51 protein-coding genes and 1 tRNA gene (2 of these 52 running past the window's edge) are annotated in these 55,873 nt (G+C 68.1%); 28 read left to right on the forward strand and 24 right to left on the reverse strand.

All coding sequences use genetic code 11. From position 1 onward, the window contains the following. The 5 genes from ACXN5S_RS15530 to ACXN5S_RS15550 form a co-directional block, all read right to left on the reverse strand. Positions 1-1,177, reverse strand: partial view of an ABC transporter transmembrane domain-containing protein gene (locus tag ACXN5S_RS15530; protein ID WP_458606375.1) — the 5' portion only. Its footprint begins 614 nt before the window's first position; only the first 1,177 of its 1,791 coding nucleotides appear in the window; it begins with the start codon at positions 1,175-1,177; the stop codon falls past the left edge of the window. 137 nt (positions 1,178-1,314) lie between these two features. Beyond that, a tRNA-Gly gene (locus tag ACXN5S_RS15535) sits at positions 1,315-1,388 on the reverse strand. A 61-nt stretch (positions 1,389-1,449) separates the two neighbouring features. Next, positions 1,450-2,925 carry a pentapeptide repeat-containing protein gene (locus ACXN5S_RS15540; protein ID WP_458606376.1) on the reverse strand — a complete coding sequence of 492 codons (1,476 nt, stop codon included), beginning with the start codon at positions 2,923-2,925 and terminating at the stop codon, positions 1,450-1,452. 2 nt (positions 2,926-2,927) lie between these two features. Then, positions 2,928-3,530 (reverse strand): c-type cytochrome, encoded by a 603-nt coding sequence (locus ACXN5S_RS15545; protein WP_458606377.1) that lies wholly within the window; start codon positions 3,528-3,530, stop codon positions 2,928-2,930. 87 nt (positions 3,531-3,617) lie between these two features. After that, complete coding sequence (locus ACXN5S_RS15550) at positions 3,618-5,336, reverse strand: outer membrane protein assembly factor BamB family protein (protein ID WP_458606378.1); 1,719 nt, start codon at positions 5,334-5,336, stop codon at positions 3,618-3,620. 356 nt (positions 5,337-5,692) lie between these two features. Here ACXN5S_RS15550 and ACXN5S_RS15555 point away from each other — a divergent pair, with 356 nt between their 5' ends. Genes ACXN5S_RS15555 through ACXN5S_RS15565 form a run of 3 tightly spaced genes read left to right on the forward strand, consistent with a single transcriptional unit; the run spans position 5,693 to position 9,359 of the window. Beyond that, the gene (locus ACXN5S_RS15555) at positions 5,693-6,205 is read left to right on the forward strand and encodes a 2Fe-2S iron-sulfur cluster-binding protein (protein ID WP_458606379.1); all 513 of its coding nucleotides are present in this window, start codon (positions 5,693-5,695) and stop codon (positions 6,203-6,205) included. Further along, positions 6,202-7,176: an FAD binding domain-containing protein gene (locus tag ACXN5S_RS15560; protein WP_458606380.1), complete on the forward strand. Its 975-nt coding sequence runs from the start codon at positions 6,202-6,204 to the stop codon at positions 7,174-7,176. Before ACXN5S_RS15555 ends, ACXN5S_RS15560 begins: the two co-directional genes overlap by 4 nt. Continuing rightward, on the forward strand, positions 7,173-9,359 hold the full coding sequence (locus ACXN5S_RS15565) for a xanthine dehydrogenase family protein molybdopterin-binding subunit (RefSeq protein ID WP_458606381.1): 2,187 nt from the start codon (positions 7,173-7,175) through the stop codon (positions 9,357-9,359). Before ACXN5S_RS15560 ends, ACXN5S_RS15565 begins: the two co-directional genes overlap by 4 nt. Here the strand turns inward: ACXN5S_RS15565 and ACXN5S_RS15570 are convergent. The 4 genes from ACXN5S_RS15570 to ACXN5S_RS15585 are packed head-to-tail and all read right to left on the reverse strand — an operon-like array spanning position 9,356 to position 13,408. Continuing rightward, the gene (locus tag ACXN5S_RS15570; RefSeq protein WP_458606382.1) at positions 9,356-10,099 is read right to left on the reverse strand and encodes a sulfite exporter TauE/SafE family protein; all 744 of its coding nucleotides are present in this window, start codon (positions 10,097-10,099) and stop codon (positions 9,356-9,358) included. The two genes, ACXN5S_RS15565 and ACXN5S_RS15570, sit on opposite strands and share 4 nt — an antisense overlap. 3 nt (positions 10,100-10,102) lie before the next feature. Next, positions 10,103-11,602, reverse strand: coding sequence for an aldehyde dehydrogenase family protein (locus ACXN5S_RS15575; protein ID WP_458606547.1), 1,500 nt, complete (start codon positions 11,600-11,602; stop codon positions 10,103-10,105). Positions 11,603-11,604: 2 nt separating this feature from the next. Further along, positions 11,605-12,999, reverse strand: coding sequence for an NAD(P)/FAD-dependent oxidoreductase (locus ACXN5S_RS15580; RefSeq protein ID WP_458606383.1), 1,395 nt, complete (start codon positions 12,997-12,999; stop codon positions 11,605-11,607). A gap of 10 nt (positions 13,000-13,009) precedes the next feature. Next, positions 13,010-13,408 carry a nuclear transport factor 2 family protein gene (locus ACXN5S_RS15585; protein WP_458606384.1) on the reverse strand — a complete coding sequence of 133 codons (399 nt, stop codon included), beginning with the start codon at positions 13,406-13,408 and terminating at the stop codon, positions 13,010-13,012. Between the two features lie 288 nt (positions 13,409-13,696). On the opposite strand from ACXN5S_RS15585, the gene pdxR reads away from it, so the two are divergent. The 8 genes from pdxR to ACXN5S_RS15625 all read left to right on the forward strand — a co-directional run bounded on the left by pdxR (position 13,697) and on the right by ACXN5S_RS15625 (position 23,589). Next, the gene (pdxR, locus tag ACXN5S_RS15590) at positions 13,697-15,181 is read left to right on the forward strand and encodes a MocR-like pyridoxine biosynthesis transcription factor PdxR (RefSeq protein WP_458606385.1); all 1,485 of its coding nucleotides are present in this window, start codon (positions 13,697-13,699) and stop codon (positions 15,179-15,181) included. A gap of 211 nt (positions 15,182-15,392) precedes the next feature. Next, positions 15,393-16,961, forward strand: coding sequence for an ABC transporter substrate-binding protein (locus tag ACXN5S_RS15595; RefSeq protein WP_458606386.1), 1,569 nt, complete (start codon positions 15,393-15,395; stop codon positions 16,959-16,961). Positions 16,962-17,048: 87 nt separating this feature from the next. Then, positions 17,049-18,077 carry an ABC transporter permease gene (locus ACXN5S_RS15600; protein ID WP_458606387.1) on the forward strand — a complete coding sequence of 343 codons (1,029 nt, stop codon included), beginning with the start codon at positions 17,049-17,051 and terminating at the stop codon, positions 18,075-18,077. Beyond that, a complete protein-coding gene (locus ACXN5S_RS15605; RefSeq protein WP_458606388.1) occupies positions 18,074-19,042 on the forward strand; it encodes an ABC transporter permease in 969 nt (322 codons plus the stop codon). The genes ACXN5S_RS15600 and ACXN5S_RS15605 overlap by 4 nt, the downstream gene beginning before the upstream one ends. Further along, positions 19,042-20,040, forward strand: coding sequence for an ABC transporter ATP-binding protein (locus ACXN5S_RS15610; RefSeq protein WP_458606389.1), 999 nt, complete (start codon positions 19,042-19,044; stop codon positions 20,038-20,040). Before ACXN5S_RS15605 ends, ACXN5S_RS15610 begins: the two co-directional genes overlap by 1 nt. Continuing rightward, entirely contained in the window at positions 20,037-21,023 is a 987-nt protein-coding gene (locus ACXN5S_RS15615; RefSeq protein WP_458606390.1) for an ABC transporter ATP-binding protein, read from the forward strand. The genes ACXN5S_RS15610 and ACXN5S_RS15615 overlap by 4 nt, the downstream gene beginning before the upstream one ends. Positions 21,024-21,046: 23 nt before the next feature. Beyond that, positions 21,047-22,687 (forward strand): amidohydrolase, encoded by a 1,641-nt coding sequence (locus ACXN5S_RS15620; protein ID WP_458606391.1) that lies wholly within the window; start codon positions 21,047-21,049, stop codon positions 22,685-22,687. After that, positions 22,687-23,589, forward strand: a complete 903-nt coding sequence (locus ACXN5S_RS15625; protein WP_458606392.1) for a CobW family GTP-binding protein — start codon at positions 22,687-22,689, stop codon at positions 23,587-23,589. Before ACXN5S_RS15620 ends, ACXN5S_RS15625 begins: the two co-directional genes overlap by 1 nt. On the opposite strand, the gene ACXN5S_RS15630 is transcribed toward ACXN5S_RS15625, so the two are convergent. From ACXN5S_RS15630 to betI, 6 genes are all read right to left on the reverse strand, one after another. Next, positions 23,586-24,203, reverse strand: a complete 618-nt coding sequence (locus ACXN5S_RS15630; protein WP_458606393.1) for a flavodoxin family protein — start codon at positions 24,201-24,203, stop codon at positions 23,586-23,588. The genes ACXN5S_RS15625 and ACXN5S_RS15630 overlap by 4 nt on opposite strands. 70 nt (positions 24,204-24,273) lie before the next feature. Beyond that, complete coding sequence (locus ACXN5S_RS15635; RefSeq protein ID WP_458606394.1) at positions 24,274-24,627, reverse strand: hypothetical protein; 354 nt, start codon at positions 24,625-24,627, stop codon at positions 24,274-24,276. Positions 24,628-24,729: 102 nt separating this feature from the next. Further along, entirely contained in the window at positions 24,730-26,388 is a 1,659-nt protein-coding gene (gene betA, locus ACXN5S_RS15640) for a choline dehydrogenase (RefSeq protein ID WP_458606548.1), read from the reverse strand. A gap of 8 nt (positions 26,389-26,396) precedes the next feature. After that, entirely contained in the window at positions 26,397-27,854 is a 1,458-nt protein-coding gene (gene betB / locus ACXN5S_RS15645) for a betaine-aldehyde dehydrogenase (RefSeq protein WP_458606395.1), read from the reverse strand. 5 nt (positions 27,855-27,859) lie between these two features. After that, positions 27,860-29,368, reverse strand: a complete 1,509-nt coding sequence (betC, locus tag ACXN5S_RS15650; protein WP_458606396.1) for a choline-sulfatase — start codon at positions 29,366-29,368, stop codon at positions 27,860-27,862. Continuing rightward, on the reverse strand, positions 29,365-29,985 hold the full coding sequence (gene betI / locus ACXN5S_RS15655; protein WP_458606397.1) for a choline-binding transcriptional repressor BetI: 621 nt from the start codon (positions 29,983-29,985) through the stop codon (positions 29,365-29,367). The genes betC and betI overlap by 4 nt, the downstream gene beginning before the upstream one ends. Before the next feature lie 52 nt (positions 29,986-30,037). Here betI and choX point away from each other — a divergent pair, with 52 nt between their 5' ends. From choX to sthA, 5 genes are all read left to right on the forward strand, one after another. After that, the gene (gene choX / locus ACXN5S_RS15660; RefSeq protein WP_458606398.1) at positions 30,038-30,958 is read left to right on the forward strand and encodes a choline ABC transporter substrate-binding protein; all 921 of its coding nucleotides are present in this window, start codon (positions 30,038-30,040) and stop codon (positions 30,956-30,958) included. A 139-nt stretch (positions 30,959-31,097) separates the two neighbouring features. Further along, the gene (choW, locus tag ACXN5S_RS15665) at positions 31,098-31,934 is read left to right on the forward strand and encodes a choline ABC transporter permease subunit (RefSeq protein ID WP_458606399.1); all 837 of its coding nucleotides are present in this window, start codon (positions 31,098-31,100) and stop codon (positions 31,932-31,934) included. After that, positions 31,931-32,974, forward strand: a complete 1,044-nt coding sequence (gene choV, locus ACXN5S_RS15670; RefSeq protein ID WP_458606400.1) for a choline ABC transporter ATP-binding protein — start codon at positions 31,931-31,933, stop codon at positions 32,972-32,974. Before choW ends, choV begins: the two co-directional genes overlap by 4 nt. 159 nt (positions 32,975-33,133) lie before the next feature. Continuing rightward, on the forward strand, positions 33,134-34,054 hold the full coding sequence (locus ACXN5S_RS15675) for a pirin family protein (protein WP_458606401.1): 921 nt from the start codon (positions 33,134-33,136) through the stop codon (positions 34,052-34,054). A 118-nt stretch (positions 34,055-34,172) separates the two neighbouring features. Continuing rightward, positions 34,173-35,582, forward strand: a complete 1,410-nt coding sequence (sthA, locus tag ACXN5S_RS15680) for a Si-specific NAD(P)(+) transhydrogenase (protein ID WP_458606402.1) — start codon at positions 34,173-34,175, stop codon at positions 35,580-35,582. A 17-nt stretch (positions 35,583-35,599) separates the two neighbouring features. Here the strand turns inward: sthA and pobA are convergent, their stop codons facing one another. Next, a complete protein-coding gene (gene pobA, locus ACXN5S_RS15685) occupies positions 35,600-36,769 on the reverse strand; it encodes a 4-hydroxybenzoate 3-monooxygenase (protein ID WP_458606403.1) in 1,170 nt (389 codons plus the stop codon). Positions 36,770-36,860: 91 nt separating this feature from the next. On the opposite strand from pobA, the gene ACXN5S_RS15690 reads away from it, so the two are divergent. Then, positions 36,861-37,718 carry a helix-turn-helix domain-containing protein gene (locus ACXN5S_RS15690; RefSeq protein WP_458606404.1) on the forward strand — a complete coding sequence of 286 codons (858 nt, stop codon included), beginning with the start codon at positions 36,861-36,863 and terminating at the stop codon, positions 37,716-37,718. Positions 37,719-37,873: 155 nt separating this feature from the next. On the opposite strand, the gene ACXN5S_RS15695 is transcribed toward ACXN5S_RS15690, so the two are convergent. The 4 genes from ACXN5S_RS15695 to ACXN5S_RS15710 all read right to left on the reverse strand — a co-directional run bounded on the left by ACXN5S_RS15695 (position 37,874) and on the right by ACXN5S_RS15710 (position 41,893). Next, on the reverse strand, positions 37,874-38,539 hold the full coding sequence (locus ACXN5S_RS15695; RefSeq protein WP_458606405.1) for an SOS response-associated peptidase: 666 nt from the start codon (positions 38,537-38,539) through the stop codon (positions 37,874-37,876). Continuing rightward, positions 38,539-39,741 carry a class I SAM-dependent methyltransferase gene (locus ACXN5S_RS15700; protein WP_458606406.1) on the reverse strand — a complete coding sequence of 401 codons (1,203 nt, stop codon included), beginning with the start codon at positions 39,739-39,741 and terminating at the stop codon, positions 38,539-38,541. Before ACXN5S_RS15700 ends, ACXN5S_RS15695 begins: the two co-directional genes overlap by 1 nt. Further along, positions 39,729-40,037, reverse strand: coding sequence for a DnaJ family domain-containing protein (locus ACXN5S_RS15705; RefSeq protein ID WP_458606407.1), 309 nt, complete (start codon positions 40,035-40,037; stop codon positions 39,729-39,731). The genes ACXN5S_RS15700 and ACXN5S_RS15705 overlap by 13 nt, the downstream gene beginning before the upstream one ends. A 290-nt stretch (positions 40,038-40,327) precedes the next feature. Then, entirely contained in the window at positions 40,328-41,893 is a 1,566-nt protein-coding gene (locus ACXN5S_RS15710) for a bifunctional metallophosphatase/5'-nucleotidase (protein ID WP_458606408.1), read from the reverse strand. A 146-nt stretch (positions 41,894-42,039) separates the two neighbouring features. Here ACXN5S_RS15710 and ACXN5S_RS15715 point away from each other — a divergent pair, with 146 nt between their 5' ends. Continuing rightward, complete coding sequence (locus ACXN5S_RS15715) at positions 42,040-42,372, forward strand: DUF952 domain-containing protein (RefSeq protein ID WP_458606409.1); 333 nt, start codon at positions 42,040-42,042, stop codon at positions 42,370-42,372. A gap of 2 nt (positions 42,373-42,374) precedes the next feature. Beyond that, positions 42,375-43,481, forward strand: a complete 1,107-nt coding sequence (locus ACXN5S_RS15720; protein WP_458606410.1) for a quinone-dependent dihydroorotate dehydrogenase — start codon at positions 42,375-42,377, stop codon at positions 43,479-43,481. Here ACXN5S_RS15720 and ACXN5S_RS15725 read toward each other — a convergent pair. From ACXN5S_RS15725 to ACXN5S_RS15735, 3 genes are read right to left on the reverse strand one after another with little or no spacing between them, the layout of a single operon-like run. Beyond that, the gene (locus ACXN5S_RS15725) at positions 43,478-44,839 is read right to left on the reverse strand and encodes an MATE family efflux transporter (RefSeq protein ID WP_458606411.1); all 1,362 of its coding nucleotides are present in this window, start codon (positions 44,837-44,839) and stop codon (positions 43,478-43,480) included. The genes ACXN5S_RS15720 and ACXN5S_RS15725 overlap by 4 nt on opposite strands. Before the next feature lie 2 nt (positions 44,840-44,841). Beyond that, positions 44,842-45,330: a PaaI family thioesterase gene (locus ACXN5S_RS15730; RefSeq protein WP_458606412.1), complete on the reverse strand. Its 489-nt coding sequence runs from the start codon at positions 45,328-45,330 to the stop codon at positions 44,842-44,844. Beyond that, positions 45,330-45,821, reverse strand: a complete 492-nt coding sequence (locus ACXN5S_RS15735) for a PaaI family thioesterase (protein ID WP_458606413.1) — start codon at positions 45,819-45,821, stop codon at positions 45,330-45,332. Before ACXN5S_RS15735 ends, ACXN5S_RS15730 begins: the two co-directional genes overlap by 1 nt. A gap of 119 nt (positions 45,822-45,940) precedes the next feature. On the opposite strand from ACXN5S_RS15735, the gene ACXN5S_RS15740 reads away from it, so the two are divergent. From ACXN5S_RS15740 to ACXN5S_RS15780, 9 genes are all read left to right on the forward strand, one after another. Continuing rightward, positions 45,941-46,321, forward strand: coding sequence for a MerR family transcriptional regulator (locus ACXN5S_RS15740; RefSeq protein ID WP_458606414.1), 381 nt, complete (start codon positions 45,941-45,943; stop codon positions 46,319-46,321). A 290-nt stretch (positions 46,322-46,611) separates the two neighbouring features. Further along, a complete protein-coding gene (locus ACXN5S_RS15745) occupies positions 46,612-47,007 on the forward strand; it encodes a MerR family transcriptional regulator (RefSeq protein ID WP_458606415.1) in 396 nt (131 codons plus the stop codon). Between the two features lie 30 nt (positions 47,008-47,037). Beyond that, complete coding sequence (locus ACXN5S_RS15750; protein WP_458606416.1) at positions 47,038-48,816, forward strand: acyl-CoA dehydrogenase C-terminal domain-containing protein; 1,779 nt, start codon at positions 47,038-47,040, stop codon at positions 48,814-48,816. A gap of 60 nt (positions 48,817-48,876) precedes the next feature. Then, positions 48,877-49,089, forward strand: coding sequence for a hypothetical protein (locus ACXN5S_RS15755; protein ID WP_458606417.1), 213 nt, complete (start codon positions 48,877-48,879; stop codon positions 49,087-49,089). Between the two features lie 294 nt (positions 49,090-49,383). Further along, the gene (locus tag ACXN5S_RS15760) at positions 49,384-50,025 is read left to right on the forward strand and encodes a glutathione S-transferase family protein (RefSeq protein WP_458606418.1); all 642 of its coding nucleotides are present in this window, start codon (positions 49,384-49,386) and stop codon (positions 50,023-50,025) included. A gap of 10 nt (positions 50,026-50,035) precedes the next feature. Beyond that, on the forward strand, positions 50,036-51,247 hold the full coding sequence (locus ACXN5S_RS15765; protein ID WP_458606419.1) for an acetyl-CoA C-acetyltransferase: 1,212 nt from the start codon (positions 50,036-50,038) through the stop codon (positions 51,245-51,247). Next, positions 51,247-51,720 carry a cupin domain-containing protein gene (locus ACXN5S_RS15770; protein ID WP_458606420.1) on the forward strand — a complete coding sequence of 158 codons (474 nt, stop codon included), beginning with the start codon at positions 51,247-51,249 and terminating at the stop codon, positions 51,718-51,720. The genes ACXN5S_RS15765 and ACXN5S_RS15770 overlap by 1 nt, the downstream gene beginning before the upstream one ends. 4 nt (positions 51,721-51,724) lie before the next feature. Further along, positions 51,725-53,932 carry a 3-hydroxyacyl-CoA dehydrogenase NAD-binding domain-containing protein gene (locus tag ACXN5S_RS15775; protein ID WP_458606421.1) on the forward strand — a complete coding sequence of 736 codons (2,208 nt, stop codon included), beginning with the start codon at positions 51,725-51,727 and terminating at the stop codon, positions 53,930-53,932. Between the two features lie 342 nt (positions 53,933-54,274). Beyond that, positions 54,275-55,291 (forward strand): hypothetical protein, encoded by a 1,017-nt coding sequence (locus ACXN5S_RS15780; RefSeq protein ID WP_458606422.1) that lies wholly within the window; start codon positions 54,275-54,277, stop codon positions 55,289-55,291. 60 nt (positions 55,292-55,351) lie between these two features. Here ACXN5S_RS15780 and ACXN5S_RS15785 read toward each other — a convergent pair whose 3' ends face one another. Beyond that, positions 55,352-55,873 carry the end of an SPOR domain-containing protein gene (locus tag ACXN5S_RS15785; RefSeq protein WP_458606423.1) on the reverse strand. The gene runs 936 nt beyond the window's last position, so only the last 522 of its 1,458 coding nucleotides appear in the window; its start codon lies off the right edge, out of view; its stop codon occupies positions 55,352-55,354.

A 55,873-nucleotide genomic window follows, 5' to 3' on the forward strand; every position in this document is an offset into this window, starting at 1 on the left:
ATTTGCCGGCGCCGGAGGGGCCGACAAGCGCCACCGTCTCACCCGGCTCGACCGTGAAGCTCACGCCGCCGAGGGCGGATTCGTTGAGACGGGAGGGATAGCTGAAGCTCACATTCTCGAAGCTGATGCGCCCATGCGCCACATCGGGCGGCGGCAGGGGGCGGGCGGGGTCGGCCACGGCATCGTCGGCATGCAGCAGCTCGACCAGTCGCTCGGTGGCGCCGGCGGCACGCTGCAGCTCGCCCCAGATCTCGGTCAGCGCGCCCACGGCGCCGGCGACCATGACCGTGTAGATCATGAACTGCACTAGCTCGCCGATGGTGATCTCGCCCGAGCGCACATCGGCGGCGCCCATCCAGAGGAAGCCCACGACGCCGGCGAAGGCGATGAAGATGACGATGGCCGTCATCACCGCCCGCCAGAGGATACGGGTCTTGGCGGTGGTGTAGCTCTTCTCGGTGACGGTCGAGAATTTCTGCCGGCTGATGGCCTCATGCGTGAAGGCCTGCACGGTCTGCGACGACAGCAGCTGTTCGGAGGCGTCGCCCGACGAGGCGGCGATCCAATCCTGATTTTCCTTCGAGAGTTTGCGCACCCGCCGCCCCAGCACGATGATGGGGATGAAGATCAGCGGGATGGGCCAGAGCACCAGCAGCGTCATCTTCAGCGAGGTCACCAGCATCAGGGCGATGCCGCCGAAGAGGATCAGCACGTTGCGCAGAGCGACCGAGACGGATTGCCCGATGACGGTGAGGATCAGCGTGGTGTCGGTAGTGATGCGGCTGAGCACCTCGCCGGTCATCACCCGCTCGAAGAAGGCGGGCGACATGCCGATCATCTTGTCGAAGACGGCCTTGCGGATATCGGCCACCACGCGCTCACCCAGCCGGGTGACGAGGTAGTAGCGCAGCGCCGTGCCGACGGCGAGCAGCGCGGCCAGCCCGATGGCGGCAACGAAATAGCCCTGCGTCAGGGCGCCAGCATCGAAATTGTCGACGACCGTACGCGCGGCGACGGGCAGGATCAGCGAGATGCCGGCGGTGAAGATCAGCGCCAGCCCGGCCAGCGCGATCATGCCCTTGTAGGGCGCAAGGAACGGCACCAGAGCGCCCAGAGCGCGCACGCGCTTCGAGGCTGGTCTCTCGGTTTCCAATTGTCTCGGGGGTGCTTCGGCCATGTCGTCCCTCGCCTGCTCAGCCCCTCCCCAGGGCTGGATGCTATCTAGTGACGTCGCCGCCGGGGAACAACCTGCAGTGCCTGCCCAAAGGCGGGGCCGGATGAGCCGACCGGGCCGGGCAATCAGGCAGGATGTCCTGGAGCGGGTAGCGGGAATCGAACCCGCACCAAGAGCTTGGAAGGCTCGTGTGATACCATTTCACCATACCCGCTCGCTGGCCGAAGCCCTATTTCAGCGGACATCGCCGGTCAAGGCGGATCGCTTGGGGCGCGCTAGTCGCTCACCCGGCCGTCGGCCATTTCAGTGCCCGAGAGCAATGCGCCCTCCAGCACACCGGCCGGCACATAGGCCCGCAGCATCATCGCGCCGCTCAGATCGGCGCCGGCGAAGCTGACATCGACAAGGCGGGCATTGCGCAGGTTCGCGTCGGTGAGCGTCGCGCCGTCAAGCACGGCGCCGTCAAGCCGGCTTTCGAAGAGCGAGGCGGTGGTCAGGTTCGCCCCGGTCATGCCGGCGCGGCGAAGGTCTGCCCCGCCGAGATTGATGAAGGAGAGGTCCGCCCTCGTCAGATCGGCGCTCACCAGATCGGCCTCGGTGGCGACTCCCCATGTCCAGGTGACATCGGCCATGATGGCGGAGCGGAAATGCGCCTGCTGGGCGCGGCTGGTGTCGAGCGCGGCGCCCGTCAGGTCGGCGCCCGAAAGGTCGGCCTCGTAGAGCAGCGCGCGGCTCAGATCGGCGCCGCGCAGGCTGGCGCGGAAGAGGTTGGCGAGGTTGAGGTTGGCCTCCGAGAGGTTGGCGCCGTCGAGCTTCGCCTCCGTCAGGATCGCGCGGTGCAGCGTGGCACCGCTGAGGTTGGCGCCGGTCAGATCGGCGCCGGAGAGGTCGCGCCCCAGAAGGCGGATACCGGAGAGATCGCAATCGGGGCAGTCATTCGTCAGCCCGGCGGCAAAGGCCTCCGGCCCCTCGGCGGGCAGGTCGGCAGCGGGCGCCTCTGCCGGTGCGGGGCAGGAAGCGTTGCGCTCCGGCGAGATCATCTCCAGCACGGTGCGGCTTTCGTACTGGCCCGAGGTGAACTGGCCTGTATGCGCATCCACCGTCACCTGCCCGGCCTTGCGGAAGAAGCTGGAGCGAAGGGTCACCGCTGCCCCCTCCTCGCTCGTGCCGGTGCAGATCTGCTTGACGAAACGGTTGCCCACCGCCGTCTCGCCATCGGTCAGCGGCTGGTCCTCGCAGGTCAGCCGCTCCTCGCCCAGCTGCGAGCGAAGGTAGCCCGCCAGCGTATAGGCGCGGCGGCGCTGCCTGTCGGAGGCACGGTCGTCGGTGACGGCGCGCAGGCCGCGCACCACGCCGCAATCGTCGATGAGGGCCGAGACGACGACGGGGCTCTCGCCGATCTTCGTGCCCGAGAAGCGGTCGACCATGGCCGGCACGTCCAGCGCAAGCGCCCGGTAGCCCATCTCGTCACCGTATTGGAACGTCACCTCGTGCAGGCCCGTCTCGTCTTCGGGCGGGCAGAGCGCGTAATCCCCGAAGCCTGTAAGCGGCAGCGAGGCGGGGCCGCCGTTCGTGCCGCAGGCGAATTGCTGAAAGTCCTGCGGCTGGTCGCCGACCGGCGCGCCGATCTGCAGATCGAACAGCACCGAGCGGCTGCCGCCCAGATCCTGCGCATGGCCCGGGCCGGCAAGAGAAAGGCCAAGCGCCCCGGCCAGCGCCGCGAGGCGGAGCATCTGCCGGGGCGCAGGCATGGTTACTCAGTCCCCGCTGCGGCATCGGCCTCCAGCGCGGCGGCTTCTTCATCCGTCTCGGGCTGGTTGGCACAGAAGGGGCGCGCGCCGTAATAGGCCTGGCAATCGGCAACGGTCGGCGTGTTGGGCCGGCCCACGATGTCGTTCTGCAGATAGGTCACCAGGTTGATGATCTGGGGCGGAGACAGCGGATTGCCTGACAGAACAGGGGTGCCCATGTCGACCAGATCGGCCTTGGAGAGGCCGTAGCAGCGCCCGTCGGAATAGGCCTGCGGGTCGAAATGCGGCATGCCGGTGCCGGGGCGGCCGCAGGAGATGGTGTCGTACATGGCGATGGCGTCGAGCGGCGTGGCGCGCAGGCTCGGGCCCTCGGGGTTCTCGCCGATGCGGTCGCCATTGGCGCCCCAGCCGTGACAGCCGGCGCAGCCGCCGTCCTTGAAGGCCTGGAAGCCGGCTTCGATATTCGCCGGGTCGCCTTCGGCGGCGGCGGTTTCTGCCATCAGCGCCGGGTCGTCATCCTGCGCGAGGGCGGGAGCGGCCGACAGCGACAGGCCAAGCAGGGCGGCCACGAGAGCAGGCCGGGTGAGTGAGATCGAACGTGACAAGATGTGCCTGTCCTTCGTCGTTGGGGAGGTAAAAAGGGTTGGGGCACGGCGCCAGACGCGCGCCGTGCCCCCCGGATGTCGCCCGCTTTAGAGCGAGAAGAAGTACATCATCGACGTCTTCTGGAAGTTCGACATCAGCGCCGCCTGCGGATCGGCCGACATGCCGGCGTAATCGTGGAAGTCGATGCCGACGCCGCCGGGGCCGACCGGCAGGGCCAGGAACTGCTTGTCGCCGACGGTGAAGGTGATCGGCGGAGCGTCGATCATGGTGCCGACGTTGAAGCTCCAAAGTTCTTCCAGCGTCTCGGCGTCGAGCGCGTAGAAGTCGCCCGCCGCGTTGGTGCCGAAGACCAGCCCGCCGGCCGTGGCGAGCGTGCCGCCCTTACCGACCGCATCCATCTCATGCTTGGCGACGACCTGACCGGTGGTCACATCGATGGCCGAGACCGAGCCCTGCAGCGAGAAGTCGTCGGGCCGCAGGCCTTCCGAGACGTAGCAGCCTTCGTCCGCCTGCGTGTAGAGCATCTGCAGATCGGGGTTGTAGGCCGTCGGGAACATGTTGTTGCCGCCCTCGAAGTAGGGGCAGAACTCCATCTCTGCCCCGCCGAAGGGGCTTTCGGTCACACGGGTGTCTTCCTGATAGACCTGCACGGCGAGCGACTCGTCGTATTCCATCGGCAGGCCGGTCTTGCTGTCGATGCCATCGGTCCAGGTGACTTCATCTACATATTGCGAGCCGCTGACATAGCCGCCGTTGGTCGCGTCGATGTTGTAGAAGAAGCCGTTGCGGCCCACGTGGCCGAGCAGCTCGCGCGGCTCTCCATCGACCTCGACATTGTAGAGCGTCTGGGTGTTGGCCTCGTCATAGTCGAAGCTGTCGTTGGGCGTGTACTGGAAGTACCAGTTCAGCTCGCCCGTCTCGGCATCGAGCGCGACGGTGCTGTCGGAATAGAGGTTGTCGCCCGGGCGCGCCTGCGGCTCCCAGTCGGGATAGGGGTTGCCGATGCCCCAGACGAGCTCGTTGCGGTCAACGTTGAACGAGCCGGTGAGCCAGGTCGCCGCGCCGCCCGTCTGCCAGGCGTCGTTCTCCCAGGTCTCGCCGCCGGGCTCATCCGGCGAGGGGACCGTGTAGAACGTCCAGAGCACCGAACCATCCTCGGGGCTGCGCGCTTCGAGCCGGCCGCGGATCGGGCCGTCGCCGCCGGCGGGGCCGACGATGATTGCGCCGTCGAGCGCCAGCGGCGCCATCGAGTAATATTCGCCGGGGTTCTGCTGTGTCTCGACCCGCCAGACCACCTCGCCCGAGGCGCGGTCGGTCTTGATGAAGCCGCCATCGGGCGACATCGAATAGACGTAGTCGCCGTAGAGCGCCACGCCGCGGTTGTTGAGGATGCCGGTGGCGAATTCCGGCGGCGTTTCCGGGTCCATGATCCAGTTGATCAGGGCGCGGTCGCCGCTGGAGATGTCGATGCTGTAGACCCGGCCCCAGCCGTCGGTCATGTACATCGTGCCGTTGTCGACAAGCGGCGTGCCCTGCAGCGAGCTGGAGAAGGCGCCTGCGCCGGTGGCCGGCGGCATCAGCGGCAGCGTGAAGGCCATCTTCAGGTCGCCGACGTTGTCGGTGTTGATCTCGTCGAGCGGCGAGAAGCGGTGGCTGGCATAATCGTAGTTATGCGTCAGCCAGTTGCCCGGCTCGGGGTTCGACAGGCGATCGTAGGTGACGGTATCAGCTTGCGCCGCCGTTCCGAGCGCCGCCATCGACAGGGCGATGGCCGCGGAATTCGCGAGCACGTTGGTAATTTTCATGTTTTCCTCCCATCGCGGGCGCGGCCCGCGCATTTCGGCGCCAGCGGGGCTCTCGCGGGAGCGCTGGCTGTCCCTATGTTCTATGCCCGGCTGACGAGCGCGCAACGCGAACACGGCCCCAAGGCACTGATGTCAAACATTGGCTTTGGTTATTTAACGGAGGCTGCGGGTCGCTCAGCCATCCGGCGCGCCAGGCGCCAGCGGCGGCCAACCCGCCGAGAGGCGATGCCCATCTCGGCCAGCGATAACCGCCGCCCCGACCCGTTCCGAGCGATCACCACAGCCCCGCCTCACCCGCGCTTGGAACCGCGGGCGCATCCACACCGTTCGCTCCCCAACGCAACGGGGACCCGGACATGCAGATAGACCTGACGATCAACCAGCAATCCTACAGCCTGGAGCTGGACAGCCGCGTCACCCTGCTGGACGCCCTGCGCCAGCACCTTGGCCTGACTGGCAGCAAGAAGGGCTGCGACCATGGCCAGTGCGGCGCCTGCACGGTGCTGGTCAACGGCCGGCGCATCAACGCCTGCCTCAGTCTCGCCGTCATGCATGACGGCGACGAGATCACCACCGTCGAGGGCCTGCAGACCAGCGGCGCCGAGCTGTCGCCCCTGCAGGCGGCCTTCATCGAGCATGACGGCTTCCAGTGCGGTTACTGCACGCCGGGCCAGCTCTGCTCGGCCACCGGCATGCTGCAGGAGATCGCCGAGGGCTGGCCCAGCCATGTCAGCGACAACCTGAGCGGCCCATATGAGCTCACGCAAGACGAGCTCTCCGAGCGGATGAGCGGAAACCTCTGCCGCTGCTCCTGCTATCCCGGCATCAATGCCGCGATCCGCCAGGCGGCGGCGGAGGAGCGCACATGAAGCCCTTCGATTATGTCCGCGCCGAGAACGCCCTCAGCGCTTCGCAGGCAGCCCATGGCGAAGGCCGCGCCTTCATTGCCGGCGGCACCAACCTGATCGACCTGATGAAGCTTGAGGTGATGGCACCCGGCACGCTGGTCGACATCAACCGCCTCGGCCTCGACGGGATCGAGGAGCACGAGGGCGGTCTGCGCATCGGCGCCACCGTCACCAACAGCGACCTCGCCGCCGACCCGCGGGTACGCAAGGACTATCCCGTCCTCTCCCGCGCCCTGCTCGCCGGCGCCAGCGGCCAGCTGCGCAACAAGGCCACCACGGGCGGCAACCTGCTGCAGCGCACCCGCTGCCCGTATTTCTACGACACCGACACACCCTGCAACAAACGCGAGCCCGGCACCGGCTGCTCTGCCCTCGGCGGCGAGACACGCAACCACGCCGTGCTCGGCACGAGCCTCTCCTGCATCGCGCTGCACCCGAGCGACATGGCAGTCGCCATGCGGGCGCTGGATGCGCAGATCGAGGTGCAGCGCCCCGGCGGCGAGACGCAGAGCCACGACATGGCGAGCTTCTACCGCTTGCCCGGCGACACGCCGCAGATCGAGACGATCCTGCAGCCGGGCGACCTGATCACCGCCGTCAGCCTGCGCGCGCCCAAGGGCGACCGGCAGGTCTACCGCAAGGTGCGCGACCGGGCCTCCTACGCCTTCGCCCTCGTCTCGATGGCCGCCGTGCTGAAGATGGAGGGCGGGAAGATCTCCGAAGCCGCCCTCGCCTTCGGCGGGCTGGGCACGATGCCCTGGCGCGACTCCGAGGTCGACGCCCTGCTCACCGGCGAGGCGCCCTCGCCGGACCTGTTCGACAAGGCCGCCGACCTGCTGCTGGCCGAAGCCGCGCCGCAGGACGGCACCGCGTTCAAATTGCCCCTCGCGCGCCGCGTGATCCGGGCCGTGCTTGAGGAGGCCACGTCATGAGCCTGGATCTGAAGATCGACGATAAGGAAGAGCACGACCGCACCGAGCCACTGGCGCAGGGCATCCTCGGCACCGCGATGGACCGCCCCGAAGGCGCTCTCAAGGTCACCGGTCGCGCGACCTATGCGGCTGAAGAGGTCCCCGCCGGCACCGCATTCGGCATGCTCGTGCGCGCCCCCGGCTTCGGCGAGATCGAGGTGGAGAACGAGGAGGAGGTGCTCGAGCTGCCCGGCATCCTCGCCGTCATTCGCGACAAGCGCATGGTGCGCAATTCCGCCCAAGGCATGGCCAATCAGGCCCCGGTCCAGGGCGTGACTGAGGCCGAGTACATCGGCCAGCCGGTCGCGCTGGTCGTGGCCGAAAGCTTCGAGCAGGCCCGCCACGGCGCCAACCGGCTGAAGCTGCGCACCAAGGGCGCCGCGCACCCGGTGAACCCCGAAGCTGTCGACCCGGAAGTGCCCGAGAAGAAGCAGCAGGCCCAGGGCGATCTCGATGCCGCCATGGAAGAGGCGGCGCACAAGGTCGATGTGACCTACACCACCGCCTCGATGTCGAGCGCGGCGATGGAGCCGCATGCCGCCCTCGCCTGGTGGGACGGCAAGGACGTGACCGTCCGCGCCTCGCTGCAGATGTTGAAGTACAACCGCAACGAGCTGGCGGATTCGCTGGGCATCAATGCCAAGCATGTGCGCCTGCTGGCGCCCTATGTCGGTGGCGGCTTCGGCTCGAAGCTCGGCATCTCGCCCGAGGCAGTGGCCGCAGCGATCGCCGCCAAGCAGCTGGATCGCCCGGTGCAGGTCGTCCTGCACCGCCGCCAGGTGTTCGAGACGATCACCCGCCGCTCGGAGACAAGCCAGCGCATCCGCCTCGCCGCCGATGCGCAGGGCAAGCTCTCGGGCCTCGGCCATGAGGTGCTGGTGTCCCAATTGCCCGATGAGGCCTTCTCCGAGCCAGTGACGCAGGCAACCTCGTTCAGCTACGACGGTGCCGCGCGCGTCATCGGCCACAAGATCGCCCGCATCCACCGCCCCGCCGCCGGCTCTGTCCGCGCACCGGGCGAGGCCGTTGGCGTGACCGCCTTGGAGGGCGCGATGGACGAGCTGGCCGTCGCCACCGGGATCGACCCGGTGGATCTGCGCCTGCGCAATATCCCTGACACGGTGCCGGGCAGCGATACGCCCTTCTCCTCGCACAAGCTGGCCGAGGCGCTGAACGACGGCGCCGCCCGCTTCGGCTGGGCGAACCGGGCCGCCATGCCCCGCGCCCGGCGCGAGGGCGAATGGTGGATCGGCACCGGCATGGCCGCCGCCTTCCGCGTCAACATGGTGACAGAGGCCGAGGCGCGCATCCGCCTTGCCGCCGATGGCGCCGTGGTCGAGACGGACATGACCGATATCGGCACCGGCACCTATGCGATCCTCACCCAGATCGCCGGCGAGATGCTGGGCCTCTCCGCCAGCCATGTGGAAGTTCGGCTGGGCGACACCAGCTTCCCGCCCGGCTCCGGCTCCGGCGGGTCGTTCGGCGCTGCCTCCACCGGCACCGCCGTCTGGCTGGCAGCGCAGGAGATCCGTGAGCAGCTCGCCAAGGCCATGGGCTGCGATGCGGCGGACCTGACGCTGAAGGACGGCCAGGCGACCTGCGGCAACGTCTCCACGAGCATCGCCGAGCTGCTCGACAGCGACACGCTGGAGGGCCACGGGAAGGTGCAGCCGGGCGATGCCGCCAGCAAGGCCAAGCAGGCGACCTACGGCGCCCATTTCGCCGAAGTCGCGGTGAGCGATGTTACCGGCGAAGTGCGGGTGCGCCGGATGCTCGGCAGCTTCGCCGCGGGGCGCATCCTCAACCTCAAGACGGCCACCTCACAATGCCATGGCGGCATGACCTGGGGCATCGGCATGGCGCTGACGGAAGAGCTGCAGCACGACCGCCGCGACGGCCACATGGTGAACCGCGACCTCGCGGAATACCATGTGGCGGTGAATGCCGACGTGCCGCCGCTGGAGGTGCATTTCGTCGAAGAGCGCGACCCGTGGGCCGGGCCGATGCAGGCCAAGGGCATCGGCGAGCTCGGCATCTGCGGCGCGGCGGCGGCGATTCTGAACGCCATCCACCACGCCAGCGGCGCCCGCATCCGCGACCTGCCGGCGACGCCGGACAAGGTGCTCGCCGCCCTCCCCTAGGCGAGCAGCGAAACCAGGCCCCGCCCTGCCGAGAGCAGGGCGGTGGCCAGAAGCGTGGCCAGCGCGATGCGGCGGTAGTGCAGATCCTGCATCCGCTTGAAGAGCTGCCCGCCGCCCCAGGTGCCGAGCAGCATCACCGGCAGGGCGAGGATCGCGTAGAAGAACGCCTCACGCTCCAGCAGTCCCGCCACCCAGAAGCCGGGCAGCGCGATGGCGGAGGTGAAGAAGAAGAAGATCATCAGCGAGGCGCGCATTCGTGCCGGCGCCATACCCGCCCGCATGAAATAGGCGATCACCGGCGGCCCCGGCATCGCCGCCAGCCCGCCGAAGAACCCCGCCGCCGCGCCCGTCGGCAGCGACATCCGCCAGCTGGCAGGCACGGCGCGCGCGGGTGTCCACATCAGGGCCGGCAGAGCGGCGCAGACGATCAGGCCGAGCATCAGGCGCATCACATCGGCATCGAGCCAGCGCAGCAGCAGGATGCCGAGCGGCGTGCCGATGAGCGCGCCGAGGCCCATCCAGCCGATCTGCGGGCGGTCGATCTCTGCCCTTAAGGTGACGATATCGCGCAGGCCGATGAGCACCTGCAGCAGCACGCAGATCACCACTGCTTCTTCCGGCGGCAGCACCAGGCTCAGCATCGGCACGGCGGCGAGCGCGAAGCCGAAGCCGGTCATGCCGCGCAGCACCGCGGCGATGCCGACCAGCAGGCAGACCAGCAGGATGGACAGCAGGCTCACGCCCTAGTCCATCGACATGATGATCGTCTTCTTGCGGGTGAAATGTTCCAGCATCGATTCAAGCGAGGCCTCCTTACCCAGGCCCGAGCGCCCGAAGCCGCCATAGCTGAGGTTGGGCTGGATGGTGAAGCCCGCGTTGACCTGTACGAAGCCCGCGTCGAGCGCCTTGGAACCCTTGAGCGCCCGCGACAGGTCGCGCGTCCAGATAGAGGCGGCGAGGCCGTAGGTGCTGTCATTGGCGGCGGCGATGACCTCGTCCCACTCGTCCCAGGGCTGGATCACGGTGACGGGGCCGAAGATCTCTTCGCGCACCACGGGGCTGCCCGGGTCGATATGCAGCACCAGCGTCGGCTGCAGGAAGAGGTCTGGCGCCACGCCCTGGCTCGGCAGCGTGCCGCAGCGGATCACCTCGGCCTCCGGTGCCGCTTCGGCCTGCGCGAGATAGCCATCTACCCGCGCCTTCTGAGCCGGCGAGACGATGGTGCCCACATCGGTCGCCTCATCGAGCGGGTCGCCGATGACGAGGCTGTCGAGTCGGGCGCGGAGGCCATCGACGAAGGCGTCGTAGATGGAGCGATGCACGTAGAGCCGGCTCGCGGCGGTGCAGCTTTGCCCCTGCCGGGTGAAGCGCATGCCGGTGACTGCGCCCTCGATGGCGCGGTCCAGATCGACGTCGTCGCAGACGATCATCGGGCTCTTGCCGCCGAGTTCCAGCGACACCGGGATCAGCCGGCGCGCGGCGGCGGCGTAGATCGTCTCGCCCACACCCTCGGAGCCGGTGAAGGTGATCTTGGCGACGTCCGGGTGGTCGCAGAGCGGCTGCCCGCAGTCCGGCCCGGTGCCGACGATGATGTTCAGCACGCCGGGCGGCAGGATGCGGTTCAGGATCACCCCGGCGGCGAGCGTGGCGAAGGGCGCGACCTCGGCGGCCTTCACGACCACGGTGTTGCCGGCCACCAGAGCGGGGGCGATCTTCAGCATCATCAGCACGAGCGGCACGTTCCACGGCAGGATGGCGGCCACTACGCCGACCGGCTCGCGCGTCGTGGCGGCGAAGACGCCCGGCTGGAAGGGCAGCGTCTCGCCCTTCAGCTCCGAGCCCAGGCCGCCGAACATCGTCAGAAGGTCGCCCGCCACGGCGATCTCGCCACGGCATTCGGTGCGGATGGCCTTGCCCGTCTCGCGCGCCAGCAGCCGGGCGAGCGGCTCGGCCTCGGCCAGAAAGGCGCGGGCCGCCTCGGCAACGAGTTTGCCGCGAGTGCGGGCCGGGGTCTCGGCCCAGCCCTTGCCGGCGGCCCTGGCGGCGGCCACGGCGGCCTCCACCTCGGCACTGCCGCTGGCGGCGGTCTGGCCGAGGGCACGCATCTGGGCTGGCTCCGTCACCTCCAGGGTGGCCGGGGCGCGCACAAGGGCGCCGCCGATCAGGTTCATACCTTCCACGAGAGCCAGCCAGCCCTCGGCATCCGCCGGTGTCGTCTCGCCCTGCATCGCTCGCTCCTGCATCGTCACAGCCGTTCATCCTTCAGGTAATACCACCGGTACAAGGCGCGCTGGCCGATCCGGCGGAAGGGGGTAAGGGGGCCGTGGTGCTTCAGCTCGCCCCGGAAGATCGGCAGGTCGGGCGGCTGCTCGCCCGCCACGAGCTGCGCCATGCGCCGCCCGGCCTGAGCGGAGTACATCACGCCGTTGCCGCCATAGCCCATCGCGTAGAAGACATCCTCGTCCGCCCGCGGGCGGGTGATACGGGGCATCATGTCGTGGCTGACATCCACCCAGCCCCACCACGAGTAATCGAGCTCGATCCCCTCCAGCGCCGGAAACTTGCGGGTCAGCCCGGCGCGCAGGCCGCTGAGATAGCGCTCCTGCGGCGCGTCGCGCCCGGTGATGGCGCCGCGGCTGCCGATCTGCACGCGGCCGTCGGGGAGGAGGCGGTAGTAGTGGCGGAGCGTTCGGGTGTCGGTCAGCGGGGCGAGGGTTTTGAAGCCGCAGGCCGCCCTCTCCGCCTCGGTCAGCACGCGCGTGACGATGGAGTTCGACAGGATCGGCAGGAGCCGCCCGCGCGTGACGCGCGCCATGCCGCCCGCGGTGTAGGCGGCGGTGGCGATGGCGATGCGGCGGGCCTTCACCGTGCCGCCGGGCGTGGCGAGGCGATACCAGCCGCCCTCGCGCACCCAGCCCGAGACGGGCGAGCCGGTGTGGATCTTCACGCCCAGCCCCCGCGCCGCCCGGTGATAACCGAAGGCGAGCTTGGCCGCGTGGATCGACGTGCCGTCCGGCTCCCAGAGTGCCCCTTGGGCTTCGGCGTCGTGCGCGGCGCGCTCGTGGGTCTCCTCACGGGTGAGGTATTCCGCGCCGTAGCCGAACTGCTCGCGGTAGCAGGCCGCCTCGGCCTGCAGGGCCGGCAGCGCCTGGGTCTTGTGGGCGATGTAGTAATGGCCGCCGCGCTGAGGGTCGCAGGCGATGTCGTTCTCTTCGATGACCCGCTCGAAATAGGCGAAGGCCTCCTGCATCTCGCGGTGGAGCCCCTGCGCCACCTCCAGCCCGTATTCCTTGATCCAGCCGGAGCGCTTGAGCCGCCCCGCCGAGATCTGCGCCTGCCCGCCGTTGCGGGTGGAGCAGCCCCAGGAGGCGCGGTTGGCCTCGATCACCCGCACATCCATGCCGTAGTCACGGGCCAGTGCGATGGCGCAGTTGAGGCCGGTGTAGCCCGAGCCGATGACGGCGACATCGCAGGTCACCTCACCGGTGACGGGGCCGTCATCCTCGGGCGCCGGTCCGGCGGTGCCGATCCAGTAGGTCGGCGCATAGGCGCGGTTCGTGCCCGGCCCCTTGTCCATGATCGGATCGTAGGAGGGGTCGTAGGCGCCGGGCGCCGGCGGGGTGGCGGAGAGGTCGTTCATCGGCCCGCCCTCACGCCGCGAAGGCCGGGCGCGCCTTGCGGAAGGCCTGCTTGATGACGATCTCGCCGCCGCGCAGCGTGAAGAGATCCGCCCCCTCCGCCTCAGTCCGCATGCCTTGCGCATCGGTGCCGCTGAAGAGCCATTCGCTGACCGCGCGGTCGCCATGGATGAAATGGCGGTGCTGGCTCCACTGCGCGTCGGGCATGGCGCGCCAGACGCCCTCGAAGGCGGCGGCGATGGCCTCACGCCCTTCGATCTTCGCGCCGAACACCTCCGGCCCGCCGACGGGGTAGAAGACGCAGTCCTCGGCGAAGCGGGCCATCACCCCCTCGATGTCGTGGCGGTTGAAGGCGTCGAAGGTCGCGGCGAGATCGGCCTCGGTGAGGGGTGGGAGCGTGGTGAGGGTCATGCGGGGGCCTCGCGTGGGGAAGGAGAGCGTCTGCCCCGAGTCGCTACACGCGCCGCCGGATTGGGCACATGGCCAGCCGCGGGCTTCGGATTGGGCCAGAGGCGGGCGCTGGCCAAATCGGCTGCCGCCCAATGCGCGAGCAGGCCGCCCCCTTTTCGGGCGATTCCGCGCCGGTCCGCCTCAGCGAGTGCTGCGCTGCGGCAGTGTCACCCGCGCCGGACGGGCGGCGGGCCCCGGGGGGCGTAGGCTGTGCTCACCCCGCCATCTTCCAAAGAAGGACATGCAGCCGTGGCAGGCGCCCTCACCTTGCTCGACCGGTCGGCCGCAGAGCCGATCCAGGTTCAACTGCGCCGCTCGCTTATCACCGCGATCAAGAGCGGCCGCCTGACGCCGGGCCAGCGCATGCCGCCCTCGCGCCAGCTGGCTCAGCAGGTGGGCGTCGCGCGCAATACGGTGACGCTGGTCTATGACGAGCTCGTCGCGCGCGGCTACCTGACCGCCGAGCCGCGCAAGGGCGTCTTCGTGGCCGAGGTGCAGGGCGAAGGCACGGCCGCGCCCGCCGCGCCCCCTTCTGGCGAGCGCCCGGACTGGAACGACAAGCTCCGCCAGCGCCCCGCGCAGCTGCGGCATATCGTGAAGCCCAGCAACTGGCAGGATTTCGAATTCCCGTTCATCTACGGGCAGGTCGATCCCAAGCTCTTTCCCTACAACATCTGGCGCGCCTGCTCGCGCGATGCGCTCGGCCGCGGCGCCATCGACTGGTGGAGCGCCGACCGCGCGGTCGAGGACGACCCGATGCTGGTGGAGGAGATCCGCAGCCATATCCTGCCCGAGAAGGGCATCCTCGCCGAGCCCGACGAGATCCTCATCACGCTCGGCATCCAGCACGGCATCTACCTGCTCAGCCAGCTCCTCGTGCGCCCCGGCGCGCGGGTGGGGGTGGAGAGCCCCGGCTATCCCGACGCGCGCCACATCTTCGATGCCTCGGGCGCCGAGCTGGTGGAGATGGATGTCGATGCCGAAGGTGCCCGCATGGATCATGCGGGCAAGCTCGACGTGATGATGGTCACCCCCACCCACCAATGCCCGACCATGGTGACGATGAGCGCCGAGCGCCGGGCCGAGGTGCTGGCCCGCGCCCGGGCCGACGATGCCATCGTCATCGAAGACGATTACGAGGGCGAGACGACCTTCACCGAAGGCGTCACCAGCCTCAAATCGGCGGATCGTGACGGGCGCGTCGCCTATCTCGGCACGCTCTCCAAGGTGCTGGCGCCAGGTGTGCGGTTGGGCTTCATGGTGGCCGACCGCACGCTGGTGGCCGAGGCGCGCTGGCTGCGGCGGCTGATGAACCGCTCCGCCCCGCTCAACAATCAGCGCACCGCCGCGATCTTCCTGGCGGAGGGGCATTACCTCGGCCTGATCCGCTCGCTTCGCACCGCCCATGCCGCGCGCTGGCAGCGGCTGGCCAAGGGGGTCGACCGCTATCTGCCCGGCTTCCGGCGGAGCGCCGGTGAAGGCGGCTCTTCCGTCTGGCTGGAATGCCCGCCCGGCATAGACGCTGTGGCCCTCGCGGCCCGCGCGGCCGAGATGGGCGTGCTGGTGGAATCAGGTGACCCCTTCGTACGCGAGGCCGATCTGGGCCGCTTCATCCGCCTCGGCGTCGCCTATATCGACGAGAGCCTTATCGAGGCCGGGCTGAAGCGCCTCGCCGAGGCGGCGGCGAGCCTGCAGCCCGCCGCCCCGCGACTGGCCGGCGCCCATGGGGCCTGACCGGCGCTCCTGGCCCGCCCTGGCCCACCTGCCTGATTTGCGGGCGCATTTAGCGCCGCTCTGCCCGCTTTTGCCGCGCCAGATCCAGCCCCGGACGGGTCCGCGCGGGCTGGACCACAGCAATACGGATCGCTGGACCAAGAAATAAGCGACCGGGTGACCAACAATCCGGCAAGTCCCACCCAATTCCCTCATTTGGATGCGAGCTGACATGAAACACTTCCTCCTCCGCCCGATCCTGGCCGCCACGGTCTCTCTCGCCGCGATGAGCGCGGCCGCCGCGCCCGAAGACGGCGGCACGCTCATCGTCGGCACGACGCAGGTGCCGCGCCACTTCAACGGCGCCATCCAGTCGGGCATCGCCACGGCCATGGCCTCTACCCAGATCTTCGCCAGCCCCCTGCGCTACGATGCCGAGTGGAACCCCCTGCCCTATCTCGCCGAAAGCTGGGAGGTGGCCGAGGACGGCCTAACGGTGACGCTGCACCTCGTGGAGGGCGCGACCTTCCACGATGGCGAGCCGATCACATCGGAGGATGTCGCCTTCTCGATCGAGACGATCAAGGCGAACCACCCGTTCCAGACGATGCTCGCCCCGGTGGAGAGCGTCGACACGCCAGAAGACCTGACGGCGGTGATCCACCTCGCCCAGCCGCACCCGGCGCTGCTGCTTGCCATGTCGCCGGCGCTGATGCCGATCATCCCCGAGCACGTCTACGGCGAGGGCGACATTCAGGCGAACCCGGCCAACCTGGAGCCGGTCGGCTCCGGCCCCTTCGTCTTCGAGGAATACCGGCAGGGCGAGTTCTACCGGCTGGCGAAGAACGAGAACTTCTTCATCGAGGGCCGCCCGTACCTGGACGAGGTGATCGTGCAGATCATCGGCGATCCGGCGAACCTCGTCCTCTCCGCCGAGCGCGGCGATATCGACTACATGCCCTTCGCCGGCAGCCCGCGTGACATTGCCCGCCTGCAGAACACCGACGGGCTGATCGTGACCGACGAGGGCAACGATGGCTTCGGCGCGCTCAACTGGCTCGCCTTCAACACCGCCAAGGCGCCGTTCGACGATGCCCGCGTCCGCCAGGCCATCGGCTTTGCCATCGACAAGAACTTCATCAACGACCGGCTGATGGCCGGCCTCGTCTCCAACTCCACCGGCCCGATCGTGAACTCCTCGCCGCTGGCGACCGATGAGGTCGAGACCTACGACGTCGATCTCGACAAGGCCAACGCGTTGCTCGACGAGGCGGGCCTCATGCCCGATGGCGACGGCACCCGCTTCACCATGACGGTGGATTTCGCCCCCGGCGCCGTGGAGATGGGCCGCAACCTCGCCGAATACCTGCGCTCGCAGCTGCGCCAGATCGGCATTGAGGTCGAGGTGCGCGCCTCGCCCGACTTCCCGACCTGGGCGCAGCGGATCTCGAACTACGATTTCGAGCTGACGACCGACAGCGTCTACAACTGGGGCGACCCGGTGATCGGGGTGAACCGCACCTATCTCACCTCCAACATCCGCCCCGGCGTCATCTGGTCGAACACCCAGCAATATTCCAACCCGCGGGTTGACGAACTGCTGGAGCAGGCGGCGATGGAGAACGACCCCGCGACGCGCGCCGAGCTCTACAAGGAGTTCCAGCAGATCGTCGTGGCGGATGCGCCCATCCTCTACCTCAACGTCGCGCCCTTCTACACCGTCTACAAGGAAGGCCTTGCCGGCGTTCCCCTCACGATCTGGGGCGCCGCGTCGCCCTGGGACGAGATGTACTGGGAGTAGGCCCCACTCACGCCTCCTCCCCGGCCGCCCGCGCAACTCTCCCGGCGCGGGCGGCCCCAATCCCCGCCTGACGCCGGAGTGCGACCGATGTCCCGCTACACCCCCGCCCTGTCGAGACTGGCACAGGCCCTTGGTCTGCTCCTCGCCGTCATCGTGCTCAACTTCCTGCTCATCCAGCTGGCCCCCGGCGACCCGGTGGACGTGATCGTGGGCGAGATGGGCGGCGCCTCGGAAGAGGTGATCGCGCAGATGCGGGCCGATTACGGGCTCGACAAACCGGTGCTGACGCAGCTCGCCATCTACGTGGGCAAGGTGGCGACGGGAGATTTCGGCTACAGCTATTACTTCAACCAGCCAGTGCTCTCGCTGATCCTGCAGCGGATGCCCGCGACGATCATGCTGGTCTTCTCGGCCCTCGCCCTCGCAGTGCTGATCGGCACGCTCCTCGGCATCTTCTCCGCCCGGCGGCCGCGCGGTGTGCTCTCCTACTTCGTCACGATCTTCTCGCTGGCGGGCTATTCGGCGCCGGTCTTCTGGACCGGGCTGATGCTGCTGATCCTCTTCGCCAATGTCTGGCCGCTCTTCCCAGTCTCGGGGATGACGAACATTCGCGGCACCTCCGGCCCCGTCGCCGCCGTGCTCGACGTGCTGCACCACCTCGTGCTGCCCGCCGTGACGCTGGCGACGATCTACATCGCCTCCTATTCCCGCCTCTCCCGCGCCTCGATGCTCGACGTCCTCGGCGCCGATTACATCCGCACCGCGCGGGCCAAGGGCCTGCCCGAGCGGCGGGTCGTCTACGGCCACGCGCTGCGCAACGCGCTGATCCCGGTCGTCACCATGGTCGGCCTGCAATTCGGCCAGCTCTTTGCCGGCGCCGTGCTGGTGGAGACGGTCTTCAACTGGCCCGGCCTCGGCCGGCTCGCCTACGAGAACATCCTGCGGCGCGATTACCCCACGCTACTCGCCATCCTCTTCTTCTCCGCGGTTCTGGTCATGGTGGCCAACGAGCTCACCGACCTCGCCTACCGCAAGATCGACCCGCGCATCGGCGGCGCCCGCCGCCGCGCCCGCAAACCGGCTCCGGAGCCTGCCGCCAAAGGAGACCCCGCATGAGCGCCGCAGAAGCCAGCCGCCCCATCGTGGCCGACAGCACCGAGATCGCCCCCGCGCCGGATGAGACCCGCCCCGAGCCCGCCAAACAAGCCGCGCCGCTGCAGGCGCCGGATGCGGCAAGGCCCGCCAGCCCGGCGAAAGAATTCGCCGCCGTCTTCCTGCGCAACGCCGCTGCCGTCTTCGGCCTCGTGCTGTTGCTCGTCGTCGTCGTCGTCACGGTCGCCGGCCCCGCGCTCTACAATGTCGATCCCTACACGATGGTCGATCTGCCCTTCGTCGCCCCCTTCGGCCCCTATGCCCCGCTCGGCACCGATTACCTCGGCCGCGACATCCTCGCCGGCATCATCGAGGGTGGCCGCGCGACGCTGACCGTCGGCGTCACCGCCGCCGTGCTCTCCGTCGTCATCGGCATCCTGGTGGGCGCGCTGGCCGGCTATTTCGGCGGGGTGATCGACCGGGCGCTGATGAAGGTGACGGAGTTTTTCCAGATCCTGCCCGCCCTGATGCTCGCCATGGTGCTGGTCACGATCTTCACCGCGTCGCTCACCACGATCACTATCGCCATCGGCATCGTCGCCTGGCCTCAGGTGGCGCGTCTCGCCCGCGCAGAGGTGATGCGGATCAAGAAGATCGACTATGTGGCCGCCGCCACCACCGCCGGCGCGCGCGATGCCTACCTGATCTTCCGGGTGATCCTGCCGGGCGCCATGCCACCGCTGGTTGTCGCAGCCGGCCTCGCCGTGGGCACGGCAATCCTCTTCGAGGCGGGGCTGAGCTTCCTCGGCCTCGGCGACCCCAACACGATGTCCTGGGGCCTGATCATCGGGCAGAACCGCAACTACCTGCTCGACGCCTGGTGGACGGTGACCTTCCCCGGCCTCGCCATCTTCATCACCGTTCTGGCCATCTCGCTCGTCGGTGACGGCATCAACGATGCGCTCAACCCCAAGCTGAGGAGGCGCTGATGGCTCCCGTTCTGGAAATCCGCGATCTGAAGGTCGGCGTCGACACTGGGCGCGAGGTGCTGAACGTGCTCGATGGCATCTCGCTGACGCTGGAGGCGGGCCGCACCATCGGCATTGTCGGCGAAAGCGGCTGCGGCAAGTCGATGACGGCGCTGGCGACCATGGGCCTGCTGCCCGACCGCTTCGCCGTGACCGGCGGGCAGATCCTCTTCGAAGGGCAGGACCTCGCGGCGATGCCCGACCGGCAGCGTCGCCGCCTGCGGGGCAATGCGCTCTCGATGATCTTTCAGGAGCCGATGACGGCGCTGAACCCGGTGCTCACGGTCAGCCGCCAGATTTCCGAGGTGCTCGAGCTGCATCAGGGCCTCTCCGGCCCCGAGGCGCGCGAGCGCGCCCTGCAGATGCTGCGCGCCGTGCAGATCCCGGCCCCCGAACGGCGGATGAGCAACTACCCGCACGAGCTGTCGGGCGGCATGCGCCAGCGCGTGATGATCGCCATCGCGCTCGCCTGCCGGCCGAAACTCATCATCGCCGACGAGCCGACGACAGCGCTCGACGTCACCGTGCAGGCGCAGATCTTCCGCCTGCTCAAGGAGCTGCAGGGCGAGACTCAGACCGCCATCATGCTCATCACCCACGACCTTGGCGCCGTGGCCGAGATGGCCGATCACGTCGCTGTCTTCTACGCCGGCAAGTGTATCGAGACGGGGCCGGTCGAGCAGATCCTGCACGCCCCCTCGCATCCCTATACCCGCGGCCTGATGGCCTGCACGCCCACGCTGCGGCTCGGGCCGGCGGCCATGCAGGGCGACTTGCCGGCGCTCGGCGAGATCCCCGGCATCGTGCCGCCCATCGGGCGATTTCCCAAGGCCTGCCGCTTCGCCCCGCGCTGCCCGCTCGCCGACAACCGCTGCGAGACGTCGCCGCCCCCGGTGGAGGCGCTGACGCCCGCGCATAGCGCGCTCTGCTGGAAAGCCGGAGAGGAGGCCTTCGCATGACCGAGACGATGCTGAGCGTGCGGGACCTCAAGGTCCATTTCCCGCTGGCCAATGGCGATGTCGTCCATGCCGTCGACGGGGTGACGTTCGATGTGCCCCGCGGCGCCTGCTTTGGCATCGTGGGCGAGAGCGGCTCGGGCAAATCCACCGTCGCCAAGGCGCTGATGCGGTTGGAAGACCCGACGGAGGGCTCGATCCGCCTCGGAGACAACGAAATCTCGGAGCTCTCGGGCGACAAGCTGCGCGCCCTGCGCCACCGCTTCCAGATGATCTTCCAGGACCCCTATTCCTCCCTCAACCCGCGCCTGCGCGCCGGGCAGGCCGTGCGCGAGCCGCTCGACCTCATGGGCCTCGGCCCCAAGGGCGGGCGCGACCATTGGGTGCGCCAGTGCTTCGCCGACGTAGGCCTGCATCCCGATACGGCGCGGCTCTTCCCGCACCAGTTTTCCGGCGGGCAGCGGCAGCGGCTTTCCATCGCGCGGGCGCTGGCGACGCAGCCGAGCCTCATCGTCTGTGACGAACCGGTCTCGGCGCTGGACGTCGCGATCCAGGCGCAGATTCTGAACCTGCTGCGCCGTATCCAGCGCGAGAAATTCCTCACCTATGTCTTCATCTCCCACGACCTGGCCGTGGTGCAGAACATCTGCACCGAGGTGGCCGTCATGTACCTGGGCGAGTTCGTCGAGCGCGCCCCCACCGGCCGGCTCTATGCGCAGGCCAAGCATCCCTACACCTGGTCGCTGATGGCCGCGGCGCTGACGCCCGACACCAAGGCGGGTGAGGAGAAGCGCTTCACCATCACCGGCGAACCGCCCAGCCCCATCGACCCGCCGAAAGGCTGCCGCTTCGCCGGGCGCTGCCCCTTCGCCACCGACACCTGCGTCGCGAAGAAGCCGCCGGTGAAGGATTTCGGCGGCGGCCACACCGTCGCCTGCCACTACGCGGGCGAGCTTGCCCCGCCGCTGGCCGAGCTGGCCGCCTGACCTCCCCCTGAAGGACCCCTTCGATGACCACCACCATCTATTCCGCCGCCAAGATCATCACCATGAACCCCTCGCGCCCCGAGGCCTCCCATGTGGCCGTCCGCGACGGCCACATCCTCGGCGCCGGCACGCTGGAGGAGCTGGCGGGATGGGGCGAGTACAAGCTGGACGAGACCTTCAAGGACAAGGTGCTGATGCCGGGCCTCATCGAGGGCCACGCCCACACGATGGAGGGCGCGCTCTGGAACTTTACCTATGTCGGCTGGTTCGACCGGATGGACCCGGACGGAAAGACATGGGACGGCCTCAAGAGCATCGACGACGTCGTCGCTCGCCTCAGCGAGGTCGAGGCGGCGATGGACGACCCCGATGCCCCGCTCCTCGGCTGGGGGCTCGACCCTATCTACATGGACAACGTGCGCATGACGCGCGCCGATCTCGACCGCGTCTCCTCCACCCGCCCCGTCGGCATCCAGCACGCCTCCGGCCATATCCTCAACGTCAACACCAAGGCGCTCGAGCTGGCCGGGATGCTCAAGACCGGTCACAACCACCCGGGCATCCCGCTGGGGAGCGACGGCCTGCCCACCGGCGAGCTGAAGAGCCCCGAGATCATGCTGCCCGTCGGCAAGTTCGTGGGCATGGACCGCGCCTTCCTCGCCGCCGACGAGCAGGGGCTGATCAACTACGGGCGGCTCTGCGTGCGCGCGGGTGTCACCACCTCGTCCGACCTCGGCGCCCAGCTCAACGACGAGATCACGGCCATGTTCAAGCGCGTCACCGGCGCGCCCGACTACCCCGCCTGCATCGCCGCCTTCCGCATCGCGATGGGCATGGCGCCGAAGGACCTGATCGAGCAGGTGATCGCGCTGAAGGAGCAGAGCACCGACAGGCTGGAGCTCGGCCGCATCAAGGTCGTCTCCGACGGCTCGATCCAGGGCTTCTCGGCCCGCCTGCGCTGGCCCGGCTATTACAACGGCGCCCCCAACGGCATGTGGTACATCGCCCCGGAGCAGCTGAAGGAGATCTACACGCTCGCCCTCAAGGCCGGCATCCAGGTCCACACCCACACCAACGGCGACGAGGCGACGCAGCTGTGCATCGACACGCTGGAGGCCGCGCTCCGCGACGCGCCCGACCGCGATCACCGCTTCACGCTCCAGCACTGCCAGCTCGCCAGCCAGGAGCAGTTCCGCAAGATGGCGCGGCTGGGCATGGGGGTGAACCTCTTCGCCAACCACCATTTCTACTGGGGCGACGAGCACTACCGCCTCACCGTCGGCCCCGAGCGGGCGGAGCGGATGAATGCCTGCCGCTCGGCGCTGGACGAGGGCGTCATCATGGCCATCCACTCCGACGCCCCGGTCACGCCGCTCGGGCCCCTCTTCACCGCGTGGGCCGCCGTGACGCGGCTGACGGCCAGCGGCCGGGTGCAGGGCGAGGCGCAGAAGCTCACCGTGGCCGAGGCGCTCTACGCCATCACCATGGGCGCGGCGGTGACGATGAAGATGGACCATCTCATCGGCTCCATCGAGGCCGGCAAGCGCGCCGATTTCGCGGTTCTGGAGGAGGACCCGACGGCCGTGGACCCGATGGCGCTGAAGGACGTGCCGGTCTGGGGCACCGTGCAGGGGGGGCGCATCTTCGCCGCCGCCGATATCTGATGGACCTGCCCGTCACCATCATCGGCGGCTATCTGGGCGCCGGGAAGACCACGCTGGTCAACCATCTCCTCCGCCACAACGAGGGGCAGCGCCTCGCCGTGCTCGTCAACGAGTTCGGTGAGCTGCCCATCGACGGCGACCTGATCGAGGCCGAGGAGGACGGGCTGATCTCGATCTCCGGCGGCTGCGTCTGCTGCGCCTATGGCAGCGACCTGCTCGGCGCGCTGGAGGACGTGCTGGCGATGGAGCCTCGCCCCGATCACCTGCTGATCGAGGCTTCGGGCGTGGCCCTGCCCGGCGCCATCGCCGCGACCGTCGGGCTGATGCAGGGCATGCGCTCGGACGGCATCCTTGTGCTGGCGGATGCCGAGCAGATCCGCCGCAACGCCGCGCGGCCCTACCTGGCCGACACCATCGACCGCCAGCTCGCGCAGGCGGATCTGGTGCTGCTCACGAAACCGGATCTGGTGGATGAGGCCGCGCTGGCCGAAGTGACCGACTGGCTAAAGACCAAGGCGCCGCGCACCCGCATCCTGCCCGTCATCCGCGGCGAGGCGCCCATTGCGGCAGTGCTCGGCGCGGTGCCCCTGCCTGCTCGCGGTCACAAGGCGGAAAGCGCGCATGGCGGCTACGAGTCCATCGTGCTGCGCCCCGATGGCCCGGTAGATGCCGGTGACCTTGCTGCGGCGCTGGCGGCGGATGAGGGGGTCACGCGGGCCAAAGGTTTCGTGCCGACGCCAGATGGTATGGTGCTGATCCATGTCGTCGGCAGCCGCCATGAGCTGGAACCGGTGGAAGGCAGTCGCGCGACCGGCCTCGTCTGCATCGGGCCACGCGGGGAGTTCGACGCGACGCGGGTGGAAGCGCTGCTCGGCGTCGCCACCCTCGCCCCGGCCGGCTAGGCGCCCGGGAAGGGCGCAGCCTTCGTCATCTTCGCCAGATGCATTGCGTTGGAGGCGGCGAGCTTGAGCGCATCGGCCACCTTCTCCGGCTGCGGGTCGAGATCGGCGTAATCGACGGAGCCCATCGCCTCGCCCACCCAGTATACTCCCGCATTAGCTGGCACCGTGAAGCCGACATCGCTCAGCGCCTGGAAGCAGGCGGCATGGGTGGCGTGCGCGCCGTCCTCGTTGCCCACAACGGCTACTAGGGCGATCTTGCCGAGGGTCGGCATGCGGCCCTTGTCATCGGCCTCGCCCATGAAGGCGTCGAGCCGCTCCAGCACGCGTTTGCAGATGCTGCTCGGCTGGCCCATCCAGATCGGCGTTGCCAGCACGAAGATGTCGGCGGCCATGATCTTTTCGCGGAGTGCGGGCCAGGCATCGCCGTCGCCTTCATCGGCGCTGACACCCGGCTTGATGTCGTGATCGGCGGCATGGGCCTTGCCGCAGGTCACCCCCAGCGCCTCCAGTTCGGCAAACAGCCGGTCGGTCATCAGATCGGAGGAGCTGGGCTTGCCCTCCCCCGATTGGCGCAGCGAACAGGTGAGGGCGAAGGCGATGAGATCGTCGGCCATGGGTGTCTCCGATGTTTCTGGTCAGCAGGCTAAGGCGCGGCAGCCCCAGCCGCCGCGCTGCCTTCGCCCGTCAGATCAAGACGATGAGCGCCACGATGACGACGAGCGCGAACGCCAGGCCGCCGAAGATCAGCCCGGTGTTCGCGCCGCCCGAATTGGCCTCGCGATGCGGGCCCGGCGTGGGGTCAGCGGCGGCGTGACCAAGGTCGCTGCGAGCGGCCATGCCGGTGGGATCGGGGGCGTAGGCGGGGCGGCTCTCATCGCGGGCCACCTCGGCATCCACCTCGTCCGCGGCCTCGCGGTCGAGACCGGCTGGCGCCATGGCGGGGCCGGCGGGGGTGGAAATGGGGCCGTGCGGCGAGGGGGACGCGCCGCCGGGGCCGCCGGTGGGCAGGGTGTCGTCGCGGGATTTGTCATCGGCCATCGGGATGTCCTCCATCAAAGGCACCGCCAGCCTGTGGCCGGGCGGCGCCGGTTGAGGAGGAAAGCCCCGGGGCGGCGGCATTGTTCCGCCGTCCGGGGGCGCTCAGCGCTGGGAGGTCTCCCAATCCGGGTTGATCCACGGCTCCATGTTCGAGGGGGCAAGCGGCGCGCGGCCGAGGATGTGATCGGCCGCCTTCTCGCCCACCATGATCGACGGCGCGTTGAGATTGCCGTTGGTGATGCGCGGGAAAACCGAGCTGTCGGCGAGGCGCAGCCCCTCCACCCCGATCACCCTTGCCTCGGGGTCGACCACCGCCATCGGGTCGCTCGCCGCGCCCATCTTGGCGGTGCCGCAGGGGTGATAGGCGCTCTCCACGTGCTCGCGGATGAAATCGTCGAGCGCCTCGTCGCTCTGCGCCGCCTCGCCGGGCTGGATCTCGTGCTTGTAGAAGGGCTTGAACGCCTCCTGCCCGAGGATCTCACGCGTCAGGCGGATGCACTTGCGGAAGTCTTCCCAATCCTGCGGGGTGCTCATGTAGTTGAAAAGCACGCGCGGGTCGTCCTTCGGATCGCCCGAGCGCAGGGTGACCTCGCCGCGCGAGGGGCTGCGCATCGGGCCGACATGGGCCTGGAAGCCGTGGCCCTCGGGGCTGGCCTGCCCGTCGTAGCGCACGGCGATGGGCAGGAAGTGGTACTGGATGTCGGGGTATTCCACGCCGGCGGCGGAGCGGATGAAGCCCGCGCTCTCGAACTGGTTGCTGGCCCCCGGCCCGGTGCGGGTGAAGAGCCAGCGGGCGCCGACATAGGCCTTGCCGAGGAGGTTCCAGTACTTGGCGAGGCTCACTGGCTGGCTGGCGGCGACCTGGATGTAGAGCTCCAGATGGTCCTGCAGGTTCTGCCCGACGCCGGGGCGGTCGGCGACCACGTCGATGCCGTGCTCGGCCAGATGCGCCCCCGGCCCAATGCCGGAGAGCATGAGCAGCTTCGGCGAGTTGATCGAGCTGGCGGCGAGGATGACCTCGCGCTCTGCATGGATCACCTCGATCTTGCCGCCCCGCTCGACCTCGACGCCCACGGCGCGGCCATCCTTCAGCACCACGCGGCGCGCCAAAGCGCGGACAAGCTCGCAATTGGCGCGCTTGAGCGCCGGGCGCAGGTAGGCGCGGGCGGCGGAGAAGCGCTGGCCCTTCCAGACGGTCATGTCGTAGGGGCCGAAGCCCTCCTGCTGGCGGCCGTTGTAATCGGGCGTCACCGGGTAGCCGGCCTGCTGCCCGGCCTCGACGAAGGCGCGGGTCAGCGGGTTCTCGCGGGTGCCGCGGGTGACGTGCAGCGGCCCGCCCTGCCCGCGCCATTCGGTGTCACCGCCATGGCCGCCGGCGTGCCAGTCTTCCATGCGCTTGAAGTACGGCAGAACGTCGGCATAGCCCCAGCCGCTCGCCCCCTCCTCGGCCCAATGGTCGAAGTCGCGGGCGTGGCCGCGCACGTAGATCATGCCGTTGATCGAGGAGGAGCCGCCGATGACCTTGCCGCGCGGCAGGGCCAGCTTGCGCCCGCCGAGGTGCGGCTCGGGCTCGGACTGGTAGCCCCAGTCGTAGCGCTTCATGTTCATCGGGTAGCTGAGCGCGCCCGGCATCTGGATGAGCGGCCCCCAGTCGGAGCCGCCATGCTCGATGACCAGCACGCGCTTGCCGGCCTCGGCGAGCCGATAGGCCATGGCGCAACCGGCGCTGCCCGCACCGACGATGACGTAATCGGCCCGCATCTCGCCCATCAGAACGGCGCCTCGACGTCGCCCATCCGCACGTAGACGGAGCGGACCTGGCTGTAGTGGTTGATGGCTTCCTTGGAGTTCTCGCGGCCCACGCCCGAGGCTTTCACCCCGCCGAACGGCGCCTCGACCGGCGCGTCGTTGTAGGAGTTGATGAAGCAGGAGCCCGCTTCGAGCTGGCGGATCACCCGGTGGGCGCGGGAGATGTCGCGCGTGAAGACGCCGGCGGAGAGGCCATAGGGCGTGGCGTTGGCGCGGGCGATCGCCTCTTCCTCGGTGTCGAAGGCGAGGACGGACATGACCGGCCCGAAGATCTCTTCGCGCGCGATGGTCATGTCGTCGGTCACGTCGGCGAAGACGGTGGGTTCGAGGAAGAAGCCCGCCCCCGCCATCTGGCCACCGCCGGTGACGAGGCGGGCGCCCTCGTCCTTCCCCTTGCGGATGAACTCCTGCACGATGCGCATCTGCTTTTCGCTGACCATGGGGCCGTAGTTCACCGCCTCGTCCATCGGGTCACCGGCGACGACACCGCCCAGCCGCTCTTTCAGCCGGGCAAGGAAGGGCTCCACCAGGTCGCGCTGCACGAAGACCCGGGTGCCGTTGCTGCAGATCTGGCCCGAGGAATAGAAGTTGCCGAGGATGGCGCCGCCCACGGCATTGTCGAGCTCGGCATCGTCGAAGACGATCAGCGGCGACTTGCCGCCCAGCTCCATCGTGACATGCTTCATCTCGCCCGCCGCGGCGGCATAGACGCGCTTGCCGGTGGGGGCCGAGCCGGTGAGGGAGACCTTGGCGACGCGGGGGTCGGTCACGAGACTGGCGCCGACCTCGCCGTAGCCCTGCACGACGTTGAAGAGGCCCGGCGGCGCCCCCGCCTCCACCATGATCTCGGCGATCTTGAGCGCGCAGAGCGGCGTCATCTCCGAGGGTTTGAAGACCATCGCGTTGCCGCAGGCGAGCGCGGGGGCCGTCTTCCAGCAGGCGATCTGGGTGGGGTAGTTCCACGCCCCGATGCCGACGCAGACACCGAGCGGCTCGCGGATCGTGTAGACCCAGTCATCGCCGAGCTGGATATGCTCGCCGGAAAGGCTCGCGGCCAGCCCGCCGAAATATTCCAGCGCGTCGGCGCCGGAGGTGGCGTCGGCGACCAGCGTCTCCTGCAGGGGCTTGCCGGTGTCGCGCGTCTCCAGCTCGCTGAGCTCGCGGTTGCGCTCACGGATGATCTGGGCGGCGCGGGTCAGCACCCGGCCCCGCTCGCGGGGGGACCAAGTGGCCCAGTCCTTCTGCGCGGCCTTGGCGGCGGCGAGCGCCTGCTCGATCACCGCAGGCGTCGCGGCATGCAGTGTGGCGATGCGCTCTCCGGTGGCGGGGTAGATCACGGGGATCTCGGCACCTTCCGTATCCTCGACATAGGCGCCGCCGATGTAGTGGCTGCCCTGGGGCTGGGGATCGTAGCTCATATGGTTCACTCGCCGCGCGGGAAGCGCTGGCCCTCTTCGACGTCGTTCAGATCCATGTGGTTGCGCATGTAGCGCTCGGAGGCATCGCGCAGGGGCTGGTAATCCCACGGGTAGTAGCTGCCGTTGCGCAGCGCCTCGTAGACGATCCAGCGCCGCGCCTGGCTCTTGCGTACGTCATCGTCGAACTCGGCCAGATCCCAGCGCGCATCGGCCCGCGCCCGCAGCCGCTCCAGCGCCTCGGCATGGGCGGGGTCACCGGCGAGGTTGGTCAGCTCGTGGGGGTCGGCCTCAAGGTCGAACAGCAACTCGGGATCGAGGTCGCAGCGGATGTACTTGTACTTTCCGTCGCGGATACCGACGAGCGGCGCGTAGCTGGCCTCGGCCGCATATTCCATCGCCACGGGGCTGCGCTCGGCCTCGCCCTTGGCGACCTCGATGAGCGATTCGCCCTCCGTCCACGGCGCGACCTCGTCCATGCTACAGCCCGCGAGGGTGCAGAGCGTGGGGCAGACGTCGATGGTGGAGACGGGCTGCTCGATCAGCCCCGGCGGGATGCCCTGCCCCGAGATCATCAGCGGCACGCGGGACGAGCCCTCGAAGAAGCTCATCTTGAACCACAGGCCACGCTCGCCAAGCATGTCACCATGGTCGGAGACGAGCAGGATGGTGGCCTCCTGCCGGGTGCGTTTCAGCACATCGAGGATGCCGCCGATCTTGTCGTCGAGATACGAGATATTGGCGAAATAGCCGCGCCGTGCCCGGCGGATGTTCTCTTCGGTGATGTCGAAATTGCGCCAGTCGTTGGCGTCGAAGATGCGCTTGGAATGGGCGTCATGCGCCTCATAGGGCATGGCCGGCACCGGCGGCAGCAGGTGCTCGCAATCTTCGTAGAGATCCCAGTATTTCTTGCGGGCCACGTAGGGGTCGTGCGGGTGGGTGAAGCTCACCGTCAGGCACCACGGGCGCTCGTCGCGGCCGCGCGAGAGGTCGAAGAGCTTCTGCTCGGCCTGGAAGGCGACGTCGTCGTCGTATTCCATCTGGTTGGTGATCTCGGCGACGCCGGCGCCGGTGACGGAGCCCATGTTGTGGTACCACCAGTCGATCCGCTCGCCGGGCTTGCGGTAGTCGGGCGTCCAGCCGAAATCGGCGGGGTAGATGTCGGTCGTCAGCCGCTGCTCGAACCCGTGCAACTGGTCGGGGCCGACGAAATGCATCTTGCCCGACAGTGCCGTCTGGTAGCCCGCACGGCGCAGGTGATGCGCGTAGGTCGGCAGGCTCGAGGTGAATTCCGCGGCGTTGTCATAGACGCCCGTCACGCTGGGAAGCTGCCCCGACATGAAGCTGGCCCGCGCCGGCGCGCAGAGGGGCGAGGCGGTGTAGCAGGTCTGAAAGCGTGCCGATTCGGCGGCCAGTGCCTTCAGATTGGGCGCATGCAGCCAGTCGACCGGGCCATCCGGGAAGAGCGTTCCGTTCAGCTGGTCGACCATCAGGATAAGGATATTGGGGCGGGTCATTGATGAGCCTTCAGTTCGTTGTCCAGCGTCGCGAGGACGGTTTCGATGGCGCTCTCGCCGGCGGTTTCCACCGGGGTCAGAACAAGGCGCAGGTACAACCCGTCGATCAGCGCGCCGAGCCGGGCGGCCACCCTTTCGGCCTCGTCGCCCACCAGCGGGCGCAGCTCGTGAACGAAGTTCGATTGCAGGCGCCGATGGTAGATTCGAAGCAGGCGGTGCGCCTCGTTCGAGGATTGCGCGAGCACGTAAAAATTGAGCCATGCGGCGATGACGCCGCGATGAAAGTTGCCCGGCGCGAAGTTGGCATGGATGATCCGCTCAAGCCGCTCTCGCGGGTTTGAGGCATCGGACAATGCGGTGACGACATCGTCGTGATAAGAGCGCAGGACATGGCGCATCGAGGCAAGGAACAGCCGTTCCTTGTCGCCGAAATAGTGGAAGGCCAGCGCCGGAGAGACCCCGGCTTTCTTCGCGATCCGGCCGACGGTGATGTCGAGCGATCCGGCCTCGCCGATCACGTTGATCGTGGCCCTGATCAGCTCTTCCCTGCGTCGCATTTCGACGCCCATGTGCCGCTCCTCAGAAAAAACTGTTGCCATCTGGCCATAAAGCTTCATTGTTTGACTGGTCAATCAGATTTCAAAAAACGCAACGACTAGGGAGCATCGAATGAAACTCTACGCGACCACCGCTACCGCCTCCGCCCTCGCCCTGTGCGCCTCTGCCGCGCTGGCCGATTGTGACACGGTCACCTTCTCCGACGTCGGCTGGACCGACATCACCACCACCACCGCGACCGCCGAGCACGTGCTCGAGGGCCTCGGCTACGACGTGGACATCAAGATCCTCTCCGTGCCGGTGACCTTCGCCGCTCTGGAAAGCGACGACATCGATGTCTTCCTCGGCAACTGGCTGCCGGCCCAGGAAGGCGCCATCGGCCCCTACCTGGATTCGGGCGAGATCGAGACCGTCGGCACCAACCTCGAAGGTACCGTCTACACGCTCGCCGTGCCGGCCTATACCTACGAGAAGGGGCTGCAGAGCTACGCCGACATCAACACCTTCCGTGACGAGCTCGACGGCAAGATTTACGGCATCGAGCCCGGCAACGAAGGCAACGGCTACCTCGTGTCGCTGACCGAAGAGAACAAGTACGACCTCGAAGGCTTCGAGGTCGTCGAAAGCTCCGAACAGGGCATGCTGGCGCAGGTGCGCCGCGCCGTTGACGACCAGGAAGACATCGTGTTCCTCGGCTGGGCGCCCCACCCGATGAACGCCAACTTCGACCTGGAGTACCTGCCCGGCGGCGAAGACTTCTTCGGCGGCGAAGGCGTGGTGAACACCGTCACCCGTACCGGCTATGTCGAAGAATGCCCCAATGTCGGCAAGCTGCTTCAGAACATGAAGTTCTCGCTCGACATGGAAAACGGCATCATGGGCCAGATCCTCGATGATGGCGCCGATCCGTCCGACGCCACCGAAGCCTGGCTGCAGGAAAACCCCGATCAGTGGGAAAGCTGGCTCGACGGCGTGACCACGATCGACGGCGAAGAGGGTCTTCCGGCTGTCAAAGCATCGCTCGGCATGTAAGATCGCGGCAGGATCGGCCGGCCAACGATCTGGCCGGTCCTGCTGACCAGAGGGCGCCCCCGGAGGGCGCCCTTTTTAATAACGGGGCACCTCGCAAACGGGGGCCACCCATCCAAAAGGACAGGGGACAGAGACCGCCATGGACTGGCTAGAGAGCTACAAGATACCCGTCGGTGACGTCGCGAGCGCCATCTTCGACTGGATCCGCGACAACCTGGGCTTCCTGCTCGACATCTTCGCCGACATCATGTCGGCCATGATCGACGGCATCGAATGGGTGCTGCAGACACCCTACCCGCTCATCGTCATCGCCGGCTTCGTCGCCATCACCTACGCCCTGCAGCGCAGCTGGAAGGTGAGCCTCTTCGTGGCGCTCGGCTTTCTGTTCATCGTCAACCAGGGCTACTGGGAAGAGACGACGCAAAGCCTGACGCTGGTGCTCTCGGCCTGCATCGTCTGCATGCTGATCGGCGTGCCCATCGGCATCGCAGCGGCACACAGGCCAAAGCTCTATGTCGTGCTCCGCCCGATCCTCGACCTCATGCAGACGCTGCCGACCTTCGTGTATCTGATCCCGGCCATCGTGTTCTTCGGCATCGGCACCGTGCCTGGCCTCATCGCCACGGTGATCTTCGTGCTGCCCGCGCCGATCCGCCTGACCTACCTTGGCGTCCATTCCACCCCGCAGGCGCTGCTGGAAGCCGCCCGCGCCTTTGGCGCCACGCCGCGACAGGCGCTGATCAAGGTGGAGCTGCCCTATGCGCTGCCGCAGATCATGGCCGGCCTCAACCAGACCATCATGCTCTCGCTCTCCATGGTCGTCGTCTCGGCGCTCGTCGGCGCCGCGGGCCTTGGCGTACCGGTGCTGCGGGCCCTAAACCAGGTGAACACCTCGCTCGGCTTCGAAAGCGGGTTCGTCATCGTCGTCGTGGCCATCATGCTCGACCGCATCCTGAATATGGGGAGCAAGAAATGAGCACCGCTGTCAGAATCGAGAATGTCTCCATCGTCTTCGGCTCGGACCCGAAAAAGGCCCTGCCGATGATGGACGAGGGCAAGCAGCGCGGCGAGATCCAGGAGGCCACCAAGCAGGTTCTTGGCGTGCACAATTGCGATCTTACCGTCGAAGAGGGCGAGATCGTCGTGCTCATGGGCCTGTCCGGCTCGGGCAAGTCGACGCTGCTGCGCGCCGTCAACGGGCTGAACCCCGTGGTGCGCGGCGCCGTGCATGTGAACGACGGTGAGAAGATGGTCGACGTCACCCATGCCGGCGCGACCGAGCTGCGGCGCATCCGCATGCATCACGTCGCCATGGTCTTCCAGCAATTCGGTCTGCTGCCCTGGCGCACAGTGCGTGAGAATGTCGGGCTGGGCCTTGAGCTGGGCGGCATGAAGAAGAAGGAGATGAACGAGCGTATCGACGAGCAGCTCGCCCTCGTGAACCTCTCCGAATGGTCCGAGCGCAAGGTCGGCGATCTCTCCGGCGGTATGCAGCAGCGCGTCGGCCTCGCCCGCGCCTTCGCCACCGAGGCGCCGATCCTGCTGATGGACGAGCCCTTCTCGGCGCTCGACCCGCTGATCCGCACCAAGCTGCAGGACGAGCTCCTGGAGCTGCAGCAGCGGCTGAAGCGCACGATCATCTTCGTCAGCCACGACCTGGATGAGGCCTTCAAGATCGGCAACCAGATCTCGATCATGGAAGGCGGGCGCATCATCCAGACCGGCGAGCCGCGCGACATCTTCTCGAAGCCCGAGAACGAATATGTCGCCGAGTTCGTGCAGCACATGAACCCGCTCGGTGTGTTCCGCGCGCGTGACCTGATGACGCCGCTGACCACCACGCCGACGATCAAGATCGCCGCTGATCACCTCGTGCGCGACGGCATCGCCCAGCTCATCGAAAGCGAGGGCACCGTGGGCGTGGAGGAAGACGGCCAGCTCATCGGCCAGCTCACCCGCGACGACGTGCTGCGCGGGCTGCTGCCGCCGAGTGAGCGCTCCGTCGGGGCTGTCTGAGCGGGCGGAAAGCGTGGAGGGGGGCTGTCTGCCCCCCGCCTGCGGCTCCCCCCGAGGATATTTTGACGTCGAAGATGACAGGGGCGCTGGCGGAGAGCTGGCGCCCCTGTTGCATGGGCGGACCAAGGCCTATGTTTTGGAGGAGAAGGAGAGCCGCCCATGAGCTGGAACCCGAATGTGGCAGGCGATACGCCGCCGGAGGCAATCGAGACCCTGATCATCCCGCGCAGCCGGGACATCGGTGAGTTCGAGGTGCGGCGCGCCCTGCCCTCGCAGCAGCGGCAGATGGTCGGGCCGTTCATCTTCTTCGATCAGGCGGGGCCGGCGGAGTTTCTGACCGGCAAGGGCGTGGATATCCGGCCCCATCCGCATATCGGGCTCGGCACGGTCACCTACCTTTACCGCGGCGATTTCCATCACCGCGACAGCCTTGGCAGCGACCAGATGATCCGCCCCGGCGAGCTCAACTGGATGGTCGCGGGCCGGGGCGTGACGCATTCCGAGCGCACGAGCGAAGAGGGACGGCAGGGGCCGAACAGCCTGTTCGGCATCCAGACCTGGATCGCCCTGCCGGAGGACAAGGAGGAGGTGGCGCCGAGCTTCGAGCACCATGGCAAATCCGAGCTGCCGCTCCTGGAGGCCGAGGGCATCACCGCCCGTCTGCTGCTGGGGCGCGCCCATGGCGAAGAGGCGCCGGCGCGGCTGTTCTCCGAGGCCTTTTACCTCGACGTCACGCTCGCCCCCGGCGCCCGCTACCCCCTGCCCGACGATCACGAGGACCGCGGCCTCTACATCACCAGCGGCGAGATCGAGGTGGCGGGCGATCGCTTTGAGGCTGGTCGCATGATGGTGTTCCGCCCCGGGGACCCGATCTTCGTCACCGCTGGGCCGGAGGGCGCCCGACTGATGGCTCTTGGCGGCGCCACAATGGGCAAGCGCAGGCACATTTGGTGGAACTTCGTCTCCTCCAGCCGAGAGAAGATCGAGCACGCGAAGGAAGAATGGCGCGCCGGCCGCTGGGGCGAGGGCCTGTTCACCCTGCCCCCGGGCGACGATGCAGAGTTCGTGCCGGCCCCCTGAGCGGTGCCCCTGCCCGATCACCGGGCAATCTGGCCGCTGCGCGCGCCGAACTTGCCCCTCCGTCATTGTTTCTTGACCCTTCGTCCGCTTTCCTCGTTCGGGCGAAGGGAGAGGCGCGATGGACAAGGTGGACATGCTGGTCATCGGCTCGGGCCCGGCGGGGCGGCGGGCGGCGGTGCAATCGGCCAAGCTCGGCCGCTCGGTGCTGGTGGTCGACAGGGGCCGGCGGCTCGGCGGCGTTTCGGTTCATACCGGCACGATCCCCTCGAAGACCCTGCGCGAGACGGTGCTCAATCTCTCCGGCTGGCGCGAGCGCGGCTTCTACGGGCGCGGCTACCGGGTGAAGCAGGAGATCACGGCGGGCGATCTGATGGCCCGCCTGCACAAGACGCTCGACCACGAGGTCGAGGTGCTGCAGCACCAGTTCATGCGCAACATGGTGCGCAGCGTCGCCGCCGAGGCGCGTTTCATTGATGCCGGCACCGTCGAGCTGACCGGCGAGGATGGCGAGGTCAGCCAGGTGGGCTTCGAAAAGGCGCTGATTGCCGTCGGCACCCAGCCCTACCGGCCCGCGCATGTGCCCTTCGACCGTCAGCGCGTGTTCGACAGCGACGAAATCCTGGAGATCGACCATCTGCCCCGCACCCTCACCGTCATCGGCGGCGGGGTGATCGGCGTGGAATATGCCACCATTTTCTCGGCCCTCGACGTGCCCGTCACCCTGCTGGAGGGGCGCGACACCATCCTCGATTTCATCGACCGCGAGATCGTGGCGGATTTCACCCACCAGATGCGCGAGCGCGGCATGTCGATCCGCCTCGGCGCCGAGGTGAAGGAGATCACCTCGAGCGCCAGCGGCGTCGAGGTGGCGCTGGCCGACGGGCGACGCATCCGCTCGGAGATGCTGCTCTTCGCGGCGGGGCGGCAGGGCAATGTCGGCGCTCTGGGGCTGGACGGCATCGGGCTGGAGGCCGACAGGCGCGGCCGCATCAAGGTAGACCCCAAGACCTTCGAAACCTCGGTGCCCGGCATCTATGCCGCGGGCGATGTCATCGGTTTTCCCTCGCTCGCCTCCACCTCGATGGAGCAGGGCCGCGTCGCCGCCTGCCACGCCTTCGGCCAGCCCCTGCCCCCGGCGCCGGCGACCTTTCCCTACGGCATCTACGCGGTGCCCGAGATTTCCACCGTCGGGCAATCGGAAGAGGAGGTGCGCGCCAGCGGCGAGCCCTATGAATGCGGCATCGCCCGGTTTCGGGAAACCTCGCGGGGTCACATCATGGGCGTCGATTCCGGCTTTCTGAAGCTGATTTTCTCGCTGAAGACCCGCCGGCTGCTCGGCGCCCATATCGTCGGTGAGGGCGCGACGGAGCTGATCCATATCGGCCAGGCGGTCATCAACCTGCACGGCAGCGTCGATTTCTTCGTCGAGAACACGTTCAACTACCCGACGCTGGCCGAGGCCTACAAGATCGCCGGGCTCGATGCGTGGAACCGGATGGGCGGCCAGGCGGCCGAGCAGGCGGGCTGAGCCGGCCCAGGCGGCACCTAGTACTCCAGCCCGACATATTGCTCCGCCATCGCCCGCTGCGCCGCCTCGCTCTGCTGCAGGAAGGCCAGCTCGGCGGCCTGTACACGCAGGTCATAGCCTGTCTGATCGGGGAAATGGTGCAGCAGGTTGGTCATCCACCACGAGAAGCGCTGCGTCTTCCACACCCGGGCCAGCGCCCGCTCGGAATAGCTGTCCAGCGCCGCCTCATCGCCCTCGGCATAGAAGGCCCGCAGCGCCTGATAGAGGTAGTGCACATCGGAGGCGGCGGTGTTCAGCCCCTTGGCCCCGGTCGGCGGCACGATATGGGCCGCATCGCCGCACAGGAACAGCCGTCCCCATTGCATCGGCTCGCAGACGAAGCTGCGCAGCGGCGCGATGCTCTTCTCGATGCTCGGCCCCGTCACCAGCGCCTCGGCCGCCTCGGCCGGGATGCGCTCGCGCAGGGCCGCCCAGAAGGCCTCGTCCGACCAGTCTTCCACCCGATCGCTCATCGGCACCTGCACGTAATAGCGGCTGAGCGCTTCGTTGCGCATCGAGCAGAGCGCGAAGCCCTTGTCGGAGCTGGCGTAGATCAGCTCCTCATGCACCGGCGGCGTCTCTGACAGCACGCCCAACCAGCCGAAGGGGAAGACCTTCTCGAACTCGCGCCGCTTCTCAGCCGGGATCGCCTGCCGCGACGGGCCATGAAAGCCGTCGCAGCCGGCCACGTAATCACAGGTGATGGTCTTGCGCTCGCCCTCATGCAGAAAGCTCACCTCGGCTGCCGCCCCGTCCAGCCCCGCGATCTCTACCTCCTCCACCTCGAAGAGCACCGGCGCCCCCGCCGCCTCTCGCGCCTCGTAGAGGTCGCGCGTCACCTCCGTCTGGCCGTATACGGTGACCTGCTTGCCGGTCAGCGCTTTGAAATCGATGCGGAACATCTCTTCGCCGGTGCCGAGCATCACCCCGTCATGCGGATAGCCCTCGCGCTCCAGCCGGCCGGCGACGCCCGCCTCTTGCAGCAGCCCGACCATGCCGCGCTCCAGCACGCCGGCGCGGATGCGGCTGAGCACATAGGCCTTGGTTCGCCGCTCCAACACGACAGTGTCGATGCCGGCGAGGTGCAAAAGCTGGCCGAGCAACAGCCCCGACGGCCCGCCGCCGATAATGCAAACCTGGGTGCGCATGTGATCCCTCCTCCGGTCAGTCTGGGAGAATAGGCGCAACACCCGCCCGCAGAACATGGACGTTGGCCAATTCGGCTGGCATGATCCGCGCATGACAGAGATTGCCCAGCATGGCCTGATCCCCGCCTATGCGCTCTATGGCGAAAGCCGCGACTTCCCCGATGTGCTGCATTGCGAGCGCCTGAAGGATCGCGCCGGCCCGAATGAATGGGTCATCGCCCCGCATCGTCACCTTGGCCTGCATCAGGTGTTTCTGGTGATCGACGGTGGCGGCGAGATGGAGCTCGATGGCGAGCGGCGCCCGGTGGCGAGCGGCGAGATCATCTCGGTGCCGCGCCTCACTGTGCACGGCTTCCGCTTCCAGCCCGGCATCGAAGGCTATGTCGTCTCGGTGCCCAATACCGAGATGTCGCGCCTCACCGCCGGCGAGCCGGAGCTGGAGCGTATCGCCGACGCGCCCCGCCGCCTGCCCGCGCCTCCGCTCGCCGCCCAGGCCTTCGAAGTGCTGCACGAGGTGCGCCTGCAGCGGCAGCCGGCGCGCGGGCCCCTTCTGCGCGCGCTGGTGCTGCAGATCCTCTGCGCCCTGGCCCAGGCGGAAGAGACGGCCCGCCCCGCCCCCTCGCGCCCGCGCGCCACGATCGCGGCCTTCGAGGCGCTGATCCGCGACGATCCCGAGTGCCGCCAGAGCATCAGCGCCTGCGCCTCGGCCCTCGGCCTCTCCGCCAGCCAGCTCACCCGCCATTGCCGCAGCGCCACGGGCTATTCACCGCTGGCCTATGCCCAGCTTCTATTGATGCAGGAGGCCAAGCGCCTGCTGGCCTATACCCGCGAGGATGTGGCGGAGATCGGCTACCGCCTCGGCTTCGACGACCCGGCCTATTTCAGCCGCGTCTTCCGACGCATCACCGGCCAAAGCCCCAGCGCCTTCCGCGCCCCCTTCGTCGCCTGAAGCCCCGTCACGCCCCCTCAGCCCGCCCGCCCTCGACCACTGCCGAGCGCGACTCGCCAATCCCCCTGTCTTTGCTCAAGAAAAATCCCGGGGGCTCCGGGGGCTGGCCCCCGGTCCCGCACTCTCCACCAGCGCACCAGCAGCCAACCCGGGCCCTACCCCTCCAGCGGCTCCAGCAACTCCGGCCCGTCCGCCTTGTTCGAGTTCACCGCCCGGTCCACCCGGTAGAGCTCCAGCGTGCCCTCCGGCGGCACCTTCATCAGCGTGGCCGCGCCGTGCCCCGCCTCGCCCAGCCAGAGCGGCCAGTCCTCGGGGGCCAGCACCAGCGGCTGGCGGTGGTGGATGCGGGCCATCTCGCCCGCCGCCGCCAGCGTCACCACCGCGCAGGTAGTGAGCGGGCCGGCCTCTCCCTGCCACTCCTGCCAGAGTCCGCCGAAGACCATCGGCGCGCCGTCAATGCGGTGCACGAACCAGGGCAAGCGGTTGTCATCCTCGTCCTTCGACCATTCGTAGAAGCCGCTGGCCGGGATCAGGCAACGGCGCGAGCGGATCGCCTCGCGGAAGGCCGGCTTCTCGGCCACCGTCTCGGCCCGGGCGTTGATCAGCAACGGGCCGCCGTTCGGCGCCTTGTACCAGCGCGGGATCAGGCCCCAGCGCATGGGGCGCAGGCGCCGCTGGCCCTCGGCGGAGGTGACGGTGTGAACAGGGTCGGTCGGGCAGATGTTGTAACTCGGGGTGGCTGGCAGGTCGTTCGAGGGGATCGCCTCGAACATCTCCACCATCGCCTCTTTCGGCAGGGTCAGCGCCATGCGCCCGCACATCAGAGCCCGAGCCCCGAGTAGTGCAGCAGGCCGACCGGCGCGAGGCCCGCCTCCACCCGCTGCCACAGCGGCATCGCCTCGTCCGGGCTCATCCGCGCCTGGGCGAAGACCTCCGACAGCCGGCGCCGCCCGTCGACCGCGCCGATCAGCCGGCCCACCTTGGGCGGCAGGCGCAGTTCGCGCTCGATGCCGGCGGCGTTCAGCTTCAGGGGCCGCGAATTGGCGATAAGCTTCAGCACGTTGTCGCGCTGGCCAAGCCGCAGATGCGGCACCGGGTCGCCCGAGGCAGCGCTGGCGGAGGCGCGGCCCTCTTCGGCGGCCACCGCGTAGCCGACATGGGTTTTCAGCGTGCCGTAAAGCCGCTCGGCCAGCGCCATGCGGGCCCTGTCGTCCATCCCCTCGGGCACATCACAGAGCGGCGCGGGATCGTAGAGGGCGGGCGTGGTGAACGAGACGAGCTGCCAGCCGGTCTCGTCCATTAGGCCCAGCAGCGTGGCCACATCCATCGCCACGTCCTGCCCGTGCAGGAGCAGATCGTAAAAGCCGGCATCGCCATTCTCATGGTCCTTCACTTGCAGGTTGCGCTTGAAGGGGTGCCCGGCCGGCAGCTTCGCCAGTACCTTGCGCGCCGCCGCCACCCGCTCTGCCGGCGGCAGCCCGGCGAAGAGCGCCCCGAACGCCTCCTGCAACGGGTAGACACCGCTGCGCCCGTAGGGCGCGTAGACCATGAAGCCGAGGCCACCGCCCGGCGCCAGCGCGGCGCGCAGCGCCCGAAAACCCTCCGCCGGTTCGGGCAGATGATGCAGCACGCCGCAGCAATCGATGTAGTCAAAGGTGCCAAGCTCGGCGGCGTCCAGCAGCGAGCCGGTGTGGAACGTCACCTTAAGCCCGCGCGCCTTCGCCCGCGCCTCGGCGATCTTTCGCGAGGCCTCGCTGAGGTCGATGTAATGGATGTCATGCGGCTTGCCGGCGGAGGTGAGCACCTGGGCCAGCTGGATCAGCCCGTCGCCCGTGCCGCCACCCGCGACCAGCGCCCGAAAGGGCTGCGACCAGTCGCGCTGCCCGCCGAAGACGAAATGGTCGATCTCGATCGGATGCGAGGGCGAGCCGCCGATGAGGCGCTTGGCCTCGTCCTTCGGGTCGCGCTCGGGATAGGGAAAGGCCTCGTACTGGGCACGCACGCCATCCATCAGCGGGCCCATTCCCTGCGAGCCATGGCAATGCGGGCCTCCATCATCGACATCTCCGTCATGATATCTCGCCGCCGCAACGGCTCGCCCGTCGCCTTCAGCTCGGCGCGGAGCGCTTCGAGCTGGCGCGACAGGCTGACGAATTCGGGCGTCGCGCCATTCTCGCGCATCAGCCGGTCGAGCAGCACGTTCTCGGGGTTGTCATGGCGCGGCAGCGGCTTGCCAGCGCCCGGCAGATTGTCGAACGCGCCGTTCTTCTCCGCCTCGGCGATGCGGGCAGAGATCAGGTCAATGAGCGGATGGTCCATGGGCGTCCTCGCGGCGGATGCTGGCCCGGCGAAGATAGGGGCATCGGGCGGGATCGCCAAGCCGGCCGCCGCGGGGGCGCTGCCCCCGCCAGTGGTGCTCGAACCAATGGCGCACTCAATGGCGGCCCCCAAGGTATTTCCGGCCAGATGAAAGGCGAGACGGGGAGGCCGCTGCCCTGGCGCGCGGGGTGGGTGGGCGGGAGCGCGGCAGGGCAGCGGCCGGCGGGCAAAGAAAAACCCCCGCCGACTAATCGGCGGGGGCCTTAGATTGGCCGTCAGGGGCGAGAGGTTTACTCGCTGCCCGTCACGGTGATGCGCCCGTCGGTGTAGGGCTCGTAGGGCGTATTGTCGGCGAGGTATTCCGCCGTCACGTCCGCGAGATCCGGGCCGAAGTCATAGGCGTTCTCGGCATCGACGAACATCGAATAGCCGTCGCCGCCGTTGCGCACGTAGTTGTTCGACACCGCGCCGTAGGTCGCCTCGGGGTCGATGGGCTCGCCCGCGACCATGACGTCGGAGATGCGGCTGCCGACCTCGGCGGAGGGATCGACGGTGAAGCTCATCCCCGCCACCTGCGGGAAGCGGCCGGCGCCCTCCTCGATCTGGCTGACGCCGTTCTCGAGCGCATCGATCATGGTCTGCCCGCTCACCTGGAAGGTGGAGAGCGTGTTCTGGAAGGGCAGCACGGTCAGCACTTCGCCCATCGTCACTTCGCCTTCGTCGATCGAGGCGCGCAGGCCACCCGAGTTGGCGATGGCGATCTGGATGCCCTGATCGGCCACACGGTCGAGCATGGCGTCGGCGACGAGGTTGCCCATCGAGCATTCCATCGCCCGGCAGACCGCGCGGTCGCCGTCGATCAGGCCGCCGCTTTCGGCCACCACTTCGTTGCGGATCTCGTCGAGCGGCATGGCCAGCTCGGCGATGCGGTCGATGGTGCCCTGATCCTCGGCCACGGCGGCGTCCATGATGATCGGCGCGCCGGTGGCGGAGATGATGTTGCCCTCGTCATCGAAGGTCACGTTCAGCTCACCCAGGAACTTGCCGTAGGCATAGGCCGAAACGATGGCGGTATCGCCGACCATCGTCGGATAGGCGCCCTCGGCCCCGTCCATGTCACCCAGCAGGGTGTTGGTGTGGCCGCCGACGATGACGTCGACGCCCGTCGTGTTCTCAGCGACCGTCTGATCGACGCCGTAGCCGGAGTGGGAGAGGACGATGATCTTGTTCACGCCCTCTTCGGTCAGCTTGTCGACCTCGCCCTGCACGGCGTCGGAGGGGCCGGTGAAGATGACGTTGGGCCCCGGCGAGGCGAGTTCGTCGGTGTCTTGCGGCGTCAGGCCGATGAGGCCGATGGTCTCGCCGCCCACCTCGATGGTGGTGGATTTCATCAGCGTGTCGGCCAGCAGCTCTTCGCCCGAGACGTCGGCGTTCGACATCAGCACCGGGAAGTCGACGGCATCCATGAAGCCGCGGAGAACTTCGGGGCCGTCGTCGAACTCGTGGTTGCCGACGGTCATGGCGTCGTAGCCGAGCTGGTTCATGAACTCGGCGGCCATCTCACCTTTGTAATAGGTGTAGAACAGCGAGCCCTGGAACTGGTCGCCGCCATCGACGAGAATCGAATTGCCGGCCCGCTCGCGGGCTTCGGCCACGGCTGTCGCCAGGCGCGCGGTGCCGCCGAAGCACTCACCGGCCTCGTTGTCTTCTGCCGGGCAGGTGGAGTCGAAGGCCGAGATCGGCTCGAAACGCGAGTGGAAATCGTTGGTGTGCAGGATGGTCAGATCGAAATCTGCCTGAGCGGTGCCGGCTGCAAGGGCCAGCACACCTGTTGTTGCGAGAAGGCGAAAAGACATCTCGTTTACTCCCTGTTGGATCTATTCAGACAGCTTGGGCGCCGAAGGCCCGTGCGTCAACGCCGCGCCACTCGCATGAGAGAATGACCCTGGCGTGACGCTACGCCCGCTTGACCGCTGCTGAATGCGCAGGCAGGACCGGAAACATGTTGATCTACAAAATTTTGCGTGGCCCCGAGTGGGCCGAGTTGCAGCAGGAGGGCACCAGCCCGGGCGCCCCCATCGACGTGTCTGACGGGTTCGTGCACTTCTCGACCGCCGCCCAGGCGCAGGAGACGGCGGCCAAGCATTTTGCCGGCGAAGAGGGGCTGTGGCTGCTGACGCTGGAGGCCGACGAGCTCTCGCCCTTGAAGTGGGAGCCGTCGCGCGGCGGCCAGCTTTTCCCCCATCTCTACGGCCCGCTGCGGATGGAAGACGTCAAGGATGCGGTGCCCCTGCCTTTCGAGGCGGGCGCCCACAGGTTTCCTCCCCTAGCATGAAGATGAAAGACGCCGACGCCGAAAACGGAATTTGGGATGTGCTCTACGACCGCGTCGGCAGAGTGCTGGACAAATCCGCTTTGGCCATCACCCACCGGATGGAGCCTGAGGCCGGCCACAAACTGGCCATCCGCGCCCTGCGCATCGGCTTCGGCCCCTGCATCGGCCCCATCACATCCAGTCGCCTGACGACGAGCGTCGGCGGGCTGGTGCTGCCCAACCCCCTGGGCCTTGCCGCCGGGTTCGACAAGAACGGCGAGACGCTCGACGCGCTCACCCGCATGCCCTTCGGCTTTTCCGAGATCGGCGCCATCACGCCCCGGCCGCAACCGGGCAACCCCTCGCCCCGCCTGTTCCGGCTGAAGGAAGACCGCGCCGCGATCAACCGCTTCGGCTTCAACAATTGCGGGATGGAAGATGTCGCCAGCCGCCTCGCCTGGCGGCTGCCGGGGGTGCTGGGCCTCAACATCGGGGCCAACAAGGACAGCACCGACAGGGCCGCCGATTTCGCCGCCGTCCTGCGCCGCTGCGGCGATCTCGTCGATTTCGTCACCATCAACGTCTCTTCCCCCAATACCGAGCGGCTGCGCGACCTTCAGGGCAAGGAGGCGCTGGCTCAACTCCTGGAGCAGGTCATGGCCGCCCGCGCCGAGCTGTCGACCATCCTGCCCGTCTTCCTGAAGATCGCCCCCGACCTGACCGAGGCGGAGCTGGAAGACATTGCCGAGCTGGCGGAGCGGACACGTCTGTCCGGCATCATCGCCACCAACACCACCCTCTCGCGCGACGGCCTGCGCTCACCGCTGGCCCGCGAGAAGGGCGGCCTGTCGGGCCAGCCGCTGTTCGAGCGCTCGACCCGCATTCTGGCGCAGCTGGCCGGCATGACCACGCTGCCGCTGATAGGCGTCGGCGGTGTCGCGAGCGCCGAGCAGGCATATGCCAAGATCCGCGCCGGCGCATCGGCGGTGCAGATGTACACGGCGCTGGTCTACGGCGGGCTCAACCTGCCGCAGGAGATCATCGAAGGGCTCGACGCCCTGCTGGAGCGCGACGGCTTTGCCAATGTGCGCGAGGCCGTGGGCACCGACCGCGAGCGCTGGCTGGCCTAGGCAGCCATCGCCGGCGTGATGCTGGCCTCCAGCTTCGGATAGCGCAGGCCCAGCGTCACGGCGCGGGCGATGAAGAAGGTCATCATCGCGGCCCAGAGCCCGTGGTTGTCGAAGAGCGGGATCAGCACGGCCAGCGCCGCCAGATACACCAGCCCCGCCTCCAGCATCGCCCGCCGCATCGCGCGCGTCCATGTCGCGCCGATGAAGATGCCGTCGAGCATCCACGAGGCGATGCCGAAGAGCGGCGACAGCGCCGCCCAGAACAGGAAGTGCCCGCCCGCCTCGCGCACCTCTGGCGAGGTGGACATGATGGCGATCAGCGCGCCGCCGCCGAACCAGAAGGCCAGCGCCAGCGGCACCGACAGGCCGACGCCCCAGGCGCCGGTCATGATAGCCGCACGGCGGAAGGCGGGCCGGTTGCCGGCGCCCAGCGCCGCCCCCACCAGCGCCTCGGCCGCGAAGGCGAAGCCGTCGAGCGCGAAGGCGGTGATCTGCAGGAATTGCATCAGCACCTGATTGGCGGCCAGCACCACGTCGCCCTGCCCCGCCCCGAGGAAGAGGAAGGTGGTGAAGCCGGCCTGCAGGATGACCGAGCGGATCATGATATCCGTGTTGACGCTGATCATCCGGCGGATGCGGGCGCGGTCGAAGATGCGCACCCAGTCGCGCCACTGATCGCCGGCGAAGGCGGCGCGGCAGAGCCACAGCCCCAGCGCCAGCCCCGACCATTCCGCCAGCAGCGTCGCCGCCGCCACACCGCCCACGCCCCAGCCGAAGCCGAGCACGAAGACGAGGTCGAGCACGATGTTGAGGCCGTTCATCCACAGCTGCAGCATGAGCACGCCGCGCGTCCGCTCCATCGCGATCAGCCAGCCGGTGACGGCGTAGATCGAGATTGCCGCCGGCGCGCCCCAGATGCGGATGGCCAGATATCGGCGCGCCAGCCCCTCCACCTCGGCCGAGGCGGGCGCCAGCTTGAAGGCGAGCCAGAAGATGCCAACCTGGGCGAGGATGAACACCAGCCCGGCCCCGCAGCCGATCATCAGGGCGCGCATCAGCAGCGCCCCCGTCTCGCCCGTGTCGCCGCCGCCGCGGGCCTGCGCCACAAGGCCGGTGGTGCCCATGCGCAGGAAGCCGAAGATCCAGTAGATCGACGACAGGATCACCGCGCCGAGGCCCACCGCCCCGATCGGCGCCGCCATCCCGAGCTGGCCGACCACGCCGGTATCAACCGCGCCGAGGATCGGCACCGTCGCGTTCGACAGCACGATGGGCAGCGCGATGGCCAGAATGCGCCTGTGCGACAGCTGCACGGGTTTCGGCTTCGGTTCCGCCCCCTCGGCGACGGTCTCAGCCACGCTCAGCCCTCATGCGCGGGCATCAGAAAGTGCCCGCTACCCTGGGCGATCAGCCGACCGCGATTGTCTTGCCAGGCCTCGACATGCACCGAGGCATAGCGCCGGCCCGAGCGGTTTACCCGGGCGCGCGCATAAGCGTCGCGCGGCAGGCCGGGGCGCAGGTAATCGGTGGTGAAATCGATGGTCTTCGGCAGCTTCGGCGGTGCCTCTTCGGGCAGATTGCCGGCCTCCATCTCTTCCCAGGCGAAGGCCCAGGCCAGCTCGATGATGGCCGAGACCTCCAGGAATGCCGCTGTCACACCGCCATGCAGGGCCGGCACCATCGGATTGCCGATCAGCATGTCCTGATAGGGCAGCACGGCGGTCAGCTCATCGCCGCGCCTGTCGAAGCGGATGCCGAGGAAGCGCATGTAGGGCACGCCAGAAACGAGCCGCCCCAGCGCCGCATCCCGCCGCGCCTTGATCACCTGAACCGGTTCATGCTGCGCCATCACCTCGTCTCCACCGTGAAGGCGCCGGTGGCGGCGGCGACGGCCCGGCCCAGATCGTCATCGAAGGCTTCGGCCCGCACGAAGGCGACGGTGCGGGTGATGTGATAGCATTCCGCCCGCGCCACGATCCGCTGCCCCGGCGTGGCGCTGCGCATGTAATCGATCCGCAGATCGAGCGTCGCGGTGCCCGAGGGGCATTCGGGATGCGCCATCACAGCCGCGCCCGAGCAGGTGTCCATCAGGGCAGAGACCGCGCCGCCGTGGATGACACCCGTCGCCGGGTCACCCACCAGCCGCTCGTCCCAGGGCATGGCGATCTCGGCCGTGCCGGCGCCGATGGTCAGCAGTGACAGGCCCAGCGCCCGCCCGTGCGGCAGCCCCTCGATGAAGGCCCGCGCGATGCGCTCGCGGCGCTCCTGCGTCGCCTGATCCGGCGCCTCGCCTGCTGCGCCGGCGCCCTCGCGCCCGGCGCCATGTTCCGCCCCTGCCATCCCGGTCTCCCTTCGCGGGGAGACTTCCCCATCCACCCGGCCGCTGCAAGAGGCCGACGCGCCCCGCGCCTTGTTGCCGCGAAGGCATGGCGGGGCTACGTTTGGGGTGGAGGTCCTGCATGCCCGAGCCCGATACCGAGCCCAGACTGTCGTTCAAGGAGATGTGCGCGCGTTTCGACGTCACGCCGCGCACCCTGCGCTATTACGAATATATCGAGCTTCTCTCGCCCGAGCGGGAGGGCCGCTCGCGCTTCTACGGCAGCAAGGAAATCGCCCGGATGACGCTTATCCTGCGCGGGCGCCGCTTCGGCTTTGCGCTGGAAGACATCCGCCAGTGGCTGCTGATCTACGAGCGTGAGGGCACCGAGGCGCAGATGCGCCGCTGGCTCGAACTGGCCGACACGCAGCTCGACGAACTCGCCCAGCAGCGGGCCCAGCTCGATGAGACGATCGACGCACTGCAATCGCTTCGCGAAGAGACGGCGCGCTCGCTCTCCTGACGGCTACTCGCCGGCTGAACGGGGCGCTTTTTCCAGCGTTTTCAGCGAGACCAATGGTCGCAGGCGCGGCATTCCGCAGATCGGCGCGCGCGAGGGCGGGCCGGAAAGCCGCGAAATCCGGCCCTTACAAATCAACCAGTTAATCGGTTTACCTCGGGCCGCCCCGGTTCGTGACCTGAGGTCACAGCCTTCGCGGCCGCTCGCGGTATTTACGTTAAGGTCAAGGCGCCCCTATCTTCCGCCCGAAAAGGTTGTAGACGGGCGCCTTCCCGCTGCAACGAGAAACGGACATGACGGAAGAAACCATGACAATCCGTGAGATGTGCGAGGCGTTCGACGTGACCCCCCGTACCTTGCGGTTCTATGAATCGAAGGAGCTGATCAGCCCCATCCGGCAAGGCACGCGCCGCCTCTATACCAAGCGCGAACGGGCCCGGCTGACGCTGATCCTGCGCGGCAAACGCTTCGGCTTTTCGCTCGAAGAGATCCGCCAGCTTCTGGAACTCTACTATGTCGACGGCCAGACGCAGATTGCGCGCGCCGTCGAAGCCGCTCGCGCGCATCTCGACCGGATGGTGCGCCAGCGCGACGAACTGGCCACGGCCATCGCTGATCTCGAAGCCCTCATCGCGCAGGGCGAAAAGGATCTCGAAGGCAAGGGGCCGCCCATCGCCCAGGCCAGCTGAGGCTGGCCGACCTTCGCACGGAGAGACCCTATGCCGAGTTACACCGCCCCGATCGAAGATATGCAGTTCGTTCTGCATGATCTGCTGAAGATTTCGGACAAGGACGTGCCCGGCTACGCGGATCTCGACCGTGATTTCACCGCCGCCATTCTGGAGGAGGCCGGCAAGGTGGCCCGCGACGTGCTCGCCCCGCTCAACGCGGTGGGCGACAGCCAGGGCTGCGTGCTGGAGAATGGGGTGGTGCGCACACCCGATGGCTTCAAGGAAGCCTTCGACACGATGCGGGATGGAGGCTGGACAGCCATCGACGCGGCCGAGGAATTCGGCGGCCAGGGCCTGCCATATGTGATGCACACGGCGGTCAACGAGCCCTTCGTTTCGGCCAACATGGCCTTCAACATGTACCAGGGCCTCACGCATGGCGCCTATACGGCGATCCTCGCGCATGGCTCCGACGACCAGAAGGCCTTCTACCTGCCGCGCCTCGCCTCGTGCGAATGGACGGGCACGATGAACCTGACCGAGCCGCATTGCGGCACCGATCTGGGCCTGATGCGTACCAAGGCGGAGCCACAGGGCGACGGAAGCTACAATATCACCGGCCAGAAGATCTTCATCTCCTCCGGCGATCACGACATGGCGGACAACATCGTCCACCTCGTGCTGGCGAAGATCCCCGGCGGCCCCGAGGGCACCAAGGGCATCTCGCTCTTCATCGTGCCGAAATTCCTGCCCCATGACGACGGCTCGCTCGGCGACCGCAACGCGGTGTCGGTGGGCAAGATCGAAGAGAAGATGGGCATCCACGGCAATTCGACCTGCGTGATGAACTACGATGGCGCCAAGGGCTGGCTGCTCGGCGAAGAGCACAAGGGCATGCGCGCCATGTTCACTATGATGAACGAGGCCCGCATGGGCGTGGGCCTGCAGGGCTACGCCCAGGGCGAGGCTGCCTACCAGGCCGCCCTCGCCTACGCGAAGGACCGCCTGCAGGGCCGTGCCGTCACCGGCGCGGAGAACCCCGAAGGGCCGGCCGATCCGCTGATCGTGCACCCCGACATCCGTCGCAATCTGATGGACATGAAGTCCTTCGCCGAAGGGGCCCGCGCGCTCACCTATTGGGGCGCCTCGCTGATCGACGCCTCGCACAAGTCGGGCGATGCCGAGGCTGAAGCGCTGGTCTCGCTGCTCACGCCGGTGATCAAGGGCTTCCTGACCGACAAGGGCTTCGAGATGGCCACCGCCGCCCAGCAGGTCTACGGCGGGCATGGCTATATCGAGGAATGGGGCATGTCGCAGTTCGCCCGCGATGCCCGCATCACCATGATCTACGAGGGCGCCAACGGCATCCAGGCGCTCGATCTCGTCGGCCGCAAGCTCGCCGCCAATGGCGGCAAGACGGTCATGGGGTTCTTCGAGATGATCAAGAGCTTCTGCGCCGAGAACAAGGGCAACGAGACGCTGGACGCCGGCTTCCTCGAGCCGCTGAAGGCCGCCTCGAAGGATCTGCAGGCGGCGGCGATGTTCTTCATGCAATCGGGCATGAAGAACCCCAATGCCGCCCTCGCCGGCTCTTACGACTTCATGCACATGATGGGGCATGTCTGCCTCGGCTACATGTGGGCGCAGATGGCCAAGGCCGCCGGCGAGGCGCTGCAGGCCGGCACCGGCAACCGCGACTTCTACGAGGCGAAGCTGGCCACGGGCCGCTACTACATGGCACGCCACCTGCCGGCGACGAAGATGCACCTGGCCCGCATCGAAAGCGGCGCCGAGCCGGTGATGGCGCTGACCGAAGACGCGTTCTAGGCTATGCTCGGCGGGGCGGCCTGGGCCGCCTCCGCTCGCAGCCCTTCCGAGGTCGCCCCGATGCCCAAACGCCTTCGCCTCACCCGCCGCTTCCCCGTCGCGATGACGGAGGACGGCTACCGCCGCCTCAAGCGCTTCGCGCGCGAAGCGGGGCTGGACGAGGGCGAGGCGCTGTCGTTTCTCTTCGAGAATTTCGACAGCGTGATGGATGAGGAGAAGCTTCCCCACCGGCTGCGGCTGTTCAACCTTGAGCTGGAAGAGCGGAAGAAGTGACCTCAGGCGCTCTCCTCCAAGCCTCGGCGCGCGTGGAGAGGTCGGAGCCTCCGGCGGGGATATTTGAAGAAAAGCGAGGACAAGAGCTCGCGCTCAGACCGTCCCGTCTCTCCTCAAGGAGATCAGGAACGGCCCTCGCTTTTCACGGTCATCGGCTTCCCAGCCTGTCCCGTGCGCCAAGCCTCACCCAACCTTGGTTTACAGGCGGTAAATGCCCCCTCGCTTTTCTGGAAATATCCTCCAGGGGGTGCGGGGGATGGAAAATCCCCCGCTGTTGAAACGGAGACCACACGCATGACAGCTCAGCTCTATTGCTTCGGTGAAAGCGGCCATTCCTACAAGGTGGCGCTCGCCATGGCGCTGACCGAAACGCCGTTCGAGCCCGTCTTCGTCGATTTCTTCAATGGCGAGACGCGCACCCCCGCCTTCCGCGACAGCCTCAACGTCATGGGCGAGTGCCCCGTCTATGTCGACGGAGAGCTCAAGCTCACCCAGTCCGCCACCATCCTCCTCCACCTCGTGGAGCAGACGGGCCGGTTTGGCTGGGCCACCCCCGAGGAGCAGGCCGAGGTGATGCGCTGGATGTTCTGGGACAATCACAAGATGTCAGCCCAGGTCGGCATGCTGCGCTATCTGATGAACTTCCTGCCTGAGGCGAAGCGCAGCGACGAGATCACCGCCTATGTGCAAGGCCGGGTGAAGGGCGCGCTGAAGGTGCTGGAGGCCGCACTCGCCGAACGCGACTGGATCGCAACGTCACAAGAGGTTTCCATCGCGGATCTGAGCTGTTGCTCCTATCTCTTCTACCCGGAACCGTTCGGTTTTGCCCGAACGGACTGGCCGAATATCGACGCCTGGCTCGACAGGATCGCCGCCCTCCCCGGATGGGCGCATCCCTATGAACTGATGCCGGGCAACCCGTCCGATCGGGCGTGAAGGAGGACATATGACCGAGGCCTATATCTACGATTCCGTCCGCACCCCGCGCGGCAAAGGCCGCAAGGACGGCGCGCTGCAGGAGGTCACCTCCGTGCGCCTGTCCGCCGGCCTGCTCGATGCGCTGAAGGAGCGCAACCGGCTGGAGGGCCATGTCGTGGAAGACGTGATATGGGGCAACGCCACGCAGGTCGGCGAACAGGGCGGCTGCCTGGCCCGCACCGCCGTGCTGGCCTCGCAGCTTGATGAGCGCATCCCGGGCCTGTCGATCAACCGCTTCTGCGCCAGCGGCATGGAGGCGGTGAACCTCGCCGCCAACCAGGTGCGCGGCGGCGCGGGCGAAGGCTACATCGCCGGCGGGGTCGAGATGATGGGCCGGGTGCCGATGAGCTCCGACGGCGCAGCCGTGGCGGTGGACCCGACGGTGGCCATGGGCCGCTATTTCGTGCCGCAGGGCATCTCGGCGGATATCATCGCCACCGAGTACGGCATCACCCGCGAGGAGGCCGACGCCTACGCGGTGCAGAGCCAGCAGCGCGCGGCGGAAGCCTGGGCCGAGAACCGGTTCGAGAAGTCCATCGTGCCGGTGAAGGACATCAACGGCCTGACCATCCTCGACCGTGACGAATACATGCGCCCCGACACCACCGTCGAGGCGCTTGGCGCGCTCAAGGCCTCGTTCAAGGAGATGGGCGAGACGATGCCCGGCTTCGACAAGGTCGCGCTGATGAAATACCCGCATCTGGAGGCGATCAACCACATCCACCACGCCGGCAACTCCTCTGGCATCGTGGACGGCGCCGCGGGCCTGCTCATCGGCTCCAAGGCCTTCGGCGAGGCCCACGGGCTCACCCCCCGTGCCCGCATCAAGTCCACCGCCAAGATCGGCACCGACCCGACCATCATGCTCACCGGCCCCGTCCCGGTGACGGAGAAGATCCTTGCCGACAGCGGCATGTCCATCGGCGACATCGATCTCTTCGAGGTCAACGAGGCCTTCGCCGCCGTCGTCCTGCGCTTCCTGCAGGCGTTCCAGCTCGATCAGAGCAAGGTCAACGTCAACGGCGGCGCTATCGCCATGGGCCACCCGCTCGGCGCCTCGGGCGCCATCATCCTCGGCACCCTTCTGGATGAGATGGAACGGCGCGACCTCTCCACCGGCCTCGCCACGCTCTGCGTCGCCTCCGGCATGGGGGCTGCCACGATCATCGAGCGGGTCTGATGGCAGTCTTTCGCAAGGGCAGCGGCACGCCGGTCACCCCCGGCCCCGCCTACCCCGCGCCGTACACCATGCCGGGCGGCGCGCTGACCTATACGCATCTCTCCGATCCCGGCGGGCTGACCCAGTTCGGCATCGCGCTCGAAACCCTGCACCCCGGCGGGCAATCGAGCCAGATGCACTGGGAGAGCCATGAAGACGAGTTCTGCTACCTCTTGGAGGGCGCGATGACCGTCGTGGAGGATGGCGAGGAAACCGTCATCCACCCCGGCGACTGGGTCTGCTGGAAGGCCGGCACGCCGGTGGCGCATTGCCTGCGCAACCACACGGCGGCGCCGGCGACTTATCTGATCCTCGGCGCCCGCGACGCGCGCAACATCTGCACCTATCCCGGGCTCGACATGCTCGGCACGGCCAATGGCCACACCCATCTCGACGGCACGCCCTATGAGGCGCAGCCGCAAGCGGAGGAGTAACCTCATGAGCGATTTCAACTACGAGGTCGATGAGAGCGGCGTTGCCGTCATCACCTGGGACGTCCCGAACAAGAGCATGAACGTGCTCAGCCTCGACGGTGTCGAAGAACTCTCGGGCCTGATCGACAAGGCGCATGGCGACGAGGCGGTGAAGGGCATCGTCATCACCTCCGGCAAGAAAGACTTCGCCGGGGGGATGGATCTCAACGTCATCGCCAAGATGAAGGACAGCGCCGGCGACAATCCGTCGCAGGGCCTCTTCGACGGCATCATGGGCTTTCACCGGCTGGAGCGGAAGATCGAGCTCGCCGGAATGGACCCCAAAACCAAGAAGGGCGGCAAGCCCACCGTCGCGGCGCTCCCCGGCACCGCACTCGGCATCGGGCTGGAGATCCCGCTCTCCTGCCACCGCCGCATCCTCGCCGATAACCCCAAGGCCAAGATCGGCCTGCCGGAGATCAAGGTCGGCATCTTCCCCGGCGCCGGCGGCACCACCCGCCTCGTGCGCATGATGGGCGCCATGGGCGCCTCGCCCTTCTTGCTGCAGGGCAAGCTCAGCGACCCCAAGGCCGCGAAGTCCGCCGGGCTGGTGGACGAGGTCGTTCCCGCCGATGAGCTGCTCGCCCGCGCCAAGGAGTGGGTGCTGAATGCCACCGAGGCGGACTGCGTGAAGCCGTGGGACCAGAAGGGCTACAAGCTGCCCGGCGGCGCCCCGTTCCACCCGGCGGGCTTCCAGACCTTCGTCGGCGCCTCGGCCATGGTGAACGGGCAGACCTGGGGGGCCTTCCCGGCGGCCAAGGCGATGCTCTCGGCCATCTACGAAGGCGCGATGGTCGATTTCGACACCGCCCTCAGGATCGAGGCGCGCTGGTTCACCAACGTCCTGATGAACCCCTCCAGCAGCGCCATGATCCGCTCGCTCTTCATCAACAAGGAGGCGCTGGAGAAGGGCGCCAACCGCCCCGAGGCGCCCGACCAGAGGGTCGCCAAGCTCGGCGTCCTCGGCGCCGGCATGATGGGCGCGGGCATCGCCTATGTCGCCGCCAACGCCGGCATCGAGGTGGTGCTGATCGACCAGGAGCAGGCCTCCGCCGACCGGGGCCGCGCCCATGCCGAGGGCATCCTCGACAAGGGCATCAGCCGCAAGAAGGTGACGCCAGAGGGCAAAGCCGAGGTGCTGGGCCGCATCAACGCCACCACCGAGCTGGAGGCGCTCTCAGGCTGCGACCTGATTGTGGAAGCCGTCTTCGAAGACCCGGGCGTGAAGGCCGAGATCACGAAAAAGGTGCAGAAGATCATCGGCCCCGACTGCATCTTCGCGACCAACACCTCCACCCTGCCGATCACCCAGCTGGCGGGCGCTTTCGAGCGGCAGGAGGATTTCATCGGCATCCACTTCTTCTCGCCCGTCGACAAGATGCTGCTGGTGGAGATCATCAAGGGCGAGAAGACGGGTGACCGCGCCGTCGCCAAGGCGCTCGATTTCGTCCGCCAGATCCGCAAGACGCCGATCGTCGTCAACGATGCCCGCTTCTTCTACGCCAACCGCTGCATCATCCCCTACCTCAACGAGGGCGCCCGGATGGTGACGGAGGGCGTGGCCCCCGCGCTGGTGGAACACGCCGCGCAGCTGGTGGGCATGCCGCTCGGGCCGCTGCAGCTGATCGACGAGACCTCCATCGACCTCGCGGTGAAGATCTCGAAGGCCACCAAGGCCGGCATGGGGGATCAATACCCGGCCGACATGGCCCCGGTGGACGACCTGATGTTCTGGCTGGCGGACGAAGGCCGCCTGGGCCGCAAGGCAAAGGCCGGCTTCTACAGCTACGACGAGAAGGGCAAGCGCACCGGCCTCTGGGACGGGCTCGCCGCCCGCCACCCGGTCGCCAGCGACCAGCCCGAGGTCACCGAGGTCCAGCACCGCCTGCTCATGGCGCAGGTTCTTGAGGCGGTGCGGGCGCTGGAAGAGGGCGTGCTCACCGACATCCGCGAAGGCGATGTCGGCGCCATTCTCGGCTGGGGCTTCGCGCCCTGGTCGGGCGGGCCCTTCTCCTGGCTCGACATCCTCGGCGCCGCGCGCGCGGTGGAGATTTGCGACGAGCTCACCGCAGAGCATGGCGAGCGGTTCGAGGCGCCAGCGCTGCTGCGAGAGATGGCCGACAAGGGCCAGAGCTTCTTCGGTCGGTTCGGCCCGGAAGCCCAGGCGGCCTGAGCCTAGTGCAGACCCCCGGGGGGCTGTCTGCCCCCCGGCCCCCCCCGAGAGTATTTCGAAGAAAGCGAGGGGGCCCGTAACCTCTTGTTTACCACGATCGAAGATAGTCGAGGAGTGGGACAGGCTGCGAATATGGTCGCCGGGAAGGGTGAGAGCCGGCTCTGATCTCTTCAGGGCGGGAAGCTCGGTCCAAGCGCGCTCTTGTCCTCGCTTTTCTTCAAATATCCCCGCCGGAGGCTCCGACCCCTCCAGTAGCGCCACCGCTGCGGCGCGGGGCGGCACTTCCGCTTTCCCCTGCCGCCGCCGCACTCTATGCTTCGATGAAAAGAAGGGGTGCGGGCAGTGACGGCCCTCTCACAATATCAGCGGCTTGAATCGAGCGGGCTGTGGCGTGCCGACAGCATGTCGCAGCGGCGGGAGGCCTTCGTCTCGTTCGGCGACGCCACGCTTGTCATCGCCGACCCGAACGGGCGGCCGATCACGCATTGGTCGCTGCCCGCCATCGAGCGGCAGAACCCCGGCACCCGCCCCGCGATCTACACCCCCGGCCCCGAATCCGGCGAGAGCCTCGAGATCGAAGAGCCGCTGATGATCGACGCCATCGAACAGGTGCGCGGCGCTCTGGCGAAGAGCCGGCCCAAGCGCGGGCGGCTGCGGTTTCTCGGCCTTGGCACCTTCGTTGTGGCGGTACTGGCGGTGCTGATCTTCTGGCTGCCCGGCGCCCTGCAGCGGCAGACGCTTGCCGTCGTGCCCATGGCCAAGCGGCTGGAGATCGGCGCGAGCCTGCTCGGCCATGTGCAGCGGCTTGCCGGCTCGTCCTGCCGCGATCCGCTCGGCCAGCGCGCGCTGGTGACGCTGCAGCAGAGGCTACTCGGCGGCGAGGGTGCGGGTCAGCTGGTGGTGCTGCCCGAGGGGCCGGATTTCGGCATCATCCTGCCCGGGCGGATCGTCCTGCTCTCCGAGGCGATGATCGAGATGGCCGACGAGGCCGCTATCCCGGCGGGGCACGCGCTCACCGCCTGGATTTCGCGGCAGGAGGACGACCCGATGGAGGCGCTCCTCAAGGACGCCGGCCTTGGCGCCACGCTGACGCTGCTCACCACCGGCGACCTGCCGCCCGATGCCATCGCCGAGCATGCCGCCCATCTGCTGGAGGTGCCGCCGGAGCCTGCCACCCGTGCCGAGCTGGCCGCCGGGTTCGAGGCCGAGGGGATGAGCTTCGCTGCCTGGGCCGCGCGGGTCGACCCGGAGGGCGCGCGCTTTGGCGAGAGCACCGGGCCGGTGCCCAACGCGCTCGCCCGCGTGCCGCTGCTGACGGATGCCGACTGGATCGCGCTCAAGGGCATCTGCCAGGGCTGAACAGCAAACGGCCCGGCGGATCTCTCCACCGGGCCGCTCATCTGCCTCAGATATACCGTCCTACCGGACGTAAGCGTCGCCGTAGCCCGCACTTCGCGCGGCGCCGAGCGCGCCCTGCAGGGCGCTGGAGCTGGAGAAGGGGCCGGCGGCGACGGCCTGCAGCGTGCGGCCGCCGGAGTTCACCTGCATCACGCCAACCGGCAGGCCCATTGCCGCCAGCCGCGCCACGGCGCGTTGAGCATTGGCCGGGTCGCCATAGGTGCCGACCTGCACGTAGCGGCCCGAAACTGCCGGCTGGGCCGACACCGGCTGAACCGGAGCGGGCGCAGGGGCCGCCACCTGGGCCGGCGGGGCCGAGGAGGTCGACAGATGTGCCGCACCCTGGGGCGCCACGACGACCTGCGTCGTCGTCGGCAGGCCGCGGTAGAAGTTGATGCGCCCATCGTCCCAGACCCGCTCATAGCCCGCCGGCGGCGTGCTCGGCACCTGGCCGACGACGGGGTTCGAGACGGGAGCCGGGGCGCCGAAGGTCGACAGGGTGCCCGCCCCCCCGCCAGCGGCCGCCACGCCCGAGCCGGCGTT

Source organism: Pseudoroseicyclus sp. H15 (assembly GCF_054353345.1).

What these genes read in the sequence shown, in the direction of transcription:
- ACXN5S_RS15540 (WP_458606376.1), bottom strand. Translation starts at nt 2,925, where the DNA reads ATGCCTGCGCCCCGGCAGATGCTCCGCCTCGCGGCGCTGGCCGGGGCG.
- ACXN5S_RS15550 (WP_458606378.1), bottom strand. Translation starts at nt 5,336, where the DNA reads ATGAAAATTACCAACGTGCTCGCGAATTCCGCGGCCATCGCCCTGTCG.
- ACXN5S_RS15555 (WP_458606379.1), top strand. Translation starts at nt 5,693, where the DNA reads ATGCAGATAGACCTGACGATCAACCAGCAATCCTACAGCCTGGAGCTG.
- ACXN5S_RS15560 (WP_458606380.1), top strand. Translation starts at nt 6,202, where the DNA reads ATGAAGCCCTTCGATTATGTCCGCGCCGAGAACGCCCTCAGCGCTTCG.
- ACXN5S_RS15565 (WP_458606381.1), top strand. Translation starts at nt 7,173, where the DNA reads ATGAGCCTGGATCTGAAGATCGACGATAAGGAAGAGCACGACCGCACC.
- ACXN5S_RS15575 (WP_458606547.1), bottom strand. Translation starts at nt 11,602, where the DNA reads ATGCAGGAGCGAGCGATGCAGGGCGAGACGACACCGGCGGATGCCGAG.
- ACXN5S_RS15580 (WP_458606383.1), bottom strand. Translation starts at nt 12,999, where the DNA reads ATGAACGACCTCTCCGCCACCCCGCCGGCGCCCGGCGCCTACGACCCC.
- ACXN5S_RS15585 (WP_458606384.1), bottom strand. Translation starts at nt 13,408, where the DNA reads ATGACCCTCACCACGCTCCCACCCCTCACCGAGGCCGATCTCGCCGCG.
- ACXN5S_RS15595 (WP_458606386.1), top strand. Translation starts at nt 15,393, where the DNA reads ATGAAACACTTCCTCCTCCGCCCGATCCTGGCCGCCACGGTCTCTCTC.
- ACXN5S_RS15600 (WP_458606387.1), top strand. Translation starts at nt 17,049, where the DNA reads ATGTCCCGCTACACCCCCGCCCTGTCGAGACTGGCACAGGCCCTTGGT.
- ACXN5S_RS15605 (WP_458606388.1), top strand. Translation starts at nt 18,074, where the DNA reads ATGAGCGCCGCAGAAGCCAGCCGCCCCATCGTGGCCGACAGCACCGAG.
- ACXN5S_RS15610 (WP_458606389.1), top strand. Translation starts at nt 19,042, where the DNA reads ATGGCTCCCGTTCTGGAAATCCGCGATCTGAAGGTCGGCGTCGACACT.
- ACXN5S_RS15615 (WP_458606390.1), top strand. Translation starts at nt 20,037, where the DNA reads ATGACCGAGACGATGCTGAGCGTGCGGGACCTCAAGGTCCATTTCCCG.
- ACXN5S_RS15620 (WP_458606391.1), top strand. Translation starts at nt 21,047, where the DNA reads ATGACCACCACCATCTATTCCGCCGCCAAGATCATCACCATGAACCCC.
- ACXN5S_RS15625 (WP_458606392.1), top strand. Translation starts at nt 22,687, where the DNA reads ATGGACCTGCCCGTCACCATCATCGGCGGCTATCTGGGCGCCGGGAAG.
- ACXN5S_RS15630 (WP_458606393.1), bottom strand. Translation starts at nt 24,203, where the DNA reads ATGGCCGACGATCTCATCGCCTTCGCCCTCACCTGTTCGCTGCGCCAA.
- ACXN5S_RS15635 (WP_458606394.1), bottom strand. Translation starts at nt 24,627, where the DNA reads ATGGCCGATGACAAATCCCGCGACGACACCCTGCCCACCGGCGGCCCC.
- betA (WP_458606548.1), bottom strand. Translation starts at nt 26,388, where the DNA reads ATGCGGGCCGATTACGTCATCGTCGGTGCGGGCAGCGCCGGTTGCGCC.
- betB (WP_458606395.1), bottom strand. Translation starts at nt 27,854, where the DNA reads ATGAGCTACGATCCCCAGCCCCAGGGCAGCCACTACATCGGCGGCGCC.
- betC (WP_458606396.1), bottom strand. Translation starts at nt 29,368, where the DNA reads ATGACCCGCCCCAATATCCTTATCCTGATGGTCGACCAGCTGAACGGA.
- betI (WP_458606397.1), bottom strand. Translation starts at nt 29,985, where the DNA reads ATGAAGCTTTATGGCCAGATGGCAACAGTTTTTTCTGAGGAGCGGCAC.
- choX (WP_458606398.1), top strand. Translation starts at nt 30,038, where the DNA reads ATGAAACTCTACGCGACCACCGCTACCGCCTCCGCCCTCGCCCTGTGC.
- choW (WP_458606399.1), top strand. Translation starts at nt 31,098, where the DNA reads ATGGACTGGCTAGAGAGCTACAAGATACCCGTCGGTGACGTCGCGAGC.
- choV (WP_458606400.1), top strand. Translation starts at nt 31,931, where the DNA reads ATGAGCACCGCTGTCAGAATCGAGAATGTCTCCATCGTCTTCGGCTCG.
- ACXN5S_RS15675 (WP_458606401.1), top strand. Translation starts at nt 33,134, where the DNA reads ATGAGCTGGAACCCGAATGTGGCAGGCGATACGCCGCCGGAGGCAATC.
- sthA (WP_458606402.1), top strand. Translation starts at nt 34,173, where the DNA reads ATGGACAAGGTGGACATGCTGGTCATCGGCTCGGGCCCGGCGGGGCGG.
- pobA (WP_458606403.1), bottom strand. Translation starts at nt 36,769, where the DNA reads ATGCGCACCCAGGTTTGCATTATCGGCGGCGGGCCGTCGGGGCTGTTG.
- ACXN5S_RS15690 (WP_458606404.1), top strand. Translation starts at nt 36,861, where the DNA reads ATGACAGAGATTGCCCAGCATGGCCTGATCCCCGCCTATGCGCTCTAT.
- ACXN5S_RS15695 (WP_458606405.1), bottom strand. Translation starts at nt 38,539, where the DNA reads ATGTGCGGGCGCATGGCGCTGACCCTGCCGAAAGAGGCGATGGTGGAG.
- ACXN5S_RS15700 (WP_458606406.1), bottom strand. Translation starts at nt 39,741, where the DNA reads ATGGGCCCGCTGATGGATGGCGTGCGTGCCCAGTACGAGGCCTTTCCC.
- ACXN5S_RS15705 (WP_458606407.1), bottom strand. Translation starts at nt 40,037, where the DNA reads ATGGACCATCCGCTCATTGACCTGATCTCTGCCCGCATCGCCGAGGCG.
- ACXN5S_RS15710 (WP_458606408.1), bottom strand. Translation starts at nt 41,893, where the DNA reads ATGTCTTTTCGCCTTCTCGCAACAACAGGTGTGCTGGCCCTTGCAGCC.
- ACXN5S_RS15715 (WP_458606409.1), top strand. Translation starts at nt 42,040, where the DNA reads ATGTTGATCTACAAAATTTTGCGTGGCCCCGAGTGGGCCGAGTTGCAG.
- ACXN5S_RS15720 (WP_458606410.1), top strand. Translation starts at nt 42,375, where the DNA reads ATGAAAGACGCCGACGCCGAAAACGGAATTTGGGATGTGCTCTACGAC.
- ACXN5S_RS15730 (WP_458606412.1), bottom strand. Translation starts at nt 45,330, where the DNA reads ATGGCGCAGCATGAACCGGTTCAGGTGATCAAGGCGCGGCGGGATGCG.
- ACXN5S_RS15735 (WP_458606413.1), bottom strand. Translation starts at nt 45,821, where the DNA reads ATGGCAGGGGCGGAACATGGCGCCGGGCGCGAGGGCGCCGGCGCAGCA.
- ACXN5S_RS15740 (WP_458606414.1), top strand. Translation starts at nt 45,941, where the DNA reads ATGCCCGAGCCCGATACCGAGCCCAGACTGTCGTTCAAGGAGATGTGC.
- ACXN5S_RS15745 (WP_458606415.1), top strand. Translation starts at nt 46,612, where the DNA reads ATGACGGAAGAAACCATGACAATCCGTGAGATGTGCGAGGCGTTCGAC.
- ACXN5S_RS15750 (WP_458606416.1), top strand. Translation starts at nt 47,038, where the DNA reads ATGCCGAGTTACACCGCCCCGATCGAAGATATGCAGTTCGTTCTGCAT.
- ACXN5S_RS15755 (WP_458606417.1), top strand. Translation starts at nt 48,877, where the DNA reads ATGCCCAAACGCCTTCGCCTCACCCGCCGCTTCCCCGTCGCGATGACG.
- ACXN5S_RS15760 (WP_458606418.1), top strand. Translation starts at nt 49,384, where the DNA reads ATGACAGCTCAGCTCTATTGCTTCGGTGAAAGCGGCCATTCCTACAAG.
- ACXN5S_RS15765 (WP_458606419.1), top strand. Translation starts at nt 50,036, where the DNA reads ATGACCGAGGCCTATATCTACGATTCCGTCCGCACCCCGCGCGGCAAA.
- ACXN5S_RS15770 (WP_458606420.1), top strand. Translation starts at nt 51,247, where the DNA reads ATGGCAGTCTTTCGCAAGGGCAGCGGCACGCCGGTCACCCCCGGCCCC.
- ACXN5S_RS15775 (WP_458606421.1), top strand. Translation starts at nt 51,725, where the DNA reads ATGAGCGATTTCAACTACGAGGTCGATGAGAGCGGCGTTGCCGTCATC.